Source organism: Virgibacillus salarius, assembly GCF_039521925.1.
GTDB lineage: Bacteria > Bacillota > Bacilli > Bacillales > Amphibacillaceae > Virgibacillus > Virgibacillus salarius.
This window is the reverse complement of the sequence record NZ_BAAACY010000044.1, coordinates 1-44,237: the sequence shown is the minus strand read 5'-3', so window position 1 is coordinate 44,237 and position 44,237 is coordinate 1. Positions and strand designations below refer to the sequence as shown.

Genomic DNA, 44,237 nt, shown 5'->3' with positions numbered 1-44,237 from the left:
AAGTAATTAGTCGGAGCATTGCCAATATACATCAAACATTTCAAAATAACTACTTGGCTTAACGCAGTCAATGCACTGATTTTATACTTTCTTAACTTAGAACAAAAACGCAAGCGCCAATTAGAAATGTAGTAACTGGAGCGAGTCCAACGGAGTTAAACGAATCACGGTGAGCTTACGAGCCAATAATGACTTAGATGAGGGAGATTCGTGAAGACACCTAGTTTCTGGGCCTAGGAGCTAGACGTAGCTCAACACGTCCATATTTATACACAGGCTCAAATTTTATCATTTCTTAGACTACAAAAAAGGAGCGCTTCGTTACTCGTCGATTCGCTCCTTTATCTTATACCTCTATAATTACCTTTCCGATTCAGGCTTTAGCAATGAAAAGAGCAGGGCATCATGTGACGTTTGTTTTTGATTGCGTTTGTAAGCTTATCGTTACATAGACTATTAGCGAGACAACAACTGGAAGGACGACAGAATGGAGTCCAAACGGCTTAGGAAAAAAACTGTCTGATAAAATATATAAGCCTACTCCTGCTATCATGGAGGAAATCGCCCCATATTTATTTCCTTTCTTCCAATATAGACCTAGTACAATCGGCCAAATAAAAGCAGCTTCCAAACCACCAAATGCAAAAAGGTTTAGCCAAATGATAAGATCAGGCGGGTTGAGTGCCATCATAAACACAATGATGCCTAACAATGCTGTTATTCCAATACTTAAGCGTTTAATAGTTTGATGGGAGGCGTCAGGTTTTACATAGTTTAAATAAACATCCTTTACAATGGTCGAGCTGACTAGTAATAATAACGAATCTACCGTAGACATAATAGCTGCCATCGGTGCAGCAAGTACTATCCCTGCCAACCAATTCGGCATGACTTCCAAAGCAATTAACGGCATGACCTTATCACCAACTTCGATACCTGGGAGAATAGGTCGCGCGAAAACACCAATTAAATGCATATTTAACATAATAAAACCTACAACAACCGTTCCAATAATGATAGCTCGATGCATTGCTTGTGAACTTTTATATGACATTGCCCGTACTGCAATTTGTGGTAATGCAACCACACCGACTCCAACTAATATCCAGAAGGATGATACATAAGTTGGCGTCAGCTGTCCTTCAGATCCATAAGGGGTAATTAGATTCGGGTTCTCTGCAGTTAAATCAGCAATAATCTTAGGTATACCACCACCAGCTATGATCACAGCAATAAGAAGAATTAATGTGCCAACGAACATGATGCTTCCTTGGATAGCATCCGTTAAAGCAACTGCACGAAATCCTCCTACAGTAACATAGATTAAAACAGAAACAGCAAATATAAATAGTGCAGTTGTGTAATTGATTCCAATCAACGATTCAATTAATCTTGCTCCACCAATCCATTGAGCAGCCATTGCTGAAAATAAAAAGATAATAATACTGACTGAAGAAAAGATAACAACCCATTTTGATTGATATCTTTCTTTCAAAAAATCCACCATCGTTAGTGCATTATATTCCCTAGTTACGATAGCAAATTTCTTCCCTAGGATCATTAGAACAAAATAGCCAGTAGCAACCTGAGACATGGCTAATAAAACCCAGCCTAGCCCTTCATTATAAGCTGTCCCTGGTCCCCCTATAAAACTACTAGCACTTCCATAGGTTGCTGTCATTGTCATAGCTAGCACAAAACCACCGAGGCTCCTACCGCCTAAAAAATAATCCTGAGCAAAGTTGGTAGAATTCTTTAAATAGCCACCGGCCCAGATTCCTGCTCCAAATATAATACATAATATTGCTATTAACGGTATTAGCGATTCCCAATTCATTCTATTTCCTTCTCCTCATCAAATGGAATAGCAACAAAAAACTTTTTCACTACAATTGCCACCAATATGGCCATTACGATAAATCCCACTACACAGCTGTAGAAAAACCACGCAGGTAATCCGACAATATATGTATACTCTTGAGGGTCCTTACCTCCTAAACCGTAGGCAAATGCAAACCACCATAAGAAATTAAAGATTACCAGACCAACACCAATGAGCGCTTCACGATGAGCAACCTTATATTTATGTCCGTACTTCACAGACTCACCTCACTTCATAATGGAGATTTTGCTTAACAACAATATATCGTAAGAACTTCTTCACTGTAAAGAACCAAAGCGCAAGCGCCCGAATAGCAACGTAATACTGGAGTTGAACGTGGCTCAATACGCCCCATAATTATATAGGCTCAAATTTCATCATTTCCTAGACTAAAAAAAACTGAGCAAAATTCGCAGTCCTTATCACTAAATGCTCAGATTTACGCTTCCTCTAGTAGCTATTATGGAATAATAGCTACTGCTTGACCACCACTCCGGCTGCCCACTTCCCTTTCCGTGGGGTTTGTCCTTCAGCTAACTTTGCAACGTGTTCTTCTTTGCAAAGTTAGTTGAGGCCGTGCCCGTGGAAAGCGAAGTAATTAGTCGGAGCATTACCAATATACATCAAACATTTCAAAATAACTACTTGGCTTAACGCAGTCATTGCACTGATTTTATACTTTCTTAACTTATAAAAAAAATTCGGCAAATCGTTGACTTTGCCGAATTTTCGTTAAAGTGCTCATTCTAACGAACACCTTTCATAAAGTGCTGAATTTTCGATGAAAGCATAAACAACATAGCACCTAATAGAATCGCAATTCCACCAATAACACCAAAATAAATGATTTCCGTTTCCGGTGTATATAGTTTTACAATTTGCGCATTAATTGCCTGTGCTGATGCATTGGATAAGAACCAAAGGCTCATAGTTTGGGCTGAAAATGCTTCAGGTGCTAATTTGGTTGTAGCTGATAAACCAACTGGAGATAAGCAAAGTTCTCCTATAACAACAAGTAAAAAGCTTAGCACTAACCAAACCGGACTAACTAGACTTTCTGTTCCATTCATTGACGCAGGTATGATCATTACTAAGAATGATAGACCGGCGAAAAGTAAGCCTAAAGAGAATTTTTTCGAAGTAGATGGTTGTCGTTCACCCATCTTTACCCACAATCCAGCAAAAAAAGGAGCGAGTACGACAATAAATAATGGATTTAAGGATTGGAACCAGGAGGACTGAAGTTCGATTCCTAAAAAGCTAAGATCTGTTCGTTTATCTGCGTATTCTGCTAAAATAATGGAACCTTGCTCTTGGATAGCCCAGAACATAATTGCCGCAATAAATAATGGAATATAAGCTAATAAACGTGATTTCTCATCCGCATCTGTTTTCGGACTCCGATACATCACAATAAAGTATAATGTAGGAATGATAATACCTAGAAAGCTGACCAAGTACGTAAATCGATTAATCGTTAGTATACCTGCAGGAATTGTAATGGCACCAACGATGATAATAGCTACTGCACCTAAGCCAATACGTGTAAAAACTTTTTTCTTCTCGTCTCTTTCTAATGGATTTGGAACATACGTACCGGCTAGCCCAAGATACTTTCTTTTCGTGGCTAAAAATACAGCTAGCCCAAGAAGCATACCAACAGCTGCTACACCAAATCCTAAATGATAATTATATTCTTGACCTAATGTTCCAACAATTAAAGGTGCTATTAACGCTCCCATATTAATTCCCATATAGAATATACTGAATCCAGAGTCACGACGCACATCTGAAGGGCTGTATAAATCACCAACAACACTAGATACGTTTGGTTTTAATAATCCTGTACCGACAACAATTAGAAACATAGAAATAAATAATGCAGTAGTTCCAGCCGGAAGCGCTAATACAAGGTGACCGGCCATGATTAACACACCACCATAGAACACGGTTTGCTGCGTACCAAGCAAGCGGTCCGCAATCCATCCACCTATTATCCCAGACATATACACTAAGGAGCCGTATATTGCCATTATTGATTTAGCTGTTCCATCATCAATACCAAGACCACCACTGGCCACCTCTGTATACATATAATAGAGTAATAGCGCTCGCATTCCATAATAGGAAAAGCGTTCCCAAAATTCAGTGAAGAACAGGGTAAATAAACCCTTGGGATGTCCAAAAAATCCCTTTTGCGGGACACTTTGTACAATTTCTTCTTTGCTATATCTTGACATGATAGTAAAAACTCCTTCGTCTTCCTTCAGAATAAACTGACAATTGTTTTTTTCGACAGAATTATGTTACTCCTCTTATTACCATTCGTCAAACGTCATAATTTAACAAATTTTAAGAAGTATTTCAGTATATACAGTATATGTCAGTCTTATGTAAAATTAAAGTAATAAAATGGAAATATTTCTTGATTATTATAATAATAAACAATACTCCATGACCCCTTAAGTAGATATAGTTAAAGGGAATAATGAAATAAGGGCGATATAGTTATAATGTTACACTTTATTAACATTTCATTATTTGTCTGAGAATTTGTTCATTTCCATGATAAATTCCAGCAATCCCTTTATCCCTTCCATATTCGCAAACAAAAGCATCAAAGCAACCGCATTTACTGCTAATCCAATAAATAACCACTTTAAGAAATACATATTCCCTCTCCTCTCTATTCTAAAAAACATAAAAACCTGACCGTTTACACCAAATAACAACGTGTACATGTCAGGAGAATATAATTGTGAGAAAGATATGGAATCCTCACACTTTATTAGTTTATGAATCACTATTTTTCAATTATGACAATTCTTGAGGATATATGTATTTCTAGCTTATTTGCTAAAGGATGAGATGCTATTCATTTATTTTCAATCAGAAAGCCTGCTTCTTTCAATGCATTTTCTGCTTCAACTAATTGTTGTTCGTTAGCTGCTATTAACGTATGAATATGAACCCCGTCAGTAAGTTCGGAAAGATATGCTGCACCAGTTGTTGAGATTTTTTCAATAAATTGGGCTACTTCTTTCCGATTTGATACCATAATAGATGCTGTTAAATCACCATAAACACTATGTTCAATCTTTACATCTTTAACGGTAATACCATGGTCAACAAGTAAGTGAAGCTCTTCTTCTGTTCTTTCGGGAGTATGTTGACACGCAACAGTTCGTTCTACACCACCAATAGAACTATGTGGAATATATACGTATCCTTGACTTGTTGCAATAATTGGTTCATTCCTTGCTTTTAATAATGTGATATCACTAACGATTACTTGACGGCTTACATTTGCTAATTTTGCTAGTTCCCCACCAGTCGTTGGTTCATTATTTGCTTTTAGCTTTGCTAGGATAGCTTTTCTTCTTTCATCACCAAGCATTTTTTTCTTTTCATTCAATCTGATCACCGTCCATTATCTCATTCATCCATGTTAACGATTCATTGAAAACACTATTTCGCCAACTTTCTTAATAGCTGCGCAAGTTGAATCACATCATCCAACGTAGTATCTTGTCCAAACGAGATTCGAATAAATTCTCTTTGCTTCTCTTCCATAACCCCCATGGCAATTATTGTCCTTGCTGGAGATTGAAGTTCCTGATGACAAGCACTTCCCGTTGATATATGAAACCCTCTACGATTACATTCTAACATAACCCACTGACCCTCACGTCCATTAACCGTTAGACCAATTACATGCGGAAGTTGAACATCAGAGGGTGACTCAAATATCGTAAACCGTTTCTCCCAATTGCTACCTAAGTGTTCAATAAAGGTAGTTCTCAACTGATACATCTTTTTCCAATCTTTATTCGTTAATTTTAATGCTGCTGCTACAAAAGCAGCAATCCCTGGTGTATTAACGGTGCCTCCCCTGATTCCACGTTCATGCGTTTCGTTTGGAAATATTCCTGTAACTCGATATTCAGGTCGTATAAATACTGCTCCCACACCCTTTGGACCATATATTTTATGCGAGGAAAGAGACATTGCATCAACAAATGGACTAATGGATGCTATGTCTATCTTACCAAATGACTGAACACAATCACTATGTAAAAGAATGTTCTGTCCTCTTACCTGCTTAGATATTGCTTCAATTGGCTGAATGGAACCAATTTCACTATTAGCATGCCCAACTGAAATTAGAATCGTATCATTCTGAATGGCATCTGTTAAAGCATAAAAATCTAGTTGCCCATTTTGCAAGAAGGGAATTTCGGTTATTTTGAATCCCGCTTTCCTTAGATATGCTGTACTTGAAAAAACAGAGGAATGCTCCGCCATTGTTGTTATAATATGTTTCCCCCTATCTTGTCGGCTCAATGCTAGCGTAATAATAGCTATGTGATTGGCTTCTGTACCGCCTGAAGTAAAATAAATACCATCTGAAGAAACATGTAGTATAGACGCCAGTTTATCTCTACAGCTTTCCAATAGCCCTTTAGCTTTTGTTCCTTGATCATGAAGACTACTTGTGTTGCCCCAATAACTTAAGGCTGTCTCTTGGTATATTGCTAACACCTCTGGATCGATAGGTGTTGTAGCTGCATAATCGAAGTATTTCACATGAATCTCTCCCTTCTGTACGAAGTCCTACTATTCTATAACACTTGTAATTATTTTAATTATGTGTAATCATATATGTCAAGACACCTGTAAATTAACAGGAGGAAAGACAATGAATAAAATCGATGTCATTATTGTAGGGAGCGGGATTGCTGCATTGCAATTAGCTTATAAACTCAGTAATCACAAACATGTGATGATTATCACAAAAGGTCAAGTTAAGGACAGTAATTCTTTCATGGCACAAGGTGGGATTGCCGCCGCTATCGCAAAAACGGATTCTCCGCAGCAACATTTTCATGACACAATGACAGCTGGGGAGGGGCATGGAAATGAGTATCGTGTAAACGATCTTGTTGAAGAAGGTAAAAAAGTTATTGAAGAATTAATTGACGCCGGTGCTCCTTTTGATTTAGAGGCTGATGGATCATTGTCATTAGGTGTTGAGGGTGCACACCGAGTCCCTAGAATACTACATTCAGGTGGAGATCAAACAGGAAAGAAGCTTGTGAATTTCTTACTAGAATCATTACAAGCTTCTGATCACATCACATGGATGGAGAATGTAATGGTAATGGATTTGATTTTAAATAGGGATGGTAAATGTATTGGCATAAAAGCCAAGAACAGCAATGAGGAATTGCTGGAATTTTACGCTCCACATGTTGTATTAGCTTCCGGTGGTGCAGGTGGCTTATTCACGCAATCCTCAAACCACCCAACCATCTTAGGAGATGGAATTGCTTTAGCCTATCGAGCAGGTGCAAGCGTAGGTGACTTAGAATTTTTACAATTCCACCCAACACTTTTATCGGCAAATGGTAAAACAGTAGGACTTATTTCAGAAGCTGTTAGAGGGGCAGGTGCCATATTAGTTAATGATCGAGGCGAGCGAATAATGGAGGGAATCCATGACCAGCAAGATTTAGGGCCAAGACATGTTGTGGCCCATGAAATATTTAAACAGGTAACATCTGGGAAATACGTATTTTTAGATATAACTACTATTCATAATTTCAAAAAACGATTCCCTTCTATTTCGCAGTTATGTAAAGCACATCATGTTGATTTGAGTAAAGGAAAAATACCAGTGTTACCAGGGTCTCACTTCATGATGGGCGGTGTTGTTACAGATAGATGGGGATGCACATCAATAAAAGGGCTTTATGCGATAGGTGAAGTAGCATGCAGTGGCGTTCATGGTGCCAACCGCCTAGCGAGTAACTCACTACTAGAGGGCTTTGTATACGGAAGTCGACTCTCTATGTTTCTATTAAAAACGAAAGTAGAAGAATATCCTAAAGATTTTGTTCCTGCCCCAGATAACAAGAACCCACTTGAATCACTTCCTTTTACAAGGAAAGAGCTGCAGGAAAAACTGACACATTATGTTGGCATAATTCGAAATAATGATAGCCTTCAACACCATTTCGCTTGGTTAAATTCCTTTTCAATCGACCCTTTTGCAAATATTGATCAGTGTAGAAGAGCGGATATACAGACTTATTTCATGTGGATTAATTCCGTATTAATGACCCAGTCAGCTCTTATCAGAACCGAAAGCAGAGGTGGTCATATCCGTTCCGATTTTCCGAATAAAGACTACAAACGCTGGCTAAGAAAAAGTATTATCCATTACCGAAAAAAGTGAAACTTCAATCCATGGAGGTTTTGTTTATCCCCCACGGATTGTTAGTACCACAAGGGTATAACCTAAGGACTTTGAACCCATCGGACATTAATTGGCGGTTATATGCGAGATAAACGAAAACATGGAGGTTAATTATAGTGAACACCATGAAGCTAAAATCTATGCTTGAAAGCTTTTTTTTAGAGGATATTGGTAATGGAGATATATCGTCACAAGCTTTGTTTCAACCTAACAAAGAGGGGGATTTACATCTTGTGGCAAAACGCGCAGGAACATTTTGTGGAGAAGCGGTTATTGAAATAGGGTTCTCCATCATAAATCCTTTGATTAACTGCAACATTCACATAAAGGACGGAGAATTTATTACCGCAGGAACCGAAATTGCACACATTAGCGGTCCAATTATTGAACTGCTTCAAGCGGAAAGAGTTGTACTTAATCTGATTCAGCGCATGAGTGGCGTTGCTACCATGACAGCAAATGCTGTGAAATTAATAGAAGGAACAGAAGCAAAAATTTGTGATACGAGAAAAACCACTCCTGGATTACGCATGTTAGAAAAATATGCAGTTCAATGTGGTGGTGGTTATAATCATCGTTTTGGCCTGTATGATGCGGTAATGCTAAAAGATAATCACATAGCATTTGCTGGAACGATTACCGATGCAGTACAAACAGTTAAAAAGCGATTAGGACACACCACAAAAATTGAAGTGGAGATAGAAACAGAGAAACAGTTAATGGAAGCTATTACAAATAAAGTAGATATTATTATGTTTGACAATTGTTCACCGGAAATAATTAAAGATTGGCTACAATATGTTCCTGAAGGTATCATCACAGAAGCTTCAGGAGGAATACAAATAGAGCAATTACATGACTATGCAACAAGCGGAATTGATTATATTTCTTTAGGCTATCTAACTCACTCTGTCAAAGCGTTAGATATAAGTGCAACTGTAAAAATTAGAAACGTATAAATCGGAAGGGGAATTTTAAATGGAATTACTCCAAACGTTAATAGGTTCTCATACTATTCCAGAGAAGTACCTTCATTTATCTAAAGCAGAAATGGAGGAAAGCGTACAACATATTAAAAAAGACCTCGGGGATTCGCTATTTATCCCTGGTCATCATTATCAAAAGGATGAGGTCATTCAATTTGCGGATGCTGTTGGCGATTCACTTCAGTTAGCACAGGTATCCGCTAAAAATTCCAATGCAAACTATATTGTATTTTGTGGTGTACATTTTATGGCGGAAACCGCTGATATTCTTACAACTGCTAATCAAACTGTTTACTTGCCAGACATGCGAGCAGGTTGTTCGATGGCTGATATGGCTGATATTTACCAAACAGAAAGAGCATGGTCAAAGCTAACTGATTTATTTGGGGAATCTATTTTGCCATTAACATATGTTAATTCAACAGCTGCTATTAAAGCATTCGTCGGCAAAAATGATGGTGCTACCGTTACTTCTTCTAATGCGCATAAAATGGTACAGTGGGCATTTTCCCAAAAGGAAAGAATACTTTTTCTTCCAGACCAACATTTAGGAAGAAATACAGCAGCTGATATTGGCATCGAACCTCATGAAATGGCAGTTTGGGATCCTATTAAAGACGAATTGCAATTTACGGAAAATGTAGATGATATTAAAGTTATTTTGTGGAAGGGCCATTGCTCTGTACACGAAAATTTTACGTTAACAAACATTGAACAAGTAAGGAATTCCTATCCAGATATGAATATTATTGTTCATCCTGAATGTCGAAAAGAGGTCGTAGACGCCTCCGATTTTAATGGTAGCACGAAATCGATTATTGAAATCATAGAACGGGCCAAGTCTGGTACTTCATGGGCAATTGGTACAGAAATGAATCTTGTACAACGGATTATTCATCAACATCCTGATAAGCGTATTATTTCTTTAAATCCTCACATGTGTCCCTGCTTAACCATGAACAGAATAGATTTACCACATCTACTTTGGTCGCTAGAAGCTATTATCGAGGGACAGCCAATAAATAAAATAATTGTTCCGCAAGATGTGTCAACATATGCAACATTTGCGCTTCAACGAATGCTGGATCGTGCATAATGTTAAATAAGAAAGCGTGAACCTAGCAACGCATATGGTCTACAGGCGAATAATATTGTATGCTTTTAAATCAATCTGAAATATGGGTTGCTTTCCGCGAACCTAGCTAAAACTGTTAACCAAAAATCGCTTAGCAGTGTTGATCTTAGGACTTTCTGACTACGTAGGTATCACACATGATTTTTCTGCTAGAATAACTGTACGGCGATATGCGTTCCTTTTTGTAGGAATCAAAAGACAAAACTCTGAACTACGATCCACTTATAGCTTCACCCGATTATAGTTCAGAGTTCTCTTATCTCTACTTTCTTTTACTTCGACCTTCTTCTAGCATAACTAGAAAACATACTTTATCGGTTCAACCTCTTAATGAGCAAAAACACTCATTTTAGCGACTTCCGAGTATACTAGTTGCTTTATCTATACAAAGATTTACATTTCATTGTTTTTCACACAAACAAATAAAAATAGTTTGTGGTATGAAGCCATATCAAAGGTTGCTGAACCTGAACCATTCGTAACCACTAAGGTTACTTCTTTCTCCCGAAGTAAGTCAACCTGTCTTTTGGTTAAGAATAAGACTCGATATTTCCAACCATTTTCAATATTTATTGTTAAACGGACGCCATCGTCTAGCTCTCTTATCTCTCTCGTATAGACCGTAGCAACGCCAAAATCTCGCTTCGGTTCAATTTCTATCTCTGGTTGCTCTCCAGGATCGCCCGGTTCTTTATCTGTTTCCGAAATTCTCCCCTCAGAGGTATACGTAAACGGATGATCTGGATTACTGTTTAAGCTTTTTACAAAATCAACGGTTGCATCAATATCTGCCGGACCAGTAACAGGATTTTGTCCTAAATCTTTAATTGGCCCCTCAGAAGTCCCCATGAAATTATTTACTGTTAGTGTATATACTTCATCTCTGTCAATTTGGGTACCATCTGGTAAGGTTACTTTCACTACTTCATTTAATGTTGAATTCCATGTATAATGCAAGCCACTCACACTATAATCTGGTCCATACTGCGAAGAAATCTGTTCATTCAATATCGTGTAAATATCATCTCCGGTTACTTCAACAGTCATCAACGTATTCCCAAATGGCTGAATATTATATAAATCTCCCCATGTCACTTCACCAGCAAGAAGATCATCACGGATTCCTCCGCCATTCATCATTGCAAAGTCACTATCCATGGCCCAATTCATAGCATCAGCGAGTAAATTCCCTAATCCATGATCTCCATCAACAATGTAATCACCAGTTAAATCAGTGGCATTATATCCGATTACGTCATTCAAAATTGGCCCAATTTGATTTTGATACTTCTCCAATATCGCGGTAACATCTTCATCTGGCGTATATTTACTTTGATCAACAAATACTATCTCCGCCTCTTTTTGAATAATATCGCCAGTTTTACGATCGATTTCTAAATCAATATCAGCAAACGCCTTTCCATATTCTGAAGCTTGGACAATTAACTTATTATCTACCATACCATCAACAACTTGATGGTTATGAGCTGCAAGAATTACGTCCACAGCATCATCCACATTTCTGGCTAAATCAGCAGCCTCTCCTGTCGCACCGTCACCATCTTGCTCTGCTGGAATATGTGCGAGGATAACAATTGATTCGACTCCTTGTCGTTGCAACTCCGCAACCGCATCATTTACAGCAATCATCGGATCAGTAAATTCAATATCTTGGATTCCTTCAGGCATGACAATATTAGCTGTCTCCTCTGTCGTAACACCGATAAAGCCAATATCTACACCATCTACTTTTTCAATGTAGTATGGAGATAACATAGGATCACCACTTCCTTTATACACACAATTTGCACAAAGCAGTGGAAAATCCATACCGTCATATTCAGGAGTACCTTTTCCTTCAGGATGCTCTCCGCCATTTACCATTCTCAGCAGTTCCTCTGTTCCTTCATCGAACTCGTGATTTCCAACAGAGCCAACGTCAAACCCGATCGTCTCCATAACTTCAACGGTTGGTTCATCCTGTAATAAACCTGATACAGGTGAACTACCGCCTATCATATCACCTGCATGTACGACGAAAGAATTAGGGTGATCCTGCTCTCTTTCTTTAATAGCGGAAGTAACATAGTCGATCCTTCCATACATCTTTGATACGCCATCGCCATCAGGATCTAATTCATATTCCTGATCGATCTTCCCATGTAAATCATTAAATCCAAGTAACTGTACTTGTAAATTTTCATCTACTCGGTCCCCAGCAGGAGTATATCCATAGGATTCTGCCTCTTCAGGACTTGCAAAAAATACACGTTTTTCAACTGGTACATCTGCCCAATTATCTGGTACAACATACTCCTTTGTATCCGAATTACCTACATATCGTTGGAAGCCTTTCTGATCATCATTTGCTCGAAAAACAAACGGCAATTCCAATAAAGGTTTTTCTGGATTCCAAATACCAAGCCCGTTATCCTTTGCATCCTTTACAGCAGCCTGATATTCTGGATAAACCTCTTCATTAAATGGTGCAATAAAATACGTTGAAGCGAAACCCTGTTCAACCATTTCTAAATTAATATTCATTCCATCTTCTTTGCGAATAACCTCTGCTAATAATCTCCCATAATCGTCTGTTGGTGTGTCGCCAAGCCGAATGATTACCTCATCACCTGGCTGGATTAAATCATTCATATAAGCAGTCGCAGCATCCCCATGAAATTTTTGATTTTCATTTATCTCATCTCTAGCTGGGTCATCATTATGGGCTACATAGGTTTCCGGTGTATCCATATTAACAAATCTAACTCTTGTTTCACCTAATACTGGATTAGCAATACGAATAGTATCCCCATCTGTTACACGCTCAACTGTCGTTTCATACTCGCCTGCAGCAGATGGTGGATCAGGTTGTTCTGCAGCTAGTTGAAAATCACTTTGCTCCGTTGGAATCAATTGATAGCTGTTATATTGACTGACGATTCCTGTCACGTCATACCACTTCTCTTCAGCTATTTGAGTGACATCTAATGCATTTTCCATGACGCGTAAAGTTGTTCCATTAAAATCTCCATCAATAAAGGAGATATTATATCCTCCACCAGCCGGACTCTCTGGAATACTTGAAAGAAAGCCATTCACACGTACAAGCTCACCTTCAAGCGATTCTGCAGTAGTTTCATTTTGTAATGCTTCTAAGCTTACTTCTTGAATCTCAGGTAGTTGCTGATCTGTTCCCAATACTTCTACACTGGAAGGAACGATCTCTTTTAGCCCATTGTAAGAATCTAACTGGCCAACAACCTTGATTAGATCCCCCTTATTTACATCTGGTAATTCACCTTGTTCAAAAGAGAATAGATTAATGCCGCCAGTATCATCCTGAATGTATGTTGTAAATTGAGTACCATTACTAATAGCATCATTATTTACTGTAACAATTCCTTCTACAGTTACAGCTGTTCTATCATTAAGCTGCCTAGCTTCATCAATGGTAATTAAATCAGGATTCTCTGGATCAGGTTCACCTGGTTCACCCGGATCAACGCCATCTACGGTATGATCACCGAGATATGCAAATGTATCCTTGTCATAATTGGTCCACTGTCCCTCGTCATAGTTGGAAACAGGAGCAATAACGGATGAATTCCTTACTAGTGTTACATCCTTCGCAAAATTACGATCATCCCCAATTATACCAATAACATCCAAATTACTAGCATTTTGTTGCAAAGCAATGGAATCGTTCCCATTGAAATTAATTACATTACCATTTGTTTGATCTGCCACCTCTAATACTGCCTCATCTGCATTTGGATGAGCAATTACATATGCATCGTCATATGCCAACGTACCATCCAATGTCATTGTTTGACTAGGCTCATTAGCACCATTACTATAAAGCGCCAATTGATAGCCTGACAAATCCACTTCTTCCCCTGTACCATTATAAATTTCAATGGCCTTATTATAGGAGCTACCTTCGATATACTCTGATATAAACAACTCTTCCGTTGTTTCTCCGTCGTCTGTCGCGGCCACAGATGTACTTAATACTGGTGAAAAATTCATTAAAATCAACGTAAAAATAAGAACCAAATAAAAAGACTGTTTCACCCGTAATTTTCGCATCTTCTCCCTCCTTAAGGATAAATAATTTATTGTCATGTATTACGTTGACATGACACACTTTTACTATCGCATAACAAACATTGATAATCTATAATAAATTAGTAAATTTTTGGTAAATTCAAAACTATATTACTATTAATTCTCTAAAATAGTAAATAAGTACCATGAACACAGATTAACTGATGTTGATGGACTTGCAAAAACAACCATACTTATCTATAATCAATTTATGTACGGGGCATTAGCTCAGCTGGGAGAGCGCTTCGCTGGCAGCGAAGAGGTCAGCGGTTCGAGCCCGCTATGCTCCATTAATTTAATCATGATCCACATATAAAAAATACAAACTTAGCCAATTGGTGGATAAGTTTGTATTTTTCTTTATTTAGATACTATGCTACTTATGTGATTTAACAAACATAATACATCTGACATGCTCCTCTATTAGAGAACTGTACCTGCTTATTGTTTGCATTCCATAATCTTTCATTATCCATACAAACGCCCACCTGACTTAGCTTTCCTTATACAAGCACAGTTTTTGGGATATTCACTTTACAAATAGATAATTACATCCAGAACCCTTAGCTATATATATTAAATAGACTACTATCCTTAACACGATTACCCTTTCTAAGAATATACTATATAAAAATCGTATGGAGGTGATTGGATTGAGTAAAAACAGTGAAAAAAACAGTAATAATGCCCCAGGTCAAATTGTAGATTTCCTTTTAGATGCTACACTAAAAAAACATGGGGCATCGTTAAAGACAAAAGAATTAGATGAAAAGGATAAAGAAATGGTCAGAAATATGGTTAATCAATTAAGAAAAAATGTGGAAGAATTTACGCAAGAAAATAAAGATACCAATGAAAACAAGGAATAATAGTTATTAAACTATATTGGATACTAGACAAATAAACTATTTATAAAATTAACTTCCTTCCTATATATGGTATAGCATGCATAATGAAGCCTGGTAAATCAATGGATATGTACCGGGCTTCACCTCTTTCTGAGAAAAATATCTATCTATAGCAATAAATAGGTAGTATATCTTAGTACAATCACCCTTCCTATTTCCACTCTTAATCATAAAATATTCTAAACGAGAAGAAGGAGGAAATAATAGTATGCCTAGATCAAGAGCATTTGATGATGTAAGAGACCATAGGAGAAAATGCGATTGCCATCGATTTAAGGATATCTGTGATAGCTGCGATAGACGCGATAAACACCATCATTGCGATCGTGACAGATTCGATGATCGTTTTGATTCATGTGACAAGAGCTGTGGCGATGACAAAAAATGGAGAGCACTAGACACTTCCATGTGTCACCCATTTGATAAAGATTCCACGGTGGATCAGGAGGCAAGTGGAGAATTAAATAATGTGCAAAAGTCTCTCGAATCCATTATTATTAAGGATTCCTGTGATGTAGAGGTATCCTCATCAGATATCCAAGCTGCACTTAATCTCCAAGTTGCGCTTCAGGTAGCAATTGCTATCGTAATTAGCATTTCGATTGCAGATGGTCATAAAGCAGACGAAATAACTCAAGATCTGTTCGCAAAATTAAAATCTAGCCAAATTAACAAACAGCAAGTTTATATTGAAAACTCACGCGGAGTAGAAGTATCCACAACGGATACTGATATTGCTATTAACATCCAAGTTCTATTACAAGTATTGATTGCATTAGTAATTAGATTAGATATTTTATAGTTCTAATAAAAAATATATCACTCCTACAGAAACAAAGGCTATCCCAAATGTCTACGAAGCATTTGGGGTAGCTTTTTTTGTCACGGTAAAATGGCAATTTATAATTTTTTCACTTCGATTCCTGTAACTTATCGTACATAAGAAACCTAGAATCATACCGGAGAAATTCGCTTTCAACGAAATTACATCCTTCTTCACCTAAATCAATAAAGCTTGCACTTCAATTTACACAAATAACTCTAATACCAAGCATTCAAAATAATGTTTATCAGTCTTGCTATCCAGCAGTCTCCTTCTTTTTATAAAACCAGGTCGTTAACAGCCAAATTCCTATTCCCCATACCAAAATGATAGCTAAATAACCCCAAATATCTTCGATACCTGCCCCAAGCTGCACTTCTTTTGCCAATTCTGCCAGTTGAACATTTGGTAAGTATTCAATAAAGGACAGAATTGGATAAGTATTGATTAATGTTTGTAACAACGTACTAAAACCGAATAAAAAGATAATTGGTAACGTAATGACAGATGCTTCTACAACTGATTTCGTTAATAATCCCATTAGTGTACCAAGACCAATATAAAAAACAGATGAGATTATCAGTGCAATAGCAATGAGACTTATACTTGATGGCTCATAATCTATTAATCTTGCTGATAGTATGATGGTTAGAAGTGTCAATAAAAAAGTAACTAAGCTCTTACCACCAAATATCTCTAGAATAGTTGCGGGAGAAAGCATTAAACCACGCAAGGTATTTTTTTCTTTTTCTTCAGCAATAATGGCACTTTGCACAAATACTCCGATTGTAGAGAACGAAAGATTAATAACTAGATAAATCATATCTATAGAAAGCTCATCCATTCTCGAATATAGCACAGCAATTAATAGTGGCATTAGCATTGAGGAAGTAATAAACATATTCTTCGATAAATCCTTTAAATCCTTTAGAAAGATAGCGTACATTCTTTTCATTGAAAAAGTCATACCAGTTTCCTCCCTGTTAGTTCTACAAATATATCTCCAAGTGTTGGTTCATTGGAATGAATAGAGACTACTTGATCTGATGCAAAATAATCGTATATGTCCTTTGCTCCTTCTGGACCAGCTGGTACATTAATTTCTCTACCATCTTTTAGTTCAATGCATACGGAAGCTTCCGCAAATTGCCTACGAAGCTTTTTCGGTTGATCTAGCAACTGAATTCTTCCTTGATGAAGAAATGCTACACGGTCACAAATGTTTTCAGCTTCATTCATATCATGCGTTGTTAAAAAAATCGTTGTCCCCTCCTTGTTCAGTTCACGTAATCCTTGATGAATAAGTGCTGAATTGGCAGGGTCTAGAGCAGACGTCGGTTCGTCAAGAAATAAAAGCGCTGGCTTGTGCAGTAATGCCCTTGCCAAAATGACGCGTTGAAACATCCCCTTTGACAACTTAGCTACCTGCTTTTTTCGTTCTTCAGAGAGACTTACCATTTCCAATACCTCTCCAATCCGTTTCGTTGAAACTTGATACAGCTGACAATATAGATTTAAATTATCCTCAATAGATAATCGACTATATAGCCCACTATTATCTGTAATTACTCCAAATTCACGTCGGTACTGTGGTTTATTTAAAGATGATGCTGGTTTTCCAAAAACCGTGGCCTCTCCAGATGTTTGTAATAATTGGCCAGTTAAAATTTTAATAGTGGTCGTTTTCCCAGCTCCACTTGGCCCCAAAAATCCAAACGTTTTTCCTTTTTCCACCGTAAAATTTACATCTTCTAATGCAGCTTGATTGCCATAAATCTTAGCAAGTGATTTTACCTGTATAATATGTTCCATTCATTTTCCTCCTATGCTGATAACTGTTTCGTGTAACCTCAGCATAGGAAAAAATCTGCAATTTAGCAGTATTTTTACCGTGAATGGAGCCATTGAATGGATGAATGGAGTCTATTTCATTCCTAACATATCCTTCAATTGTGCCATTTTTGATTTGGACAATGGAATGGAGGTCTTTTCTTTATTATTTAGAATTAAACTATAACTATTACGTGTCCATGTTATGACTTCACGTACCTTTTGCAAATTAACTATATAAGAGCGATGGCAGCGAAAGAATCCAAAATGCTCCAAGCGGCTTTCCAATTCATTTAATGTAGATGCACTAGTGAAGAGATTACCATTACTGTATATGTGAGATTGTCCATCATTACTTTCAATATAATCAATCTCAGGAGGATCAAATAGCACGATTTTGTCATTTACTTTCGTTGGTATTTTATTTAACTGAAAAGGCTGTACTTCTGCTTCAAGCATTGGATCGTCTAATATCGAATCACTTTCTCCTTTCTCTGTAGGAATTTGTTGTAAACCTGATTCATCTATACGAAGAACTTGATCAGCAATAGTTAGCGCACTTTCCAAATTACCAGTTAGTATAAGAACACCCTTCCCTTCATGCTGCAATCTTCTCGTAATAGCAATAAATACTTGTCTTGTTTCAACATCGACGTTTAAATCTGGTTCTTCAAAAATATATAACTCAGCATGCTGAAGCAATTGTTTTCCAAAACGGACGCGCTGTTTTTCAGAATACGTTAGCGTTTTTATTTTTTGGTTTTGTTTATCTTGCAGCTGCGTGATACGCAAAAGTTGATCAATCGTTTGATTACTATCGTAAATTGCTCGATAGAATGAGAAATAGTCTCTTACTTTTAATCTGTCATATATCCCGTCCTCATAGAAGGCTAGGACCACTCCTGATAAAAATAGATTTCTATTTTCCATTATTGTAACGCCATTGATACGAATTTCCCCCTTCGATGCCAGCGTTTTACCAGAAATTATTTCTAACAGCACTTTTCTTATATTTAATGTGGAATAAACAGCAGTAATATCTCCTTTCTCTATAGTAAGATTAAATATCGGAAATATGATAGAATCTTTTGTTCGCTTTTCTAGACTATGTATTACTAATAGGCCTGCCATTCGATTTCTCCTTACGTTCTGTATTTTCGTTTATCCTTTTAGTAGTAGTATTAGTTTACTAGATTATGGCATTATACTCTATATTCTTTTCCCCATGACAAATAACAATAGATCATTAATCAGCCACTCGCTAAAACTTAATAACTTTAAAAGTTAATTGATTACTAGGACTTACAGAAATAATAATGACTATTAAATCCGCCAACGTCTTTATTTAGTTTTACCTCTTTGCTAAAAGTAATTTTGTTACTTCTATCCTAAATTAAGCCATGCACTTAAGCGACTTAAAAAGCATATACTATATAGATTTTCTGTATATGGCACCTACACTATTCGATTTTTTAATACTATGCAAAGGTGGCGGTCTATAATGTTGAAAGATATATCAGCCATTATCATCTTTCCTTTCAATCAAAAAGTATTCTATAAAATGATAGCTTCTTTACGTGCTCTTCATAAGAGAATAAATTCTGTTATTGTATTTCAAGAAGAAAATGTAGTTTTAGATAGTAGTCAGTTTAGTGATTGGTCTATCCATTTTGATTTTGTTCCTATTAAGAATGACTTAGAAAAAGAACTAAATAATGTGATAGATCAGATGATTACCCCCTATGCTTTATTTCTAAGTCACACACATTGTCTATCTCCACATATCTCCTCAGAAAAGCTTCAGCTTAAACAACCAAAGACAGTGTTAGCAACGTGCTGCCATGACCATCATAGTATTATTTATCTGCCACTTTTCGTATCGACTGCGTATATTAAAAAAATAGGTGGGTTCTCCAACGTTAAAACTCCATTTAAAGAAGCCTTTTTGCCTGCTTGGATTGCGAATATAGATAAATCATGTCAAGTTAACAAAGAAGGTTTGATTAAGCAAGCATGGCAAACAGTCACCTCTACAAATAAGGAAAAACAATTAATGATAGAAAAATACCAATTAGAAAAAAATAAACGAAGTTCTCCTTCTCTTACTGTATTAATCTCAAATTATAATATGGAAAAATATGTAGAAACCGCCGTTGCTTCATGCACTTTACAAATAGAACCATTTGATCAAATACTAATCATCGATGATGGCTCTACAGATAACTCCTTAAATAAACTATTACAATGGGATAATAGAGAACAGGTAAGATTATTTACCAAAAATAATGGAGGCAAGGCTAAAGCCTTAAATAAACTACTACCTTATGTTACATCTGAATTTATAGTAGAGCTTGATGCCGATGATTGGCTAGATCCTAATGCAGTATCCATTGTAAAAAAGTACTTATTAAAGCTCTCGAAGGAAACATCCGTGCTCTACGGTAATTTTAGGAGATGGAAACAAGTAAATGAAGACATACTTTTTAAAGGAATAAGTAAGGGGAAAAGCGTTGACGGAGAAGCTGAGTTGATGTCTTATTCCTTCCCTCTCGGACCGAGGATATATCGAACATCGATTTTAAAAAAAGTAGGTGGCTTTCCAGTAATCGATTTTGAAAGTGGAAGGCTGTATGAAGATGTAAGCATCTTATTGCAATTAGTAAAGCAATCTAAGCTACATTATCAGGATTTTACGATTTATAATATTAGAGAACACAAAGAAAGTATTACCAAAAATAACGGTAGCAAATGGAATGAGTTTATTAACAACATAATTCCTAGGATAAATAATAAAAGTCCTAAAATAAATGAAAAGGATTGAATAAGTATTACGTATATATAGCCGACTATAGCTTCTTCACTACTTGTTATTGTAAATTATAAATGATTAACTAATCAAAAAAATCATTAGAGCTTATTAATAGTCCTAAGAAAGCAAAGCATAAAAACGCCCATAAGACTAGTTCATTACTCCTCTACAATTATGGGCGTAATTAGTTTATCTATGGCTTATAGACCGCTATTTAAAAAGTTTAAAACCTTTTCAATCACATACTCTTGTTTTTGAATAGATAGCATTGGATATATAGGCAACGCAAGTATTCTATTAGCTACTTTTTCTGCTATCGGGAAATCCCCTTCTTTATATTCGAGATAATGAAAAGCCTGCTGCAAATGTAGAGGAATTGGATAATAAATAGCAGAGGCAATTCCATAATTTCTTAATTCTAGTGCAAGTTCGTCTCTTTTATCTAATTCAATACAATACTGATGGAAAGTATGCGCTTTGTTATTTGGTATTACTGGGCTTTTCACAAATTCCTTAAAGTTATCTGTATACCGCCTTGCAACCTCCCTTCGCTGATGCAGGAAAATATCTAAATAAGATAATTTAATTAATAAAATAGCAGCTTGAAATTCATCAAGCCTACTGTTCATACCAATTGATGAATGATAATATTTTTCCTTACTACCATGATTTCTGAGTTTACAAATTTGTTCATAAACCTTTTTTTGATTCGTAGTTATCATTCCTGCGTCACCAAATGCCCCGAGATTTTTTGAAGGAAAAAAAGAGAAGCAAGCAATATCTCCAATCGATCCTACTCTTTTTCTATCATCTTCTGCTCCAATTGCCTGACAAGCATCTTCAATCACCTTCAAGTTATATTTTTTAGCTATATCTATGATTTCTTTCATTCTAGCAATTTGACCATATAAATGTACTACAAGAATGGCTTTTGTTTTTTCCGTAATTTGTTCTTCAATTTTTGCAGGATCTATATTATATGTTTCTTCTTCAATATCTACAAAAACAGGAGTAGCACCGACTTGTGCGATGGCTTCACCAGTAGCAAAGAAAGTAAACGGAGTAGTAATTACTTCATCTCCGTCCCCAACATTTAAAGCTTTAAGGGACAATTCTAAAGCATCAGTGCCATTTGCTACTCCGGCACCATACGATGCTCCTACATATTTCGCTATTGCCTTTTCTAATTTCTCTCCTTTTTCTCCTAGTATATACTCACCGCTATCTAAGACATCACCTAACGTCTCGATAATTGGACTTCTTATTAGATATAATTCTTCTTTTAAATCTACCATTGGAATAGGGGTTAATTTGTTATTGTTAAACATCATAACTCCTCCTTTGGCTTTTCATTACCTATACTCCTATAAGTAATCCCCAGACTACTGATCTCATTTTTATTTAGTTTATTTCGGCCATCTAAAACTAGCATACAATTTTTGAACTCTTCAAAACTTAAATCAGTATAAGCATCATGAAAAGCTTGAAGGATTACAACATCAATTTCAGAAACAAATTTATCCTGTAAAGATAAAGGCGAAGCTCCATATGATTTAATTTCTTCATTCGTAAATAAAGGATCATTTACAAATACATTTGATCGCATATTCGTTAGTTGGTCCATTAAAAGTAATGTTGTAGACTTAGTTGGTTCCTTTACATTTTCTCTATACGATAATCCTAGAATGAGAATATTTTTGTCTGTTAAGCTTCCAAGTTCCTTTTCAATCTTAGCAATAGCATAATTAGCCATACGATCATTAATTGTCCTTGCCAACCGTGTCATTCCTTGTTTCAAACCTTTATTAATAAAAAAATATGGATATATTGGAATACAATGTCCTCCAACACCAATTCCAGGTGTGTGTAAATGTGAATATGGCTGACTATTACTTGCTACTATTACTTCTGACATATTTACGCCTTTTGTTTCTGCAAACTGAGCTAGCTCATTTGCAAGTGCAATATTCACATCACGATATACACATTCTGCAATTTTAGAAAACTCAGCTGTTTCTATTGAGCTCACTTCAATCAATTCACAATGTAAAGCATTTTTATAAAATTTTACAGCTAATTCCAAACTCTTTTCATTAACTCCACCAACAACCTTTGGATATTTTTTTAAATCTTCTATTATTCGATTGGAATAAACTCTCTCTGGACTATAAGCGAGGTAGAAATCTTCTCCTAAGCGTAAACCAGATAGCTCTTCTATCTTTTTACCAAACCGATGTTGTGTATCACCAGGAGGAATAGTCGTTTCAAAAATAACTAGTGTACCTTTTTTAATCCCACTAGCTATATCTTTAACGGCAGCATCTATCAATTGATAATCTACATTGTACTGATTATCGATTAGTACAGGGACAATTACAACAACTATATCCGATTTCGTAACAGCTTCTGCTGTCACAGTGGTTGCAGATAAGTTCTTGCTTTTATGAGCTGTCAAAACCAACTTATCTAAGCCAGGTTCATTAACAATATGAGATTTACCTTGATTAATTGTAGCTACAACATCCTTATTTATATCCGATCCATAGACATTATAATTATTATTCGCAAATACTGCAGCTATCGTTAATCCAATTTTCCCAAGTCCAATTACTGCCACATTCGCTAATGCTTCTTGTTGATTTGTTATCATTATTCACCCTCATTTCTACAAAGAAAGATACTATAACATACGAATCCACTTGTAGAATGACTGTACATTAGCACTTATAAGGATAAAATCAACTACCGCCTCTAAAACTACTACTTTAGTTCGTTATAAATATCAAGATAACGTTGTGCGACTATTGGAGAATCATGATATGTCTCAATATATTTTCTTCCCCTTTTTCCAAGCTTATTCCAGCTCTTTGGTCTTTGGATTAGTTCTTTTAGTACGCTTGTAATCGTAGAAGGATTCGCATTTATGATTGGGGTATTACCGGGATATTTAGTCACTAGGTCTTCCCTTAAATAGCAAATAACAGGCTTTCCGAAGGCCATTGCCTCAGAACTAATATACCCGCTAGCCCCAATTCGTAACTGATCGATAACAATATCAGCTTGGGACAGCAGATTCCTTGTCTCTTCATATGTAATCCCTTCAAGCAATTTAAACTGAAAAGGTATTCCTGATTCCTTTAAATCATGAACAGCTTGTAAAATAAATTCTGTCCCCTTAAGATCGCGCGAGGTAGGAGCATGAACAACAAGTGGAGATGTTTTTCGTGGGTCAGGGTACTTTGGCTTAAAATTACGGACATTAATAGTATGTGGAATAATATGTGTATGTTTATACATGTGTGAAATATACCCTTCCAATTCAGGGTCTTGGACAACGGCATGATCAATATAGCCTGAAAGAGTCTCTACATTGCTATATATTTTTTCTTCCGTCCATTCAGGTTTCACACGAACATATGGGTTTAAACGCTTTGCAACGGACAATACGCGAATATCAGAACCATGGTGATGTACGATCATTTTCTTACCTGCTTGCTTTAACATGGCTAGATCCCTTTTATCAGAAAAAAAAGTTTCACCAAAATGAAAGTGAAAGATGTCATAGGTTTGCATCGCTTCTTCTAAAAATTCGTTAATTCTTTTTTCCCTTTCCGTAGGTGGTAATAAATTTAAATGTAGGCACATATCTGGTTGAAACTTGTATATATTGTCGTTAAAATGGCATGCTGTCGCCTCGACTCCTTTTGCTCGTAATGCCCTACATAATTCAATCATAGGGGCACCATAAGGTAAATGTAAGACTTTCATTAGAATTCTCCTCGTATATTAATATTTAGGCGTTATGTTTTCGCCCATTGTTTCATATTCATTCTTATTTCTTAAATATTTTACGTGCGTTAAACCCGTCGCTTTACACTACAAACGGACACTTTTCGATGGCTAATTAGCACTATTCTACCAATTATCCATCCATTAATTTTTTATACACTTTAAATAGTCTATTTTCCATATGCTCCCAACTGAACATAGACTCCATTATCTCTCGTGCATGATAACTCATCTCATCAAGCTTATAATTTTCTAAATAAAGTAAAGCTTCTACGTAATCTTGCGCATCAGCCTTTAGTTTGGGGACAACGTAACCACATCGATACGTTTGAATAAATTCAGCCATATCTTTGCATTGATTTACTAAAACAGGAACACCATTGTTTAAATAACTAAAGAACTTATTTGGCATAGCAAATCTGTTATTTAAAGAATGGCTGACGTCTAAATCAATCCACCCTATATCTGCATCTTTCATAGCTTTTGGTATGGAATCATAATGCTGCCAACCAACAAATTCAATATGATCATTAATATTCGTTAGGTTGTAATGATTATTATCGTATTTATCTGCCTTCCATCCCCCAATTATTTTGGCTTTTACAGACATTTGCTTATTAACTAATTCCAATATATGAACAAATTTATCAAAGCTCCCTCTCTTTTTATTTACTGTGCCTTCATACACAAGCGTTAATTCGGAATTGTTCGTTTTCTTCGGTACATAATCCCTAGCTAACGGTGGAGAATTATAAATTATTTCTATAGGGAGATTGAGATTAAAGGATAAATACCACTCTTTAATTGATTCAGATACAGTTACCAAATAATCTAACTCTTTTAGCATTATTTTCAGCATCTGAATTTTTATTTTCAACGTTTGGATAGGCTGTTTTAAAAGGGGGTCAGGTTCTAATTCATGACTATCATAAACAAGTTTGCATCGTTTTCCTTGAGACATGAATGCACGTTTGATCAAAATACCAGAATATAAAGAAAAAAATTCATGTGCATGATAAATATCAGCATCCTGCTCAATCCCTAGTTGTGTTAACGGATCTGAAAACTGATTATTCTTTTTCGACTGGAGGTTATAATGCAATGTTTTTATATTTTTTTCCGGGAACATTTGCTCATATGTAACTATCTTTATGCCTTCATAATAAAACGTTTTTTCTAGAAAACGTTCAGTAAATGTACTACCGTCAATATCAAATAAATACCCCTCTATTCTGGGCACAATCATCGTTACACGATACCCTTGTTTTAACAGGCTCTTCGCTTCCTTTTTAAAAATACGAGCATCCAGAAAAGGATGCTCCGTTAATAAAAAACAAACATCTGTATGCATTATTACCCTCCCAATAATAGCCTCAATTCATTCTATAACAGAAAATACGGTTGTCGGTTTCCAACTAAGGATTGATAAACCGCCAATAAACGTTTTTCCATATGACTCCAGCTATAGGTTTCTTGCATAACGTTTCTTGCATTCTTACTCATTATCTGCCATTCATTCGTATATTGGTGCAAATATTGTATCGCATCTATATAATCCAAATAGCTAGGATTTCGTTTATTAATTACCATTCCACAGTAATACGTTCTAATAAATTTCTCTAGATCACTACATTTATTTCCTATAACAGGGATGCCATTGTTTAAATAACTAAATAATTTAGCAGGCATGGTAAAGGCATTATTAAGTGAATATGATGGATCAAGATCTATTAACCCAATATCTACATCCTCCATGGCTTTCGGTAGATCATGATAATTAATCCAACCAAATAGCTCTATCCTTGATTGTAAATGTTTTGGTATGGAAAGTGTTTCCCCGTATCTTGGACCACCAATGATCTTAAAGTGAATATTATTATCTTCATTGTAAAAATCCGTTATTGCTTTTATTTTCTCAAAGGTTTCTTTTGATATATTTCCTTCATGTGCTACCACAAGTGAATGATTAGACCCATTTTTTTTCTTGATATTTGGTGTTAATGATGGCGCATTATACACGACCTCTATGGATAGCAATGGATCTATAGATAAGTACCAGGATTTAATCGATTCAGATACTGTAACAATGTAATCAACCTTTTTTAAATTATCTTGGAGTGTCCTCATCCATCTTTGCTTTGTTTCAGCATTAATTTTTAAAGAGAATGGGTCTGGAATTATTTGTCTGCTGTCATATATTAATTTAACCTTTTTATTGTTCTGCTGTCTTAAAGCACACTTAATTTCTTTACCATATGTAAATGAATTCAACTCATGGGCATGATAGAAATCTGCATTCTCTTTCAATCCTAGTTGATAAAGAGGATCAGATAAATAATTAACGGATCTTTTTTCACTATCATAGGTAACAACTTTAATGCCTTGATAATAAAAAACCTTATCACGAAATTGCTTGGAAAATGGTTTTCCATCGGCATGAAATAGCAGACCGCCTTTTCGTGGTGCAATAATCGTAACATCAAAACCATGATTTAAAAGGCTTTTGGCCTCACATTCAAATATACGTGAATCTAGAAAAGGAAGGTAACATAGCAACATACATACCTTTTGATTCAAAAAAATCCCCCTATCTTTACTGTCTGAATTGAATATAGTCCTTCTTTCTACTTAATAAAGTATTAACACTCTAAATAAAATATTCATACATATAATTGAAATATGTGATGTATTTTTCACCGCTACATGAAATATTGGAGGATAACTTATGGATTTACAATTACAAGGTAAGAAAGTACTTGTTACTGGTGGAACAAAAGGAATTGGTAAAGCAATAGCAGAAGCCTTCCTAAAGGAAGGGGCCAAGGTGGGTATTGTAGCTAGAAATAAGTTAGAACTAGAAGCAGTAAAAAAGGAACTTGGTGTCAAGATTTATACAAAAGATATCGCAAATAATCAGCAAAGAGAACAATTAATATCTGATTTTATAAACGATTTTAATACAATAGATGTTCTTGTTAATAATGCAGGGGCTAGCTATGGAAAAAGTATTTTAGAAACACCCCCCAATCTCTTTAATGAAGCGATGAATCTCAACTTTATCGCTGCTGTTCATTTAAGTCAATTAGCAAGTCAGCACATGATTGCTGAAGGGTCCGGAGTAATTATAAACATCTCTTCTATTTACGGAAAGGAATCAGGGGGAGTTCCAGCTTATAACGCTTCAAAATCCGCTTTAAATAGTTTCACAAAATCGTTTAGCTCTGAAGTAATAAAACATAATATTCGTGTTAATGGTATTGCTCCAGGTGCTATTTTCCACCCCAACAAGGAATGGAAACGACGAATTAAAAACGACCCACACTTCTTAGACAATTATGCACAAGCTAACATACCAGCAGGAAGACTTGGTAAACCAGAGGAGATAGGAAATACTGCTGTTTTTCTTGCATCAAATAAAGCTTCGTGGATCGTTGGATCTACAATTAGTGTAGACGGTGGACAGTCACGATTGAATTATTAAATGAAACATGGAAGGGAAGGGCAACATGAAAAGGCAGTCACTTAAAAACAGCACTATTTTAGTCATTGGTGGAGCGGGCTTTATTGGAAGTCACTTAATAGATAAATTAATAGAAGAAAAAGCTAAAGAAATTATTATTTTGGATAATCTTTTTACCGGAAACAAAGAAAATTTAACCTCTGCTCTGGAAAAGAATAATACAACGCTTTATATCGATAATGCCGAAAACCAAGAAACCCTAAACTATATTATGGAAGAACACGACATTGACATTGTTTTTAACTGTGCAACCAAAGCATTGAATTATTCGTTTATGAATCCAGCCAATGCCTTTTTAACAAATGTTATAGTTTTAAAAAATTTATTAGAATTACAACGAAAAAAGAAATTTAAAACACTGTGTCATTTTTCATCATCAGAGGCATTTGGATCATCTCAGTATCAACCGATGGATGAAAATCATCCTTTAGCTCCTACAACAACTTATGCCGCCGGAAAAGCTGCTGCTGATTTGATGTTACAGTCTTATGTAACCATGTTTGATCTAGACGCATTTATTGTTCGGCCATTTAATAATTACGGGCCTAGACAAAATTTCACAGGACCTCTAGCTGGGGTTATTCCTACAACGATTAGAAAAATACTTTCTAATGAAATTCCTGAAATTCATGGCAGTGGTCAACAAACAAGAGATTATATATATGTGAAAGATACTGTCGATATCGTGACAACACTATATTCCGTAATTCCTCCAGGAGATTCTGTAAATATTACAACAGACCAACAGTTATCGATTGAATATATAATGGAGACGATCATTGATGAAATGAATTATCAAGGAGAGATCCTTAGAAAACCAAATCGAAAAGCTGATGTTACCAGCCATAGGGGATCAATGAAAAAATTGCAGAGCTTGATTGGCTCCTATAGTAAAACTGACTTTAAGGATGGAATTGCATTAACGATAAATTGGGTAAAACAGCAGGTCACTGAAACGAACTAAAAAAGAGCTTTACGCTAGTTATTGAGTAACTCATGATATACATTATCTAATCGGTTCTCCATTTTCTCCCAGCAATACGTTTCTTCCATTACTTTTCTAGCGTTTAGACTCATTTGTTTCAATACCTTCTTATTATTGGCTAAATATAGCATAGCTTCAGCATAATCTGTAGCAGTAGCATCTCTTTTATTAATTACTAAACCACATCGATGGGTTCGTAAAAAAGATTCCATCTCGTGGGAGCGGTTTACTACAATAGGAACACCATTATTTAAATAACTAAAGAATTTATTCGGCATCGCATAGGAACGATTAAGTGATTCATGTAAATCTTCATAATCAATCCAACCTACTTCTACATCTTTCATATGTTGTGTAATAGAATAATAATCTACCCACCCAGTTAATTTAATTTTATCCTTTAAATGATTGGGAAGTTTAAATGTATCACCAAACCTCGTTCCACCTATAATTTTAAATTGAAATCCGATGGAATCAGCACATTTTTCTGTAATTTGTATTATTTTATCCTTACTTCCCCTTTTATAATCAATGTTACCTTCGTAACAGGCAATTAGACCATTTCCGGTAAAGTCCTTTGGTTGAAATTCTTTAACCAATGGATGCGAGTTATATATGACCTCTACAGAAAATGTGGGATCTTGGGAAAGAAACCAAGACTTTATCGAATGTGAAATGGTAATGATTTGATCAACTTCTTTCAGCATAATTAAAAGCTTCTCTTTCAAGTTATTGCGATGACTCTCATGGTTTTTAGGATCGAAAGGGTCTGGTGTTAATTCATGACTATCATAAATTAACTTTACTTCTTTATTCCTTTGCTTTAATAACCTTTTTACACCAATCCCAGCAAAAAGCGATAAATACTCATGAGCATGATAAACGTCTGCATTTTGTTGTATACCAAGTTCTGTTAATGGGTTACTGAACCCTTGTTCCCACTTAGATACGGGAGCTACGACTTTGCTTAATGGTGCTCTACTTTCTTCAAATGAATAAGTGACTATCTTAATTCCTTCATGCATAAATGATGAAGAAGTAAATTTATCTTTTATAGGAGTACCATCGATGTCAAACAAATATCCATCCTTTCTAGGAACAATTAATGTCACATCATAACCTAAATTTTTTAAACTTTTGGCTTCTCGTTTAAATATTCTAGAATCTAAAAATGGGTGTTCTGCAACTAGCATGCATACCTTTTTAGACAATTTTTCATGCCCCTTTCCTGTATTAAAGTTGTGTTAGATATCTAACTCTTTTATTCTATTTTTTTACTTTTCAAGTCATGTGCAGACTAGTGATAAGGATATAAAAAATCATAATTTTATACTGTAAGCCTTATATAGAAAGGAGAAAGAAATGCACATTTTAACTATAGTAGGCGCAAGGCCACAGTTTATCAAAGCATCCATGTTATCTAAAGCGATCAATTCCCAATCCAAAATAAAAGAGATCATGGTACACACAGGTCAACATTATGATGATAATATGTCTACCATCTTTTTTGACCAATTAAAGCTTGCTAAACCAGATTATTATTTAGGTATAGGTTCTGGCTCTCACGGTGAACAAACTTCTAAAATGCTATTAGAATTAGAAAAGATCATGATGTCTGTTAAGCCTGATATTGTACTTGTATATGGAGATACGAATTCAACCCTTGCAGGAAGCATCGCTGCAGCAAAACTCCATATTCCCTTAGCTCATGTTGAGGCTGGTTTACGTAGTTTTAATAAAAAAATGCCTGAAGAGATTAATAGAGTGATTACAGACCATTTATCAACATTGCTATTTTGTCCAACGCAAACTGCTATTGATAATTTAGAACAAGAAGGCATCAGCAGAGGTGTTTATTTAACGGGAGATATTATGTATGATTCTATTCTTTACTTTAAAGATCATGCTATCCAACAATCTACCATTTTAGAAGATTTATCACTTACAAATAATAATTATTATCTTGCCACTGTTCATCGAGCAGAGAATACCGATCAACCCGAACATTTAAAACAAATACTAACTGCATTTCAACAATTAGATAAAACAGTAGTCCTTCCATTACACCCTAGAACTAAAAGTAAAATTAAACAGTATAAGTTAAATGAATTAATTGATTTACCTCATATCAAAACAGTAGAACCATTACATTATTTTGATATGTTAGCATTAACTGCTCAAGCAACAGCAGTTCTAACTGATTCTGGTGGTTTACAAAAAGAAGCCTATATGCTACAAATTCCGTGTATTACATTAAGGCAGGAAACAGAGTGGATTGAAACTGTACAGACCGGCTGGAATCAGCTAGCAGGATATAATACGAAACAAATAGTAAATAATGTCAGGAATCTAAAGACTCCTAATCATTCTCCTCCACGGTTTGGTGACGGAAAAGCAGCCTACGCTATTCAGCATATTTTAATGAATGACTTTTAATTTAAAATAGAAACCTGAGAAAATGAGACTAAATATACAGATACAATAAAAGTAAAACTTCAATCAGTTGGGGGTTTTTGTTTTCCCCCACTGATTGTTAGTACCACAAGGGTATGACCTAAAGGCACTGGAACCAATCGGACATTTACTGGCAGTTGATCCCACACTTATCCATATCGATTTCACTATTGCTTGAAGTGGGGATTTTACTGCCAGTTATATGCGGGATTAACGATGATCTTTCATTCCAGAGCCCCTTGATATCCCCAACTTAGGGGAAAACACAGACGCACTGCCCCTATTGTCTTACGCATCTCATAATAGGGGGAGCACTGCGATGTACAAGCCTACCTAGAATCGAGCTTCTATAACATTCTTTCCTATTTGGAGAATAATTCATTTGTATACTTTTATTTGAATTATACAGTAGACACTTTTCCGTCTAAATAGCCTTTCCATCTTTGTAATGCTTCGTTCATTTTTGCGTCCTTCTCTATCGAGTTTAATGCAGCTAATAAATGGATATGGGTAATATGATATCCCCACTTTGCTACATTTGGATAACCTCCATCCGTTGTATAATGCGTTAAATCATAAGCAGTGCGTGACCCCAAATCATATAAAGGTAACATTCTTTTTAGCGAAACAATTCCTTCTTGATATAATTTTTTTGTTTCCACATCGCCACTTTGTTTATAAAGATCATATAATCCAATTAATCCAAACATGAAGCCATTCAAAATAAAACTAGGTGGATCTGTTGGACATTCTTCATAAAACATGTACTTGTCTTCAAACTTAGCTAGCACCCCATTGTTATTTGAAGGGATCTTAAACATTTTAGTGGCTTTTAATGCACTTTGCTCATACTTTTTATCTCTGGTAAGCGCAGTAGCTCTAGATAAAACGGACATGACCATACCTAATCCAATAGCAGAATACCATGGAGACTTGATTTTATTTAACCTACCAGGGTAATAGTGAAGATCAAATTGATACGGCCAACCTCCTTGTTCATCTTGATGATGCATAAACCAATTAGCTACTTTTAAAAATTTTTGCTTACTTGCTAATTTCTTCTCTTTTAAATAAATGCTATAATGTTGCAGCCCATATTGAGCAATTGTAGACGGATTAAAATATTTTCCATACGTGTAAACTGTTTTGGGAATACCATTAATAAATTCAACATTCCAATTCTCTACACGATTTCTGTCATAATGTAAGTAATTACCTTGATAATCATATTGATCTATTTCTAAATAACGAGCCTTCGTAATGAAAATTTTCAGCAAATTTTCTGTTTCTAGCCACTCTTTTTCAACACCGTAACCTTTTTCTAGTAAAGTTATTGGAATTAGAAATTCATTACCTATTCTCTTCCCAACTGCTTCGAATTGATTGTGCATCAAAATCATAATATCTTCTATCTGCTTTGTATCCATTTATATCAACGCTCTTCTGATAAACCTATTTTTTTTGCGGGTATGCCTACAGCTATTACACCATTTTCTAAGTGCTTTGTAACAACAGAACCTGCACCGACTATCGTGTTGTTTCCAATATTCACCCCCGGTAGTAATGATGCATTATTCCCAATTTTGGCACCATTTTTAATAAAAGGTCCCTTTAGGCTATAACTTCGTGCTCCCATATACTTATCATTAGACATTGATACACAGGGACCAACAAATACATTATCTTCTATTATGGTATCCCCTGTAATATATGCCATTGTTTGAATAGTACAAGAGTCTCCAATTTGTGTATTTAGTTCAACTATCGCTGCTCTACCGATAACCGTTTTATCACCGACTATCGTATTTTCTCTGATACTCGCATGATCACCAATGAATACCTCTTCGCCAACTTGAACACCAGCGTAAATGGATACTAGATGACCAATCCGTGTACCAGCTTTAATTACTAACTCGGTAGTATTCGACGTTTTCCGCATTCTTTGGTTAATAGCTGGCTTGATACCAAGAACACAATTACAGCCAATCGTTACATTGTTATCAATTTTTGTTCCCTCTAAGATTACAGAGTTATGGCCAATTACAACATTCTCTCCAACTGTGACGTGATCCTCAATTGTAACATGATGACCAATCTGAGTACTTTCAGGTATAGAAGACAAACAAAAACCTCCCATTATTGTGATTGAAGTATCTTTTCTATTTTCTTAACTAATTGTTGTGCTCGATGCTGAACAGTATGGTGTTGATGAATAAACCGGTATCCTTGTTCAATTATTTGTTTCCGTTCCGTTTCATGAGCTAAAAAATATGCTGCCTTTTCTTCAAAATTATTTTCATCAATTGCTACAAAATGTACTCCTGGAATAAAGCCTATATCTTCTAATTCTTTAAAGGTAGGGGCTAATAGCAATGTTTTACAAGCAAGTGCTTCAAAATATTTTAGAACTGGATAATTATGTCTAGATGGACAAGTAAAAAATAGCTTTGATCTGTTCAATTCTTTTGCATAATTCTGCTCAATCATCTTTTCTTGTTCTTTCTCTCTGAAACTTTGATAACCTGGATGCGTGTGATAAATGAAATCAGCATTCCCCTCATACGTCTTAATGATTTTTTGCCTTAAGGGATACGTATCACTTACCGCTCCCATCAATAATAAATTGAAATCTTTTTTTAACTTATAGTCTTTACATACATCTATATTTACGAAATGCGGAAACCATTCCATTTTATCTTGAAATTCAGGATATAATGTTAAAAATTTATCTCTAATGACAGAAAACAAGTAATCTATATTATTTTTATTAATAAAATTTCGTCTAAGGCTTATAAAGCGATGAACATCATTTACAAATAAACCAGTTGGTATATCAATATGAGCAAGACCATTTATCTTTGGTGACATATGTTGATTAATATCATTTAAAAGTAATATAAAATCGGGTCTAGTTTCTAGCTTCCTTATTATATAGTCAATGTGTCCAGACTTTCTCCATAATGTTAAATGTACCATATTTTTAAGTTCCTGCTCTAAATAATAAAAATTCCTATTGATCAATTTTGAAGTGTCTTCTGCAATTAATAGCAATTTGATCATGTTGACACTCCTTCCTATCATTTGCGCACAGGCCAATTGCCAATTTTGAAATTTGTCGTTATGACAGTCTACCTCACTTTCTAGCTAATGCATAACATGTAAATAATTCGTATTCAAAGTGAGGAGAATTATATGAGAGTTGGTGTAATTGGAACTGGTAATATGGGAGAGAATCATATACGAACGTATTCGTCTATGTATCATCACTGCCAACTAATAGGTATATATGATATAGATGAAACGAAAAGAAATGAAATAGCTAAAAAATACAGTATTAAGCCTTTCCCATCATTGGATAATCTCTTAAAAGAAGTTGACGCTGTTAGTATAGCTGTCCCAACTAAGTTTCATTATGATATTGGTTTAAAGTGTATTGATAATAAAGTACACATGTTATTAGAAAAACCTATGACCAGTACAGTAGAACAAGCAAAAGATTTGCTTTATAAATCTTTAAAATCAGGGGTCATACTTCAAGTTGGCCACATTGAGCTTTTTAATCCCGTAATTCAGGAACTTCTAAAGGTATTAGAAAATAAAAAAATAATTGGCATTGAATTTCAGCGTATGAGCCCCTACCATAAAAGAATTAAAAATATCGATGTTGTAGAGGATTTAATGATTCATGATCTTTATATTTTGCAAGAGATTCTTAAGGATAAACTCATGGAAGTTAAGGCGTTAGGAAAAATAATTGACGGTACAATTAAGCATGCTGTGGTCATTGCCAAGTCTTCACAAGAGACAATCGTAAAGCTGTCAGCTAGTTTTAAATCTAAAAATAAAATTAGAACCATACAAATTCTCGCTGAAGATGCTTTTATAGACGTCAATTTATTAAAAAAAGAAATCAACATACGAAGCTCTATTCTCACCAAAACTATTAAGGTGGATGATTCTATACATCCACTACAAGTACAACTAACTGATTTCATAAATTGTATCAATCTTAAAAGAGAGCCTTCCGTAACTGGGAATGCAGGGATAAGAGCATTATTAATCACTAATAGCATTACTAATGAAATTAACAATGAGTAATAACAGATGTTCAACTTACAGATACAATTCTATATATAGGAAATATTAAAGTTAGTGCATTACTATGAATTACCATTACAATTTTATATAACCAAGGCTGAAACCAGTAATTGTAACAAGTTTTAAAACAACTTCAAGTAACTAGTTACCTATATTTCATAGGTAACTGGTTCTTCGATTTGTTTGAATTCTGATATCTTAATTATGTCTGATTCATCCTTTTGGTAGAGTTGGCAATTATTCCAGTGTATACAATACAAATTGTTTTTGATCACCATTAAAACAGTGAGCTATTACCTGTGACGACTAAGAAACTGATCTTGAAATTATAATCCCTATTTTGCCGTTGATCTCAAACGATTTTCTTCGTAAGAATATATTTATCAAATGCTATGTAACCGAAGATATTCTCCATTTTAAACCACTTTTTCAAGTTATTTAACTCCTGCTGAAGAATTAATTTCTTAGTGGACTTAATTCTGTAGCAAAAATTTAATACATTTAATTAGTAAATTATATATGCGAGGTTCCTTCACACTATTCAATTAATCTGTCATTTTTACAAATTGAAGAACTAATTCAAGGTTTGTCCAGCAAGTGCGTATTTTAAGAGGAATACATATATTGGACGTTTCTATAATTGTTTTTTAATGGGACCTTTTATTCTCTCTCTACATTCCATACCGTTAAACTATAATAACAGGTATAATCCTTCAAAAAGAAGAAGAATCATACCTGTTTTCGCATTTGAAGATTGAACAAAACTAAATGTTAGATTATGCTACGTAAATCGCACGAAATTAATAGCATTCAAAGATATATAAATTTTTTCAGTTCCATAACCATTACTAACATCAATAACAAGTACTAATTGTGATGTCACGTTCGAAAGAATACCTTCTATTAAATTACTATCTGTAGCTACTTCAACATTAGAACCTACACGTGTATTCAATTCAGCAGAAAAAGTATATAAAAACATCGTTATTCCTCCTTTATAATTCAGTAATCAACTCAATTTTATTTATTCGAATCAATGTTTGTTCTCCTGTATTTTCAATTAAGACAACATAGTCAGATCTAACCTTCAAAAGAGTCCCTGTTACTGTTCCAAAAGGAGTAGTGATCTCTATCTGTTCGTTCACCAAACTCTGAAGTAATTCTCTAATCGTAGAGGGAGTGCTTACCATTTTATCTTCACCCTTTCTTTAATATATCTCTATTTACCCTATGCTAAATTCATCTTGTCGTAAGGGCATTTATTTCCAAATAACATAAATTCAACAAATATCATATAACTATAAATAAAACTTAATAGACTGCTATCTTTAAGTGATATTAAAATTACGCGTTTATAAAAATAACTCTGTAGGTTAATACGCTATATTCTTTTTCCCATGACAAATAACAATATATTTGTTATGCTTGATTCAGTTAGTTGCTGAAAGCATAATTAAATTCACAAGTTACTTAACTACTAGGGGTGCCCAATATGTGGGCTGAGAGGAAACACGTGACGTTTCTAACTCTTATGGACCTGATCTGGTTAATACCAGCGGAGGGAAGTAGTAGACGCAACGTCTTTCTATTTTCTTACACAAAGCCAGGTCCATGGAGGATCTGGTTTTTTTCATAAGAACAGAGTGGATGTATATTATGCTTTGCTGTCTACCTTTAGCATCCATAGCTACTGGGGAGAGGCGTGTAGGACGTAAGCTATACCGCATATTGTCGGTAATTCCTATTGTTGTCCTATGCTCACTTTTTATAGAAAGGAGGGAATAAGTGAGAAGAACGCACGTATTAACATTGATGGCAATTTTCGTAGCAATTGGAACATTAGGAGCACAATTCTTATGGTTTCCTGCTGGAATTGCTAAAGCGTATCCAGTGCAGCACGCAGTAAATGTAATGGCGGCAGTAATACTGGGACCTGGTCCAGCCGTAGTCATAGCTTTTATGATTGGAATTTTACGAAATATGCTGGGGATTGGTACATTACTTGCTTTTCCGGGAGCAATGGTTGGTGCTTTCCTTGCTGGGCTTTTTTATCAGTGGTTTGGTAGAAAGCTGTGGGCTGTGATCGGAGAAAGCATTGGTACTGGTATTATCGGATCATTCATAGCGGTTCCATTTGCTAAATTGTTTATGGACAGTGCTGCTGGCGCTTTCATTTTCATGCCATCGTTTTTGGTAAGTAGCATAACTGGCGCATTTATTGGCTGGTTCATTTTATTACGAGTAAAGCAAGAAGATACGATACGCGTACAAGGAAACTACTAGGGGCGCTTTGTTGCTGAGATAAGGACTTTTCCTTTGTCCCTTTGAACCTGATCTGGATAATACCAGCGCAGGAAAGTAGTGGGGAACATATTATTATCCTCTATTTATCTACTTTTACACCTCTAGTGGCTTCCCATAATAGAAGGAGGCTAAATATGAATTTCACTGATCAATTAAGAGAAGAAAACAATGATATTTTCCAGCTTATTTTTAATCATCCCTTTGTTCAGGGGATAGGGACTGGCGAGATTTCTAAAGATGCGCTCGCACATTATATTAAAGCGGACTTTGAATACTTAAATGCCTTTATGCAAATTTATGGAATAGCGCTATCCAAATCAAAGAAACGTGATGATATTGCTTATTTCTTTGATCAAATAAATTTTATATTAAACGATGAAATCCACCCACATCATAACTTCTGCAATCATATCGGTGTGGACTATGCGTCCTTACAAGGACACCCTTTGCCACCTACTGCAGATCATTACATTAAACATATGATGTATCATGCACAAATGGGAACGTCTAGTGAGATACTAGGAGCTCTACTTCCATGCCCTTGGACATACTTAGAAATTGGTAGGGAATTAATGGAGCAGTATAATCCTAATAAAGATCACCCTTTTTACGATTGGATTAGTTTCTATGCAAGTGGTGATGTAGATAATACCACCTTTGAATTGAGAAAACGGTTGGATATACTTGCAGAAAATGCTGCCAAGGATGAAAAAGATCTCATTAGAGAAGCTTTTCGAAAAAGCTGCCAGCTGGAGCTTAAATTCTGGGAAATGGCCTACACATGTGAATCATGGCCAAACGCAGAAAAGGTGAACAGCTAATGGCTAGCATACCTTGCGCGCTGACTATTGCTGGAACAGATCCGAGTGGCGGTGCTGGCATACAGGCAGACCTAAAAACATTTCAAGAACTAACCGTATATGGAATGTCTGTAATCACCTCTGTTGTGGCACAAAATACAACCGGTGTGCAAAACGTACACCATCTACCTGTTACGATGATAAATGAGCAACTAAACTCAGTTATATCAGATATGCCTGTGCATAGCATAAAAACAGGTATGATTGCGAACAAAGATATGATGCAGGTTATTGCAGAGCACTTGTCCAAATCAGTTGTGAACTATGTCATGGACCCTGTCATGGTTGCAACTAGTGGCGATCCATTAATATCGGAAGATGCTCGATCGTTTCTCAAACAGCAGCTATTACCATTAGCGACTGTAGTTACTCCTAATATTCCTGAAGCACAGTATATTACAGGACAATCTATTGATAATACAAGTGATTTGCAAGAAGCGGCTTTCGAGATCGTCAAAAGCTTTGGAGCACGCGCAGCACTTGTTAAAGGTGGCCACCTGCAAGGTAAAGCCGTCGACTATTTATATGATGGGAATAAGCTTTACACGTTCGAAGCAGAGCGGTTTCAAACAAAGAATACACATGGTACAGGTTGTACGTATTCAGCGGCAATTACTGCTCATCTAAGTAAAGGTCTACCACTTTACGAAGCTGTAAAGCAGGCGAAACAGTATGTAACAGCTGCTATTCAATACTCCTTTTCACTTGGTGCCGGTAACGGACCTACAAATCATTGGGCGGTACGCAAAGAAAGGGTGGAACAATGACACAATCCATTATTCAAGCAGTTAGAGAACAAAAACCATTGATCCATAACTTAACCAATGAAGTAGTCATGAATTTTACAGCTAATGGTCTGTTAGCCTTTGGTGGAGCACCGATAATGGCAAAAGCAGAACAAGAGGCTAAAGAAATGGCTACCGCTGCGAATGGTGTACTTATTAATATTGGTACAACAACTTTAAACGAGCTATCAGCTATGAAACTAGCAGGAATAGCCGCAAATAAAAAAGGTATCCCTGTCGTACTTGACCCAGTTGGCGTAGCGGCTACAACCTTTCGCCAAGAAGCTGTAAAGCATTTGCTACACGAAGTACAGTTTACCGCAATCAAAGGTAATGCTGGTGAAATGGCACAGCTTGTGGAGATCCCTTGGAAAACAAAAGGTGTTGAGTCAATTGGGGACGGTAATCTAGAAGAAATTGCCGTTAAAGTTGCCAAAGCCTATCATACAACTGCTGTAGTTACTGGTGAGACGGATGTAATTTACAGTGAAGGGAAAATAATTCACAACACGACTGGTCATGTATGGCTAGAAAAAATTACTGGTGCAGGCTGCTTATTAGGAGCTATTCTAACTGCATGCTTAACAACTAATCATGCTCTAGAAGCTAAGGCATTGGCAGCAGTACAGTTTTATGGACTTGCTGCTGAACACGCGGCTTCTCAAGAATATGTGCTTGGTCCTGGAAGCTTCTTACCAGCATTTATAGACGCCCTTTCCAAAGACTTAGATCAATTGAAAGGAGTTAATTAATCTTTGCAGCTAAAGGATGCTCTAAGAAAATACTTTATTATGGGTAGTCAGAACTGCCATAACGATCCAAAGCATATTTTGGAACAAGCAGTAAAAGCTGGTATAACAGCATTTCAATTTAGAGAAAAAGGAAACGGGTCATTAACTGGTTATAAAAAATTTATTTTAGGAAAACAACTTCGGAATATCTGTCAAAACTATCGTATACCTTTCTTCGTTAACGATGACATAGAACTTGCTGAAATATTAGATGCAGATGGTATCCATGTTGGTCAGGATGATGTATCTGCTCTGGAATTACGTAGGCGTTTTCCAAATAAATGGGTCGGCCTTTCTGTATCAAATAAAACAGAATTAGTAAATAGTCCCATTTCCTCTGTTGACTATTTAGGAGTGGGGCCAATATTTTCTACTACAACAAAAGAGGATGCTAAATCAGCGATTGGACCGAATTGGATAAAAGATATCAAACAAGCTTATCCCTCCCTGCCAATTGTGGGTATAGGTGGTATCACTACAGACAATGCAGCTTCTGTTATCCAAGCGGGAGCGGATGGGGTTGCGATCATATCCGCTATAACCCTTGCAGAAGATATTAATAAAGCTGTTCTACAATTATAGTAGTAACAATCTATATTCAAAGAGTGCAGAAATAGCACACAAAACAATTAAAGCTGTGCCCAATAAAAAACAATCGGCACAGCTTTTTTTACGCTTGCTTTTTCGTCAATCCTGCGACTCTTTATACGAATAAAAGCAAAGCGCCCAATTAGAAACGTAGCGACTGGAGCGAGAGAAAGAATCATGGTGAGCTTCCGAGCCAATAATGACTTAGATTAGAGCGATTCGTGAAGTCGCATCGTTTCTGGTCGCTGAAGCTGGCCGCGGCTCAACACGCCCATATTTATCCACTTGAATAAAAAGAACCCGTAGCTCCAAGCTACAGGCTCATCAACATAAATCTATAGTTCATATCGCTTACAATGGTGTTTACTCCCCGCTTTACACCCATTCACACCGGAATCTGGTGACACTGCTGCCGATGCTGAAATAGACGAGAAAAGAAGCATGGTAAGAATGGAACTACCCAGCAATAACTTTTTCATTGTTTTATCACTACTCCTTTTATAATAATCTATCTACATTTTACTATACACTGTCACTCTCTAATTGTATATAAAAATCAGAATTTTGGTAATATAGTAGCAATCCTATTACATAAAGTAGCCTTTAGAACTACCATAACGACTGAAGGGAATAAGCACATAGCTCTATAGATAATAAACTGTTCGTAAAAACTTCAGCATGATTAACCGAAAAGAGACTGAAGCATTCCTGCCTCCTTCTATTTATTGAAGATTATCAGCATAGGCAGTCATCGCATCTCGCATGAATACAGCTAAACCATTACCATATTGATCGATATTTTTTGTGAAACGTTCATCATCTACATATAGTTGGCCTAGTCCTTTAAAAGCTTCTAGTGAATACGTTCCTATACGATTTAAGAATTGATACCATTCAGCAATTCGTTCTTGAGCAATTTCAGAGGCAGGATCTTCATGACGAACTTCGGCTAATTTACGATAAATCGCATGGAACGTTTCCTCAAACTCTTTTTTTTCAGCTTTTGTGAAGCTATTAAGTTTTGCATTCGATTTATTAACTGCTTTATCCCCCCAACGCTCTCGCGCTTCCTGTTCATAAGGATTATGACTAAAGTCAAATCCGGCAAATTTTTCTTGATTACTCATTACAATCTCTCCTTTTTTATACTTTAATGTTTTATCAATCGTTCCAATCATTGTATTGATTCGCCTCCTTTTATCAAGCAGCATTTTGCGATGCATCTCTAAGGCCTCAGCTTGATTAAAAGAAGGGCTGTCAATAATTTCTTTAATTTTCTTCAAAGAAAAATCAAGTTCCTTAAAAAATAAAATCTGCTGCAAACGTTCTAGATCATTCTCTGAATAAATGCGATATCCTGATTCGGTTGTTTGTTCGGGAGTCAATAGCCCAATTTCATCATAATGATGTAGTGTGCGCACACTAATCCCAACCAAATCAGCTACTTCCTTTACTTTCATAGCTGTTAACCTCCCTGTAAACTTACTATAAAGTATAACGTAACGTTAGAGTCAATAGAAAAAATAATTAACAGCATATTTAAATTCTAAATACAGGTTACCAATCGCTATATCCAAACAAAAAGAACTGGAACAAAGAATTTCAGTAAAAAAAAGCAGAACTATCATTCGAAATGTTTTGGTAACATTCGAATCCATCCTGCTTTTCTAGTTCTAAACTATTTGTTGCTGTATTGAAGCACCATTCAGCGGCTGTTTACACGCTTGATTCATGATTCCGTATTCCGTTTATATACAAAAAAATACAGGCTTAATGGCCACCAAAGAATGGCGAAAATCGGATAAATGGCCCAAATGGTACCTGGTGAGTAAATAATATTTACCATTATAAAAAATAAACAAAGAAGTAATGACGCATGGAGTGAAAAAGTAAAATACGTACTTCTTCTCACATGATACACAGATAGCGGCCACCATAATACAGCAAAGGCGGGAAATATAACCCAAGGAGTATGCGGAGAGACTATTACGTTTAGTAAAAAATAATAAAGAATAGCAACGCCACTACCAACAACTGCAACTCGTAATGTCTTGGCTTTAGCCCCTAAGAACACAAGAATCGGCCAGTAAACCAACGGAATAACTGTATACGAAACCCATGGATACGTAGGAGTACTTCTGTTCTCAATGATGAGAAGAATTACTAGTAATGTACTAGTAATAATAGCAAATAACGTCTGTTTCTTCTGCTTATAGCAATACAACCCTAACGGGAAAACTAACATTACAACGGCTGGGTACATAAACCAAATATGTTCTACACTTGTTAACATATTTACAATAAATAGAAAAATAATTGTCATTACTGAGCCTGTAACTAAAAAAGCCAAATCAATTTTTTTCACATTGTGTTCCTCCTCACTTTTTACGCTTCCAAGAAAAGTACATTGTTAGCGGCCACCAAAGTACTGCAAATGTTGGATATACAAACCAAATGATATCTGGTGTGTAGTAAAAGTTAATAAATACGAACAAGGAAATAATCAGAAGACTACTCCATATGGAATACCATAAATTAAGCTTAGGCAAATTCCTCTTCACAGGTTGTTTTGCGCCTAATTCTTGCTTTAAATCTTCAATATCCCCAAAATCAACAATAGCTTTATTTATCGCATCCTCCTCTGCCTTTCCTTGTTCCATCAAATCCCAGACCTTTTCTTCAAGGTTTTGGGTTACTTCTTGCATAACTGCGTTTTTTTGTTCACTTTCAGGAATGTTTTTAAATAATTCCTCAACATATCCAATAATTTCTTTCAATTTAATCCCTCCATAAATAAATCAATAATTTCCTTTGTTTCCTTCCATTCTTGAACAGTTTCTTTTAAATAAGCTTTTCCAAGAGTCGTTATGCGGTAATACTTTCGTTTTCCACCTCTTGAAACACTCCCAAAATAGGACTCAATTAGATCCTTTTTTTCCAGTCGCTGAAAAACTGCATATAAAGTAGCTTCCTTTATTTGAAATCTGTTATCTGTTCTGGAACTGATCTCTTTCGATATTTCATAGCCATAGCGATCCTCTTCACAGACTAAACGTAAAATTATCGATTCCAAGTGACCACGAATAATATCACTTCTTATCATTATCACACTTCCTTATTTTACAACTATTCTATCTGATAGAGTAATCATACGATAAATTACTCTATCTGTCAAAGTAATTTTTCAACCTCCTACATTAAAAAAAGACTGATAAAAAAATAAAGAAACAATAAAAAACGAACCTAATTAGTTGAAATTAATTAGGTACCGACCCCCTGAAGTTAGAGTAAAAAATCTAATTTCAGGGGGGGTTTTTGTGGCTA

Annotated in this window: 41 protein-coding genes, 1 tRNA gene and 2 riboswitches; of the genes, 16 read left to right on the top strand and 26 right to left on the bottom strand. The window is 35.7% G+C overall.

Annotation, left to right across the window (positions count from 1 at the left end; translation table 11 throughout):
* Positions 1-403: 403 nt before the first annotated feature.
* The 6 genes from panF to ABDZ84_RS06695 all read right to left on the bottom strand — a co-directional run bounded on the left by panF (position 404) and on the right by ABDZ84_RS06695 (position 6,469).
* Complete coding sequence (panF, locus tag ABDZ84_RS06720) at positions 404-1,837, bottom strand: sodium/pantothenate symporter (protein ID WP_343780660.1); 1,434 nt, start codon at positions 1,835-1,837, stop codon at positions 404-406.
* Entirely contained in the window at positions 1,834-2,100 is a 267-nt protein-coding gene (locus ABDZ84_RS06715) for a YhdT family protein (RefSeq protein ID WP_026682494.1), read from the bottom strand. The genes panF and ABDZ84_RS06715 overlap by 4 nt, the downstream gene beginning before the upstream one ends.
* Positions 2,101-2,628: 528 nt before the next feature.
* Positions 2,629-4,122 (bottom strand): peptide MFS transporter, encoded by a 1,494-nt coding sequence (locus ABDZ84_RS06710; RefSeq protein WP_121604447.1) that lies wholly within the window; start codon positions 4,120-4,122, stop codon positions 2,629-2,631.
* Positions 4,123-4,419: 297 nt separating this feature from the next.
* On the bottom strand, positions 4,420-4,554 hold the full coding sequence (locus ABDZ84_RS06705) for a hypothetical protein (RefSeq protein ID WP_255637704.1): 135 nt from the start codon (positions 4,552-4,554) through the stop codon (positions 4,420-4,422).
* A 203-nt stretch (positions 4,555-4,757) separates the two neighbouring features.
* Positions 4,758-5,297 (bottom strand): transcription repressor NadR, encoded by a 540-nt coding sequence (locus tag ABDZ84_RS06700; RefSeq protein WP_026682492.1) that lies wholly within the window; start codon positions 5,295-5,297, stop codon positions 4,758-4,760.
* Positions 5,298-5,350: 53 nt separating this feature from the next.
* Positions 5,351-6,469, bottom strand: coding sequence for an IscS subfamily cysteine desulfurase (locus ABDZ84_RS06695; protein ID WP_343780657.1), 1,119 nt, complete (start codon positions 6,467-6,469; stop codon positions 5,351-5,353).
* A 112-nt stretch (positions 6,470-6,581) separates the two neighbouring features.
* Between ABDZ84_RS06695 and nadB the strand changes: the two genes are divergently transcribed.
* From nadB to nadA, 3 genes are all read left to right on the top strand, one after another.
* Positions 6,582-8,120: an L-aspartate oxidase gene (gene nadB / locus ABDZ84_RS06690; protein ID WP_121604445.1), complete on the top strand. Its 1,539-nt coding sequence runs from the start codon at positions 6,582-6,584 to the stop codon at positions 8,118-8,120.
* Positions 8,121-8,257: 137 nt separating this feature from the next.
* Positions 8,258-9,100 carry a carboxylating nicotinate-nucleotide diphosphorylase gene (gene nadC, locus ABDZ84_RS06685; RefSeq protein WP_026682490.1) on the top strand — a complete coding sequence of 281 codons (843 nt, stop codon included), beginning with the start codon at positions 8,258-8,260 and terminating at the stop codon, positions 9,098-9,100.
* 19 nt (positions 9,101-9,119) lie between these two features.
* Positions 9,120-10,223, top strand: a complete 1,104-nt coding sequence (nadA, locus tag ABDZ84_RS06680; RefSeq protein WP_026682489.1) for a quinolinate synthase NadA — start codon at positions 9,120-9,122, stop codon at positions 10,221-10,223.
* Positions 10,224-10,655: 432 nt separating this feature from the next.
* Here the strand turns inward: nadA and ABDZ84_RS06675 are convergent, their stop codons facing one another.
* Positions 10,656-14,351, bottom strand: a complete 3,696-nt coding sequence (locus ABDZ84_RS06675; RefSeq protein WP_321132761.1) for a 5'-nucleotidase C-terminal domain-containing protein — start codon at positions 14,349-14,351, stop codon at positions 10,656-10,658.
* A 235-nt stretch (positions 14,352-14,586) separates the two neighbouring features.
* Between ABDZ84_RS06675 and ABDZ84_RS06670 the strand changes: the two genes are divergently transcribed.
* The 3 genes from ABDZ84_RS06670 (at position 14,587) to ABDZ84_RS06660 (ending at position 16,079) form a co-directional block, all read left to right on the top strand.
* Positions 14,587-14,659, top strand: a tRNA-Ala gene (locus ABDZ84_RS06670).
* A gap of 363 nt (positions 14,660-15,022) precedes the next feature.
* Positions 15,023-15,238, top strand: a complete 216-nt coding sequence (locus tag ABDZ84_RS06665; protein ID WP_026682488.1) for a hypothetical protein — start codon at positions 15,023-15,025, stop codon at positions 15,236-15,238.
* A 445-nt stretch (positions 15,239-15,683) separates the two neighbouring features.
* Complete coding sequence (locus ABDZ84_RS06660) at positions 15,684-16,079, top strand: spore coat protein (protein ID WP_051388425.1); 396 nt, start codon at positions 15,684-15,686, stop codon at positions 16,077-16,079.
* A gap of 277 nt (positions 16,080-16,356) precedes the next feature.
* On the opposite strand, the gene ABDZ84_RS06655 is transcribed toward ABDZ84_RS06660, so the two are convergent.
* The 3 genes from ABDZ84_RS06655 to ABDZ84_RS06645 all read right to left on the bottom strand — a co-directional run bounded on the left by ABDZ84_RS06655 (position 16,357) and on the right by ABDZ84_RS06645 (position 19,061).
* Positions 16,357-17,067: an ABC transporter permease gene (locus ABDZ84_RS06655; protein ID WP_026682487.1), complete on the bottom strand. Its 711-nt coding sequence runs from the start codon at positions 17,065-17,067 to the stop codon at positions 16,357-16,359.
* Positions 17,064-17,912 (bottom strand): ABC transporter ATP-binding protein, encoded by an 849-nt coding sequence (locus ABDZ84_RS06650; protein ID WP_205389505.1) that lies wholly within the window; start codon positions 17,910-17,912, stop codon positions 17,064-17,066. Before ABDZ84_RS06650 ends, ABDZ84_RS06655 begins: the two co-directional genes overlap by 4 nt.
* A gap of 111 nt (positions 17,913-18,023) precedes the next feature.
* Positions 18,024-19,061, bottom strand: coding sequence for a LytTR family transcriptional regulator DNA-binding domain-containing protein (locus ABDZ84_RS06645; RefSeq protein ID WP_026682485.1), 1,038 nt, complete (start codon positions 19,059-19,061; stop codon positions 18,024-18,026).
* Positions 19,062-19,431: 370 nt separating this feature from the next.
* Between ABDZ84_RS06645 and ABDZ84_RS06640 the strand changes: the two genes are divergently transcribed.
* Positions 19,432-20,751, top strand: coding sequence for a glycosyltransferase family 2 protein (locus tag ABDZ84_RS06640; protein WP_051388420.1), 1,320 nt, complete (start codon positions 19,432-19,434; stop codon positions 20,749-20,751).
* Positions 20,752-20,939: 188 nt separating this feature from the next.
* Here the strand turns inward: ABDZ84_RS06640 and ABDZ84_RS06635 are convergent, their stop codons facing one another.
* From ABDZ84_RS06635 to ABDZ84_RS06615, 5 genes are all read right to left on the bottom strand, one after another.
* Positions 20,940-22,067 (bottom strand): DegT/DnrJ/EryC1/StrS family aminotransferase, encoded by a 1,128-nt coding sequence (locus ABDZ84_RS06635; RefSeq protein ID WP_034679479.1) that lies wholly within the window; start codon positions 22,065-22,067, stop codon positions 20,940-20,942.
* Positions 22,067-23,389 (bottom strand): nucleotide sugar dehydrogenase, encoded by a 1,323-nt coding sequence (locus ABDZ84_RS06630; protein ID WP_026682483.1) that lies wholly within the window; start codon positions 23,387-23,389, stop codon positions 22,067-22,069. Before ABDZ84_RS06630 ends, ABDZ84_RS06635 begins: the two co-directional genes overlap by 1 nt.
* Positions 23,390-23,499: 110 nt before the next feature.
* Positions 23,500-24,507 (bottom strand): glycosyltransferase family 4 protein, encoded by a 1,008-nt coding sequence (locus ABDZ84_RS06625; protein ID WP_026682482.1) that lies wholly within the window; start codon positions 24,505-24,507, stop codon positions 23,500-23,502.
* 154 nt (positions 24,508-24,661) lie between these two features.
* Positions 24,662-25,879, bottom strand: a complete 1,218-nt coding sequence (locus ABDZ84_RS06620; RefSeq protein WP_034679477.1) for a glycosyltransferase — start codon at positions 25,877-25,879, stop codon at positions 24,662-24,664.
* 32 nt (positions 25,880-25,911) lie between these two features.
* Positions 25,912-27,105 (bottom strand): glycosyltransferase, encoded by a 1,194-nt coding sequence (locus ABDZ84_RS06615; protein WP_343780648.1) that lies wholly within the window; start codon positions 27,103-27,105, stop codon positions 25,912-25,914.
* 148 nt (positions 27,106-27,253) lie between these two features.
* Here ABDZ84_RS06615 and ABDZ84_RS06610 point away from each other — a divergent pair, with 148 nt between their 5' ends.
* Both ABDZ84_RS06610 and ABDZ84_RS06605 read left to right on the top strand, forming a co-directional pair.
* Complete coding sequence (locus ABDZ84_RS06610) at positions 27,254-28,009, top strand: SDR family NAD(P)-dependent oxidoreductase (RefSeq protein ID WP_026682478.1); 756 nt, start codon at positions 27,254-27,256, stop codon at positions 28,007-28,009.
* A gap of 25 nt (positions 28,010-28,034) precedes the next feature.
* Positions 28,035-29,012: a dTDP-glucose 4,6-dehydratase gene (locus tag ABDZ84_RS06605; RefSeq protein WP_026682477.1), complete on the top strand. Its 978-nt coding sequence runs from the start codon at positions 28,035-28,037 to the stop codon at positions 29,010-29,012.
* Positions 29,013-29,026: 14 nt separating this feature from the next.
* On the opposite strand, the gene ABDZ84_RS06600 is transcribed toward ABDZ84_RS06605, so the two are convergent.
* Complete coding sequence (locus ABDZ84_RS06600) at positions 29,027-30,244, bottom strand: glycosyltransferase (protein WP_026682476.1); 1,218 nt, start codon at positions 30,242-30,244, stop codon at positions 29,027-29,029.
* Positions 30,245-30,395: 151 nt separating this feature from the next.
* Between ABDZ84_RS06600 and wecB the strand changes: the two genes are divergently transcribed.
* Positions 30,396-31,469: a non-hydrolyzing UDP-N-acetylglucosamine 2-epimerase gene (wecB, locus tag ABDZ84_RS06595; RefSeq protein WP_343780644.1), complete on the top strand. Its 1,074-nt coding sequence runs from the start codon at positions 30,396-30,398 to the stop codon at positions 31,467-31,469.
* Positions 31,470-31,888: 419 nt separating this feature from the next.
* Here the strand turns inward: wecB and ABDZ84_RS06590 are convergent, their stop codons facing one another.
* The 3 genes from ABDZ84_RS06590 to ABDZ84_RS06580 are packed head-to-tail and all read right to left on the bottom strand — an operon-like array spanning position 31,889 to position 34,547.
* A complete protein-coding gene (locus tag ABDZ84_RS06590) occupies positions 31,889-32,914 on the bottom strand; it encodes a D-glucuronyl C5-epimerase family protein (protein WP_166530642.1) in 1,026 nt (341 codons plus the stop codon).
* A gap of 5 nt (positions 32,915-32,919) precedes the next feature.
* Positions 32,920-33,609 (bottom strand): acyltransferase, encoded by a 690-nt coding sequence (locus ABDZ84_RS06585; RefSeq protein WP_026682473.1) that lies wholly within the window; start codon positions 33,607-33,609, stop codon positions 32,920-32,922.
* 14 nt (positions 33,610-33,623) lie between these two features.
* Positions 33,624-34,547: a glycosyltransferase gene (locus tag ABDZ84_RS06580; RefSeq protein ID WP_034679474.1), complete on the bottom strand. Its 924-nt coding sequence runs from the start codon at positions 34,545-34,547 to the stop codon at positions 33,624-33,626.
* A 132-nt stretch (positions 34,548-34,679) separates the two neighbouring features.
* Here ABDZ84_RS06580 and ABDZ84_RS06575 point away from each other — a divergent pair, with 132 nt between their 5' ends.
* Complete coding sequence (locus ABDZ84_RS06575) at positions 34,680-35,585, top strand: Gfo/Idh/MocA family protein (protein WP_026682471.1); 906 nt, start codon at positions 34,680-34,682, stop codon at positions 35,583-35,585.
* A gap of 781 nt (positions 35,586-36,366) precedes the next feature.
* Here ABDZ84_RS06575 and ABDZ84_RS06570 read toward each other — a convergent pair.
* Positions 36,367-36,567, bottom strand: coding sequence for a hypothetical protein (locus ABDZ84_RS06570; protein WP_026682470.1), 201 nt, complete (start codon positions 36,565-36,567; stop codon positions 36,367-36,369).
* A gap of 13 nt (positions 36,568-36,580) precedes the next feature.
* Positions 36,581-36,775, bottom strand: a complete 195-nt coding sequence (locus ABDZ84_RS06565) for a DUF2642 domain-containing protein (protein ID WP_051388418.1) — start codon at positions 36,773-36,775, stop codon at positions 36,581-36,583.
* Positions 36,776-37,054: 279 nt separating this feature from the next.
* Positions 37,055-37,166, top strand: a riboswitch (TPP riboswitch).
* Positions 37,167-37,370: 204 nt separating this feature from the next.
* On the opposite strand from ABDZ84_RS06565, the gene thiW reads away from it, so the two are divergent.
* The 5 genes from thiW (at position 37,371) to thiE (ending at position 40,907) form a co-directional block, all read left to right on the top strand.
* On the top strand, positions 37,371-37,868 hold the full coding sequence (thiW, locus tag ABDZ84_RS06560; protein WP_026682469.1) for an energy coupling factor transporter S component ThiW: 498 nt from the start codon (positions 37,371-37,373) through the stop codon (positions 37,866-37,868).
* A riboswitch (TPP riboswitch) is annotated at positions 37,857-37,959 on the top strand. Its footprint overlaps the gene before it by 12 nt.
* A 64-nt stretch (positions 37,960-38,023) precedes the next feature.
* Complete coding sequence (gene tenA, locus ABDZ84_RS06555) at positions 38,024-38,710, top strand: thiaminase II (RefSeq protein ID WP_026682468.1); 687 nt, start codon at positions 38,024-38,026, stop codon at positions 38,708-38,710.
* Positions 38,710-39,516: a bifunctional hydroxymethylpyrimidine kinase/phosphomethylpyrimidine kinase gene (gene thiD / locus ABDZ84_RS06550; RefSeq protein ID WP_121604428.1), complete on the top strand. Its 807-nt coding sequence runs from the start codon at positions 38,710-38,712 to the stop codon at positions 39,514-39,516. Before tenA ends, thiD begins: the two co-directional genes overlap by 1 nt.
* A complete protein-coding gene (gene thiM / locus ABDZ84_RS06545) occupies positions 39,513-40,286 on the top strand; it encodes a hydroxyethylthiazole kinase (RefSeq protein WP_026682466.1) in 774 nt (257 codons plus the stop codon). The genes thiD and thiM overlap by 4 nt, the downstream gene beginning before the upstream one ends.
* Positions 40,287-40,289: 3 nt before the next feature.
* Positions 40,290-40,907 (top strand): thiamine phosphate synthase, encoded by a 618-nt coding sequence (gene thiE / locus ABDZ84_RS06540; RefSeq protein ID WP_318279843.1) that lies wholly within the window; start codon positions 40,290-40,292, stop codon positions 40,905-40,907.
* A gap of 341 nt (positions 40,908-41,248) precedes the next feature.
* On the opposite strand, the gene ABDZ84_RS06535 is transcribed toward thiE, so the two are convergent.
* From ABDZ84_RS06535 to ABDZ84_RS06515, 5 genes are all read right to left on the bottom strand, one after another.
* Positions 41,249-41,392, bottom strand: coding sequence for a hypothetical protein (locus ABDZ84_RS06535; protein ID WP_161629286.1), 144 nt, complete (start codon positions 41,390-41,392; stop codon positions 41,249-41,251).
* A 243-nt stretch (positions 41,393-41,635) separates the two neighbouring features.
* A complete protein-coding gene (locus ABDZ84_RS06530) occupies positions 41,636-42,373 on the bottom strand; it encodes a MerR family transcriptional regulator (protein WP_121604426.1) in 738 nt (245 codons plus the stop codon).
* A gap of 269 nt (positions 42,374-42,642) precedes the next feature.
* A complete protein-coding gene (locus tag ABDZ84_RS06525) occupies positions 42,643-43,278 on the bottom strand; it encodes a hypothetical protein (RefSeq protein WP_343780635.1) in 636 nt (211 codons plus the stop codon).
* Between the two features lie 13 nt (positions 43,279-43,291).
* Positions 43,292-43,690: a permease prefix domain 1-containing protein gene (locus ABDZ84_RS06520; protein WP_205389492.1), complete on the bottom strand. Its 399-nt coding sequence runs from the start codon at positions 43,688-43,690 to the stop codon at positions 43,292-43,294.
* Positions 43,687-44,016, bottom strand: coding sequence for a PadR family transcriptional regulator (locus ABDZ84_RS06515; protein ID WP_026682462.1), 330 nt, complete (start codon positions 44,014-44,016; stop codon positions 43,687-43,689). Before ABDZ84_RS06515 ends, ABDZ84_RS06520 begins: the two co-directional genes overlap by 4 nt.
* Positions 44,017-44,237 lie beyond the last annotated feature (221 nt).

Excerpts from the sequence above, each read along its gene's own strand:
- panF (WP_343780660.1), bottom strand. The coding sequence starts at position 1,837 with ATGAATTGGGAATCGCTAATACCGTTAATAGCAATATTATGTATTATA.
- ABDZ84_RS06575 (WP_026682471.1), top strand. The coding sequence starts at position 34,680 with ATGAGAGTTGGTGTAATTGGAACTGGTAATATGGGAGAGAATCATATA.
- thiD (WP_121604428.1), top strand. The coding sequence starts at position 38,710 with ATGGCTAGCATACCTTGCGCGCTGACTATTGCTGGAACAGATCCGAGT.
- ABDZ84_RS06650 (WP_205389505.1), bottom strand. The coding sequence starts at position 17,912 with ATGGAACATATTATACAGGTAAAATCACTTGCTAAGATTTATGGCAAT.
- ABDZ84_RS06635 (WP_034679479.1), bottom strand. The coding sequence starts at position 22,067 with ATGTTTAACAATAACAAATTAACCCCTATTCCAATGGTAGATTTAAAA.
- thiM (WP_026682466.1), top strand. The coding sequence starts at position 39,513 with ATGACACAATCCATTATTCAAGCAGTTAGAGAACAAAAACCATTGATC.
- ABDZ84_RS06570 (WP_026682470.1), bottom strand. The coding sequence starts at position 36,567 with ATGTTTTTATATACTTTTTCTGCTGAATTGAATACACGTGTAGGTTCT.
- ABDZ84_RS06640 (WP_051388420.1), top strand. The coding sequence starts at position 19,432 with ATGTTGAAAGATATATCAGCCATTATCATCTTTCCTTTCAATCAAAAA.
- nadB (WP_121604445.1), top strand. The coding sequence starts at position 6,582 with ATGAATAAAATCGATGTCATTATTGTAGGGAGCGGGATTGCTGCATTG.
- nadA (WP_026682489.1), top strand. The coding sequence starts at position 9,120 with ATGGAATTACTCCAAACGTTAATAGGTTCTCATACTATTCCAGAGAAG.
- ABDZ84_RS06620 (WP_034679477.1), bottom strand. The coding sequence starts at position 25,879 with ATGCATACAGATGTTTGTTTTTTATTAACGGAGCATCCTTTTCTGGAT.
- ABDZ84_RS06530 (WP_121604426.1), bottom strand. The coding sequence starts at position 42,373 with ATGAAAGTAAAGGAAGTAGCTGATTTGGTTGGGATTAGTGTGCGCACA.
- ABDZ84_RS06625 (WP_026682482.1), bottom strand. The coding sequence starts at position 24,507 with ATGAAAGTCTTACATTTACCTTATGGTGCCCCTATGATTGAATTATGT.
- wecB (WP_343780644.1), top strand. The coding sequence starts at position 30,396 with ATGCACATTTTAACTATAGTAGGCGCAAGGCCACAGTTTATCAAAGCA.
- ABDZ84_RS06580 (WP_034679474.1), bottom strand. The coding sequence starts at position 34,547 with ATGATCAAATTGCTATTAATTGCAGAAGACACTTCAAAATTGATCAAT.
- ABDZ84_RS06645 (WP_026682485.1), bottom strand. The coding sequence starts at position 19,061 with ATGGCAGGCCTATTAGTAATACATAGTCTAGAAAAGCGAACAAAAGAT.
- ABDZ84_RS06590 (WP_166530642.1), bottom strand. The coding sequence starts at position 32,914 with ATGGATACAAAGCAGATAGAAGATATTATGATTTTGATGCACAATCAA.
- tenA (WP_026682468.1), top strand. The coding sequence starts at position 38,024 with ATGAATTTCACTGATCAATTAAGAGAAGAAAACAATGATATTTTCCAG.
- ABDZ84_RS06660 (WP_051388425.1), top strand. The coding sequence starts at position 15,684 with ATGTGTCACCCATTTGATAAAGATTCCACGGTGGATCAGGAGGCAAGT.
- ABDZ84_RS06655 (WP_026682487.1), bottom strand. The coding sequence starts at position 17,067 with ATGACTTTTTCAATGAAAAGAATGTACGCTATCTTTCTAAAGGATTTA.
- ABDZ84_RS06535 (WP_161629286.1), bottom strand. The coding sequence starts at position 41,392 with ATGAAAAAGTTATTGCTGGGTAGTTCCATTCTTACCATGCTTCTTTTC.
- ABDZ84_RS06675 (WP_321132761.1), bottom strand. The coding sequence starts at position 14,351 with ATGCGAAAATTACGGGTGAAACAGTCTTTTTATTTGGTTCTTATTTTT.
- ABDZ84_RS06710 (WP_121604447.1), bottom strand. The coding sequence starts at position 4,122 with ATGTCAAGATATAGCAAAGAAGAAATTGTACAAAGTGTCCCGCAAAAG.
- ABDZ84_RS06705 (WP_255637704.1), bottom strand. The coding sequence starts at position 4,554 with ATGTATTTCTTAAAGTGGTTATTTATTGGATTAGCAGTAAATGCGGTT.
- ABDZ84_RS06515 (WP_026682462.1), bottom strand. The coding sequence starts at position 44,016 with ATGATAAGAAGTGATATTATTCGTGGTCACTTGGAATCGATAATTTTA.
- ABDZ84_RS06630 (WP_026682483.1), bottom strand. The coding sequence starts at position 23,389 with ATGATAACAAATCAACAAGAAGCATTAGCGAATGTGGCAGTAATTGGA.
- ABDZ84_RS06610 (WP_026682478.1), top strand. The coding sequence starts at position 27,254 with ATGGATTTACAATTACAAGGTAAGAAAGTACTTGTTACTGGTGGAACA.
- ABDZ84_RS06565 (WP_051388418.1), bottom strand. The coding sequence starts at position 36,775 with ATGGTAAGCACTCCCTCTACGATTAGAGAATTACTTCAGAGTTTGGTG.
- ABDZ84_RS06605 (WP_026682477.1), top strand. The coding sequence starts at position 28,035 with ATGAAAAGGCAGTCACTTAAAAACAGCACTATTTTAGTCATTGGTGGA.